The 57,671-nt window shown below is 51.4% G+C and carries 48 protein-coding genes and 2 pseudogenes (2 of these 50 only partly in view); 23 read left to right on the top strand and 27 right to left on the bottom strand.

From position 1 onward, the window contains the following. The 3 genes from ACO0LM_RS03690 to ACO0LM_RS03680 form a co-directional block, all read left to right on the top strand. Nucleotides 1–1,968, top strand: the 3' portion of a protein-coding gene (locus ACO0LM_RS03690; RefSeq protein WP_423034443.1) for a DUF2339 domain-containing protein. It extends 2,019 nt beyond the left edge of the window; the window shows 1,968 of its 3,987 coding nt (coding positions 2,020–3,987); the start codon falls outside the window, past its left edge; its stop codon occupies nucleotides 1,966–1,968. Then, nucleotides 1,965–3,476: a DUF3999 domain-containing protein gene (locus ACO0LM_RS03685; protein ID WP_423034441.1), complete on the top strand. Its 1,512-nt coding sequence runs from the start codon at nucleotides 1,965–1,967 to the stop codon at nucleotides 3,474–3,476. The genes ACO0LM_RS03690 and ACO0LM_RS03685 overlap by 4 nt, the downstream gene beginning before the upstream one ends. A 182-nt stretch (nucleotides 3,477–3,658) precedes the next feature. Beyond that, nucleotides 3,659–5,812: a TonB-dependent receptor plug domain-containing protein gene (locus ACO0LM_RS03680; RefSeq protein ID WP_423034439.1), complete on the top strand. Its 2,154-nt coding sequence runs from the start codon at nucleotides 3,659–3,661 to the stop codon at nucleotides 5,810–5,812. Nucleotides 5,813–6,011: 199 nt separating this feature from the next. Here the strand turns inward: ACO0LM_RS03680 and ACO0LM_RS03675 are convergent, their stop codons facing one another. The 5 genes from ACO0LM_RS03675 to ACO0LM_RS03655 all read right to left on the bottom strand — a co-directional run bounded on the left by ACO0LM_RS03675 (nucleotide 6,012) and on the right by ACO0LM_RS03655 (nucleotide 9,921). Further along, nucleotides 6,012–6,671, bottom strand: coding sequence for a prepilin-type N-terminal cleavage/methylation domain-containing protein (locus tag ACO0LM_RS03675; RefSeq protein WP_423034437.1), 660 nt, complete (start codon nucleotides 6,669–6,671; stop codon nucleotides 6,012–6,014). A 110-nt stretch (nucleotides 6,672–6,781) separates the two neighbouring features. Beyond that, nucleotides 6,782–7,837 (bottom strand): sensor histidine kinase, encoded by a 1,056-nt coding sequence (locus ACO0LM_RS03670; protein ID WP_423034435.1) that lies wholly within the window; start codon nucleotides 7,835–7,837, stop codon nucleotides 6,782–6,784. Further along, the gene (locus ACO0LM_RS03665; RefSeq protein ID WP_423034433.1) at nucleotides 7,830–8,441 is read right to left on the bottom strand and encodes a response regulator; all 612 of its coding nucleotides are present in this window, start codon (nucleotides 8,439–8,441) and stop codon (nucleotides 7,830–7,832) included. The genes ACO0LM_RS03670 and ACO0LM_RS03665 overlap by 8 nt, the downstream gene beginning before the upstream one ends. Beyond that, nucleotides 8,438–9,151 (bottom strand): hypothetical protein, encoded by a 714-nt coding sequence (locus ACO0LM_RS03660; RefSeq protein WP_423034431.1) that lies wholly within the window; start codon nucleotides 9,149–9,151, stop codon nucleotides 8,438–8,440. Before ACO0LM_RS03660 ends, ACO0LM_RS03665 begins: the two co-directional genes overlap by 4 nt. 2 nt (nucleotides 9,152–9,153) lie before the next feature. After that, nucleotides 9,154–9,921 (bottom strand): ABC transporter permease, encoded by a 768-nt coding sequence (locus ACO0LM_RS03655; protein WP_423034430.1) that lies wholly within the window; start codon nucleotides 9,919–9,921, stop codon nucleotides 9,154–9,156. Between the two features lie 185 nt (nucleotides 9,922–10,106). Here ACO0LM_RS03655 and ACO0LM_RS03650 point away from each other — a divergent pair, with 185 nt between their 5' ends. Both ACO0LM_RS03650 and ACO0LM_RS03645 read left to right on the top strand, forming a co-directional pair. Then, nucleotides 10,107–11,057, top strand: a complete 951-nt coding sequence (locus ACO0LM_RS03650; RefSeq protein ID WP_423034428.1) for a type II secretion system protein — start codon at nucleotides 10,107–10,109, stop codon at nucleotides 11,055–11,057. Between the two features lie 13 nt (nucleotides 11,058–11,070). After that, entirely contained in the window at nucleotides 11,071–11,931 is an 861-nt protein-coding gene (locus tag ACO0LM_RS03645) for a hypothetical protein (RefSeq protein ID WP_423034426.1), read from the top strand. Between the two features lie 28 nt (nucleotides 11,932–11,959). Here the strand turns inward: ACO0LM_RS03645 and ACO0LM_RS03640 are convergent, their stop codons facing one another. The 8 genes from ACO0LM_RS03640 to ACO0LM_RS03605 all read right to left on the bottom strand — a co-directional run bounded on the left by ACO0LM_RS03640 (nucleotide 11,960) and on the right by ACO0LM_RS03605 (nucleotide 22,937). Beyond that, nucleotides 11,960–12,433, bottom strand: a complete 474-nt coding sequence (locus tag ACO0LM_RS03640; protein WP_423034424.1) for a hypothetical protein — start codon at nucleotides 12,431–12,433, stop codon at nucleotides 11,960–11,962. Continuing rightward, nucleotides 12,430–13,116 (bottom strand): hypothetical protein, encoded by a 687-nt coding sequence (locus ACO0LM_RS03635; protein WP_423034422.1) that lies wholly within the window; start codon nucleotides 13,114–13,116, stop codon nucleotides 12,430–12,432. The genes ACO0LM_RS03640 and ACO0LM_RS03635 overlap by 4 nt, the downstream gene beginning before the upstream one ends. Before the next feature lies 1 nt (nucleotide 13,117). Next, nucleotides 13,118–14,680, bottom strand: a complete 1,563-nt coding sequence (locus ACO0LM_RS03630; protein ID WP_423034419.1) for a hypothetical protein — start codon at nucleotides 14,678–14,680, stop codon at nucleotides 13,118–13,120. Nucleotides 14,681–14,702: 22 nt separating this feature from the next. Then, nucleotides 14,703–15,908, bottom strand: a complete 1,206-nt coding sequence (locus tag ACO0LM_RS03625) for a type II secretion system F family protein (RefSeq protein WP_423034417.1) — start codon at nucleotides 15,906–15,908, stop codon at nucleotides 14,703–14,705. Then, on the bottom strand, nucleotides 15,908–17,611 hold the full coding sequence (locus tag ACO0LM_RS03620; protein WP_423034415.1) for a GspE/PulE family protein: 1,704 nt from the start codon (nucleotides 17,609–17,611) through the stop codon (nucleotides 15,908–15,910). The genes ACO0LM_RS03625 and ACO0LM_RS03620 overlap by 1 nt, the downstream gene beginning before the upstream one ends. A gap of 87 nt (nucleotides 17,612–17,698) precedes the next feature. Beyond that, entirely contained in the window at nucleotides 17,699–19,258 is a 1,560-nt protein-coding gene (locus ACO0LM_RS03615) for a tetratricopeptide repeat protein (protein ID WP_423034413.1), read from the bottom strand. A gap of 8 nt (nucleotides 19,259–19,266) precedes the next feature. Continuing rightward, nucleotides 19,267–21,084: a pilus (MSHA type) biogenesis protein MshL gene (gene mshL / locus ACO0LM_RS03610; RefSeq protein WP_423034412.1), complete on the bottom strand. Its 1,818-nt coding sequence runs from the start codon at nucleotides 21,082–21,084 to the stop codon at nucleotides 19,267–19,269. Nucleotides 21,085–21,335: 251 nt separating this feature from the next. After that, nucleotides 21,336–22,937: an ExeA family protein gene (locus tag ACO0LM_RS03605; RefSeq protein ID WP_423034410.1), complete on the bottom strand. Its 1,602-nt coding sequence runs from the start codon at nucleotides 22,935–22,937 to the stop codon at nucleotides 21,336–21,338. A 301-nt stretch (nucleotides 22,938–23,238) separates the two neighbouring features. Here ACO0LM_RS03605 and ACO0LM_RS03600 point away from each other — a divergent pair, with 301 nt between their 5' ends. Further along, the gene (locus ACO0LM_RS03600; RefSeq protein WP_423034408.1) at nucleotides 23,239–25,209 is read left to right on the top strand and encodes a beta strand repeat-containing protein; all 1,971 of its coding nucleotides are present in this window, start codon (nucleotides 23,239–23,241) and stop codon (nucleotides 25,207–25,209) included. A 201-nt stretch (nucleotides 25,210–25,410) separates the two neighbouring features. Here the strand turns inward: ACO0LM_RS03600 and ACO0LM_RS03595 are convergent, their stop codons facing one another. The 3 genes from ACO0LM_RS03595 to upp form a co-directional block, all read right to left on the bottom strand. Continuing rightward, complete coding sequence (locus tag ACO0LM_RS03595; protein ID WP_423034406.1) at nucleotides 25,411–26,127, bottom strand: ABC transporter ATP-binding protein; 717 nt, start codon at nucleotides 26,125–26,127, stop codon at nucleotides 25,411–25,413. An 82-nt stretch (nucleotides 26,128–26,209) separates the two neighbouring features. Further along, nucleotides 26,210–27,376: a pyridoxal phosphate-dependent aminotransferase gene (locus ACO0LM_RS03590; RefSeq protein WP_423034404.1), complete on the bottom strand. Its 1,167-nt coding sequence runs from the start codon at nucleotides 27,374–27,376 to the stop codon at nucleotides 26,210–26,212. Nucleotides 27,377–27,514: 138 nt separating this feature from the next. Further along, entirely contained in the window at nucleotides 27,515–28,147 is a 633-nt protein-coding gene (gene upp, locus ACO0LM_RS03585; protein WP_423034402.1) for a uracil phosphoribosyltransferase, read from the bottom strand. A 212-nt stretch (nucleotides 28,148–28,359) separates the two neighbouring features. On the opposite strand from upp, the gene ACO0LM_RS03580 reads away from it, so the two are divergent. Continuing rightward, nucleotides 28,360–33,948 (top strand): hypothetical protein, encoded by a 5,589-nt coding sequence (locus ACO0LM_RS03580; RefSeq protein ID WP_423034400.1) that lies wholly within the window; start codon nucleotides 28,360–28,362, stop codon nucleotides 33,946–33,948. 124 nt (nucleotides 33,949–34,072) lie between these two features. On the opposite strand, the gene ACO0LM_RS03575 is transcribed toward ACO0LM_RS03580, so the two are convergent. Together ACO0LM_RS03575 and ompR are read right to left on the bottom strand one after the other, a co-directional pair. After that, nucleotides 34,073–35,434, bottom strand: a complete 1,362-nt coding sequence (locus ACO0LM_RS03575) for an ATP-binding protein (RefSeq protein ID WP_423034398.1) — start codon at nucleotides 35,432–35,434, stop codon at nucleotides 34,073–34,075. A gap of 55 nt (nucleotides 35,435–35,489) precedes the next feature. After that, nucleotides 35,490–36,257 (bottom strand): two-component system response regulator OmpR, encoded by a 768-nt coding sequence (gene ompR / locus ACO0LM_RS03570; RefSeq protein WP_423034396.1) that lies wholly within the window; start codon nucleotides 36,255–36,257, stop codon nucleotides 35,490–35,492. A gap of 270 nt (nucleotides 36,258–36,527) precedes the next feature. Here ompR and ACO0LM_RS03565 point away from each other — a divergent pair, with 270 nt between their 5' ends. Continuing rightward, entirely contained in the window at nucleotides 36,528–36,902 is a 375-nt protein-coding gene (locus ACO0LM_RS03565) for a hypothetical protein (protein WP_423034394.1), read from the top strand. A gap of 69 nt (nucleotides 36,903–36,971) precedes the next feature. Here the strand turns inward: ACO0LM_RS03565 and smpB are convergent, their stop codons facing one another. After that, entirely contained in the window at nucleotides 36,972–37,421 is a 450-nt protein-coding gene (gene smpB, locus ACO0LM_RS03560; RefSeq protein ID WP_422986741.1) for an SsrA-binding protein SmpB, read from the bottom strand. 111 nt (nucleotides 37,422–37,532) lie between these two features. Between smpB and ACO0LM_RS03555 the strand changes: the two genes are divergently transcribed. Further along, nucleotides 37,533–37,964, top strand: a complete 432-nt coding sequence (locus ACO0LM_RS03555; RefSeq protein WP_422986994.1) for a type II toxin-antitoxin system RatA family toxin — start codon at nucleotides 37,533–37,535, stop codon at nucleotides 37,962–37,964. Further along, entirely contained in the window at nucleotides 37,957–38,253 is a 297-nt protein-coding gene (locus ACO0LM_RS03550; protein ID WP_423034392.1) for an RnfH family protein, read from the top strand. Before ACO0LM_RS03555 ends, ACO0LM_RS03550 begins: the two co-directional genes overlap by 8 nt. Nucleotides 38,254–38,295: 42 nt before the next feature. On the opposite strand, the gene ACO0LM_RS03545 is transcribed toward ACO0LM_RS03550, so the two are convergent. Beyond that, entirely contained in the window at nucleotides 38,296–38,793 is a 498-nt protein-coding gene (locus ACO0LM_RS03545; RefSeq protein ID WP_423034390.1) for a DUF4124 domain-containing protein, read from the bottom strand. 104 nt (nucleotides 38,794–38,897) lie between these two features. Between ACO0LM_RS03545 and guaB the strand changes: the two genes are divergently transcribed. Genes guaB through guaA form a run of 3 tightly spaced genes read left to right on the top strand, consistent with a single transcriptional unit; the run spans nucleotide 38,898 to nucleotide 43,041 of the window. Further along, nucleotides 38,898–40,358 carry an IMP dehydrogenase gene (guaB, locus tag ACO0LM_RS03540; RefSeq protein WP_422986735.1) on the top strand — a complete coding sequence of 487 codons (1,461 nt, stop codon included), beginning with the start codon at nucleotides 38,898–38,900 and terminating at the stop codon, nucleotides 40,356–40,358. Between the two features lie 37 nt (nucleotides 40,359–40,395). Beyond that, nucleotides 40,396–41,445, top strand: a complete 1,050-nt coding sequence (locus ACO0LM_RS03535) for a GGDEF domain-containing protein (protein ID WP_423034388.1) — start codon at nucleotides 40,396–40,398, stop codon at nucleotides 41,443–41,445. A 3-nt stretch (nucleotides 41,446–41,448) separates the two neighbouring features. Continuing rightward, a complete protein-coding gene (guaA, locus tag ACO0LM_RS03530; protein ID WP_422986731.1) occupies nucleotides 41,449–43,041 on the top strand; it encodes a glutamine-hydrolyzing GMP synthase in 1,593 nt (530 codons plus the stop codon). 246 nt (nucleotides 43,042–43,287) lie between these two features. Here guaA and ACO0LM_RS03525 read toward each other — a convergent pair whose 3' ends face one another. From ACO0LM_RS03525 to ACO0LM_RS03510, 4 genes are all read right to left on the bottom strand, one after another. Continuing rightward, complete coding sequence (locus tag ACO0LM_RS03525; protein WP_423034386.1) at nucleotides 43,288–43,884, bottom strand: TetR/AcrR family transcriptional regulator; 597 nt, start codon at nucleotides 43,882–43,884, stop codon at nucleotides 43,288–43,290. Between the two features lie 22 nt (nucleotides 43,885–43,906). Next, nucleotides 43,907–44,215, bottom strand: a complete 309-nt coding sequence (locus ACO0LM_RS03520) for an EthD family reductase (protein ID WP_423034384.1) — start codon at nucleotides 44,213–44,215, stop codon at nucleotides 43,907–43,909. A gap of 82 nt (nucleotides 44,216–44,297) precedes the next feature. Then, nucleotides 44,298–45,209, bottom strand: a complete 912-nt coding sequence (locus ACO0LM_RS03515) for a phytoene desaturase family protein (RefSeq protein WP_423034382.1) — start codon at nucleotides 45,207–45,209, stop codon at nucleotides 44,298–44,300. Beyond that, nucleotides 45,145–45,897, bottom strand: a complete 753-nt coding sequence (locus ACO0LM_RS03510) for a phytoene desaturase family protein (RefSeq protein ID WP_423034380.1) — start codon at nucleotides 45,895–45,897, stop codon at nucleotides 45,145–45,147. Before ACO0LM_RS03510 ends, ACO0LM_RS03515 begins: the two co-directional genes overlap by 65 nt. A gap of 336 nt (nucleotides 45,898–46,233) precedes the next feature. Between ACO0LM_RS03510 and ACO0LM_RS03505 the strand changes: the two are divergent. After that, a pseudogene (locus ACO0LM_RS03505) lies at nucleotides 46,234–46,467 on the top strand (GMP synthase (glutamine-hydrolyzing)); the annotation flags it as partial. 244 nt (nucleotides 46,468–46,711) lie between these two features. Here ACO0LM_RS03505 and ACO0LM_RS03500 read toward each other — a convergent pair. Further along, entirely contained in the window at nucleotides 46,712–47,593 is an 882-nt protein-coding gene (locus ACO0LM_RS03500; protein WP_423034378.1) for an SDR family oxidoreductase, read from the bottom strand. A 222-nt stretch (nucleotides 47,594–47,815) separates the two neighbouring features. Here ACO0LM_RS03500 and ACO0LM_RS03495 point away from each other — a divergent pair, with 222 nt between their 5' ends. The 4 genes and pseudogenes from ACO0LM_RS03495 (at nucleotide 47,816) to ACO0LM_RS03480 (ending at nucleotide 51,881) form a co-directional block, all read left to right on the top strand. Further along, on the top strand, nucleotides 47,816–48,640 hold the full coding sequence (locus ACO0LM_RS03495) for a helix-turn-helix transcriptional regulator (protein WP_423034376.1): 825 nt from the start codon (nucleotides 47,816–47,818) through the stop codon (nucleotides 48,638–48,640). Between the two features lie 209 nt (nucleotides 48,641–48,849). Further along, the gene (locus tag ACO0LM_RS03490) at nucleotides 48,850–50,568 is read left to right on the top strand and encodes a PAS domain-containing protein (RefSeq protein ID WP_423034374.1); all 1,719 of its coding nucleotides are present in this window, start codon (nucleotides 48,850–48,852) and stop codon (nucleotides 50,566–50,568) included. 49 nt (nucleotides 50,569–50,617) lie between these two features. Beyond that, nucleotides 50,618–50,776: pseudogene (locus ACO0LM_RS03485) on the top strand (hypothetical protein); the annotation flags it as partial. A 274-nt stretch (nucleotides 50,777–51,050) separates the two neighbouring features. Further along, on the top strand, nucleotides 51,051–51,881 hold the full coding sequence (locus ACO0LM_RS03480; RefSeq protein WP_423034372.1) for a hypothetical protein: 831 nt from the start codon (nucleotides 51,051–51,053) through the stop codon (nucleotides 51,879–51,881). A gap of 312 nt (nucleotides 51,882–52,193) precedes the next feature. Here the strand turns inward: ACO0LM_RS03480 and ACO0LM_RS03475 are convergent, their stop codons facing one another. Further along, complete coding sequence (locus ACO0LM_RS03475) at nucleotides 52,194–53,198, bottom strand: protein NO VEIN domain-containing protein (protein ID WP_423034370.1); 1,005 nt, start codon at nucleotides 53,196–53,198, stop codon at nucleotides 52,194–52,196. A gap of 375 nt (nucleotides 53,199–53,573) precedes the next feature. Between ACO0LM_RS03475 and ACO0LM_RS03470 the strand changes: the two genes are divergently transcribed. From ACO0LM_RS03470 to ACO0LM_RS03450, 5 genes are all read left to right on the top strand, one after another. Then, nucleotides 53,574–54,530: a heme-binding protein gene (locus ACO0LM_RS03470; protein ID WP_423034368.1), complete on the top strand. Its 957-nt coding sequence runs from the start codon at nucleotides 53,574–53,576 to the stop codon at nucleotides 54,528–54,530. Nucleotides 54,531–54,873: 343 nt separating this feature from the next. Beyond that, nucleotides 54,874–55,509: a 7-carboxy-7-deazaguanine synthase gene (gene queE, locus ACO0LM_RS03465; RefSeq protein WP_423034366.1), complete on the top strand. Its 636-nt coding sequence runs from the start codon at nucleotides 54,874–54,876 to the stop codon at nucleotides 55,507–55,509. A 6-nt stretch (nucleotides 55,510–55,515) separates the two neighbouring features. Continuing rightward, nucleotides 55,516–55,959 carry a 6-carboxytetrahydropterin synthase QueD gene (gene queD, locus ACO0LM_RS03460; RefSeq protein ID WP_422941532.1) on the top strand — a complete coding sequence of 148 codons (444 nt, stop codon included), beginning with the start codon at nucleotides 55,516–55,518 and terminating at the stop codon, nucleotides 55,957–55,959. After that, a complete protein-coding gene (gene tadA, locus ACO0LM_RS03455; RefSeq protein ID WP_423034364.1) occupies nucleotides 55,959–56,492 on the top strand; it encodes a tRNA adenosine(34) deaminase TadA in 534 nt (177 codons plus the stop codon). The genes queD and tadA overlap by 1 nt, the downstream gene beginning before the upstream one ends. A gap of 66 nt (nucleotides 56,493–56,558) precedes the next feature. Beyond that, nucleotides 56,559–57,464: an LD-carboxypeptidase gene (locus ACO0LM_RS03450; protein ID WP_423034362.1), complete on the top strand. Its 906-nt coding sequence runs from the start codon at nucleotides 56,559–56,561 to the stop codon at nucleotides 57,462–57,464. Nucleotides 57,465–57,546: 82 nt separating this feature from the next. Here the strand turns inward: ACO0LM_RS03450 and ACO0LM_RS03445 are convergent, their stop codons facing one another. Beyond that, on the bottom strand, nucleotides 57,547–57,671 hold the 3' end of the coding sequence (locus tag ACO0LM_RS03445) for an MFS transporter (RefSeq protein WP_423034360.1). It continues 1,540 nt past the right edge of the window; 125 of the gene's 1,665 nt are visible here — the last part of the coding sequence; its start codon lies beyond the right edge, outside the window; the stop codon is at nucleotides 57,547–57,549.

Genomic DNA, 57,671 nt, shown 5'->3' with positions numbered 1-57,671 from the left:
GCGATTGCCCTGTTGCCGTGGATGCTGCTGGTGCCGCAGTATGCAGCGGCGGCACTGGCAGTGCTGGCCTTACTGGTATCGGCAGTGGCGCGACGTTTTGGCTTGCAAGTCTTTGCGCCAGTGGCTGCTGCCTTGCAGGCGACGGCCCTGGTGACTTTCCTGTTTACCTTACATGCGGCAACCGCAGCCAATGGTGCCGCTGGTGCCAATAGCGCCAATAGCACCGCAGCATTGGCAGATGGCTGGCATGGCATGCTGGCAGCCCTGATCATTGCGGCCAGTATCCTGTTCACTGCTGGTCGTGCGATGCGCGAAACCAAGCAAAAGGTGCAAGAGCAGGGCAGGCCACCGGCCTGGTCGTATGTGAATAACCTGGCGGTTGTCAGTGGTTGCGCCTTGCTGCATCTGGCGATGTTGTTTGCGATAGACCTGCAACAGGCTGCATTGATCTGGCCACTGACATCCTGCCTGTTGCTATGGGCAGGCTTGCGCATGTCGCATACTGCGCTGGCCGGTCTGGCTGCGGCTCTGCAGGTGATTTCTGCTGTACTGTATGGCGTTGAAATTGATCATTATCATGGCCGTGCATTTGCACATTTGGGCTTCCTGATTCCTTTGTCGCTGGCAATTGCGGCCTGGTTCAGTGCAGATCGCGTACGTGCCGAGGCAGCCAGAATGCGCCAGGTCTTGCTGGAGCTGGGCAATACTGGCAATACGGGAAATGCTGCGCGACCGCTGGCTTCTGTCTGGTTGAACCCCTGGTGTAACGGCAAATTGGCAACGGTGCTGCCTATCGTCTGGGGTCTCGGATGGTGGTTGTCGGCATGGTTCCCCGAAAGCCTGGATGTGCTGGAACACAATGCGCAAACGGTGTATGCAGCAACGGTGGCCGTGACTATTTCCATTCTCAGTTCTGTGTTGATGATTGCACTTGCCAAATGGCGGCGCTGGCCGGCCATGGGTGGCGCGGCTATCGTGTTCCTGCCTTTGCTGATATTCAGCGCCCTGATAGGCGTGTCGGGATCGCAAACAGACTACCTGCCATCGGCGCATTTTGGCTGGCTGCTGTGGTCACTGGCCCTGGCCTGGCATGTGCGTGCCCTGAAATGGCAGCAAGTATGGCTGGCAAGCTGGCCGCGGCTGTTGAGCCTGACCCATATCGTCGGCTTCTGGTTCTTCCTGCTGCTGGCCGCAAGGGAAGGGCAGTTGCGCTTTGAACCGCTGGCCGATACCTGGTCGAGCTGGCCTTTGTTGGGATGGGTCCTGGTGCCTGTCCTGGTATTCTGGTTTATCGGTTCACGCGTCCTGGCAATCATCTGGCCGCTGAATACCTATCGTCGTGCCTATCTGGAACTGGCCTGCGCACCGGTTGCCCTGTATTTGCTGGGCTGGTGCTGGCTGACGAATACTGTCAGCGCTGGTGATGCCAGCCCTTTGCCTTATCTGCCTTTATTGAACCCGCTGGAACTGGGGCAGTGGCTGGTATTGCTGGCCTTGCTGCACTGGTGGCGTGCGCTGCCATCGGCTGCGGTTAAAACCGATGGCTTGCAGGTATCCAAGGTATTGGCAGCAGCAACTGCCCTGGCTTTATTGACAGGGATGGTTTTGCGTAGCTGCCATCATTTTGCTGGTGTACCTTGGGATGCAGATGCCCTGTTTGCTTCTCGCCTGAGCCAGGCGGCGGTATCGATTACCTGGGCGGTGTGTGGTGTGGCAGTCATGCTGTTTGGCAATCGTCGCATGTCACGCGGCATCTGGATCGCCGGTGCAACTTTGCTGGGCGTGGTCGTGGTGAAACTGTTCCTGATCGAACTGGCGGATCGCGGTGGCCTGTATCGCATCGTATCCTTTATCGGCGTGGGTATCCTGCTGCTGGTGGTCGGGTATTTTGCACCGGTCCCTGTCAAGCCAAAAGCTGTCGGGCCAGAGCCTGAGGATGACACCGAATCCCGTCAGGAGCACACATGAACAATAGGCGCGCAATGAAAATCAAGGCAGCTATGCTGGCCACCGCTGTGTTACTGCAACTGTCGCCTGGGATTGCCGCGACGGTCGGTGTGCAGCAGGCTGCGATCAGCACCCAAGGTAGCGGCCCCTACTATCGCCTGAATCTGCCGGTGGGCATTTACCCCGGCAGTGTGCATCCGGATTTACATGATGTAAGGGTGCGCAATGCTGCCGGCGAATTACTGTCATTTTCCTGGGTGGATACCGAAACTGAAACGGCAGAATTGCATAGCACCAAGGTGCCGCTGTTTCCACTTCCGGATGAACAAAGCCTTACCGTCAACACGGCCAACAGTTTCCGGAAAAATCCGGATGGTTCGCTGACGCAATTGTCTGAATGGAAGACGGGCAAGAAAAAAACTGTCCCCGTCTGGATTCTTGATGTCAGCCAAAGCAAGGGGCAACTGCTGCAAGCCAGACTCGAACTGGCTGCGCAAGTCAATGGCCTGTTTGGGTTCAGCCTGGAGGCCAGTGATGATTTGAAGAACTGGCGTTTGATCAGTGCAGATGAGCAAGTCATACAATTGCAGCATCAAAATGCCACGGTGCAGAAACTGGAAATCAATCTGTATCATGCCACTGCACGCTATTTGCGCCTGCGCTGGCGTGATGCAGATCAAGCGCCAGAACTGCTTGGTGTCACTGTAGATAGTCAGCAGCAAAGCTATACACCGCCGCCTTTGCAATGGAGTGCACTGATACAGCCCAAAGGCTGCAGCAATACCTATTGTGATTACCCGTTGCCGGAAAAAACACCGATAGACAGTCTGCGTTTGCAATTGAGTGAACCGAATACCCTGGCAACGGTGAGTGTATGGGGGCAGTTGCCTCCGGCCCAGGCGACATCTTCGTATCGACATCATCACAATCCGCTGTATCCATTGCATGTTTTGCGGCATCACAAACAGGTGGCAGCACAGCAGACAGATCGCGAAGTCTGGCTCAACGAGACACTGGTTTATCGCCTTAGCCTGCCAAATGGCGAAGCAAAATCGCCAGACCTGTTGATGGATGGCGCAAGTTATAAAGGTTTGCGACTGCAGACTACAGGTCCGGTCAGTTCTTTGGGCAAGCCACCACCTGGGCTACAAATCGCCAGCCTGCCGCGCAGCCTGGTATTTTTGGCGCGAGGAAAAGGCCCCTATATACTCGAATGGGGTGTGGAAGCAAAAGATGGCGCCGCCTTGCCCCTGCACACCTTGATGCCAAACCTGAAAATAGCGCAATTGATCAAGGCGGATGACGCCAGCGTAGAGATTGCCAGCCAGCCTGTCATTGGCGAAACTGAAAAATTTGCAACGGCACCAGTCACGGCCCCGGCCAAAGAACACAAACCCTGGTTATGGGCCGCGCTAGCCGCTGGCCTTGCGATTTTGGGGGCGATGGTCTGGTCTTTGTTGAAAAGCATGTCTATCCAGAAAGAAGATACAAAAAAAGATACGACAGAAGATATGACCGAAGCTAAGTAAAACAAACTCGCCGCCTCTTGACGATCACGAAGCGCTGATATTTTCTTCTGAAGGGCAGGTACGTATATTTTTGTTCAAAATATACGTATTCAGCCTTTGAAATTTTAAATAATGAAATGTAATTCAAGTAATAATCCGTCGCTCAAATGGTCCACCCGACGATGGCATTGAGCGTCACGAACATGGCCAAATTGCGCGGTGTGAGGGATCGTGAAATCGATCACCGCCGCCGCATGAGCGCTTACGTGCTTAGGGCGACACCCTCCGTACTCTCCGCACTCTCCGTGATTCTGTTCGGGCTCGTCATGCTGCCGGTGGAAGCGCGGGCTGAAGATCCGGCCAGCCCGACAGTGACGGTGACAGGCAAGAAAGAGCCAGTTGTCAAAAAGCTTGATAAGACTGTGTATGACGTTTCCAGCATGCCAAGGGCTGCAAATGGTACTGCGCAAGATGTTTTGCAGGCGACACCTACTGTGTCGGTGACGGCCGACGGGCAAATCTCGGTCAAGGGAAATTCCCAGGTGACGGTCCTGGTCGACGGCAAACCGACGGCGATGATGGCGGGTGATGAGCGGGTGGTGGCGCTACAGACCATGAGTGGCGCCGACATAGCCAGCATAGAAGTCATCACGAATCCGTCCGCCGCCTACAATGCCAATGGCGGAGCGATCCTGAATATTGTGTTGAAGCGAAACCGCAAGCCTGGTGCACGTGCGCAGATACAGGGCAGCGCCGCCGACCAGGGCCTCTGGAATGTCGGCATGTCGGGCGATGTGACCGGAAACGATATAAGCGTGCATGGCAACCTGGCGTTCCGCCACGATGGCACGCTGAAATTTCGCCAGTCAGCAGTTGACTGGAATAATTCTATCGGTGGCCAAGGCGGACAAACACTGCAGACTTCGGAAGTGTTCGTCCGTCGCATTGTCGAAAGCGCCGCATTCGGCGTCGATTATGTCTTAAGCGACATGGATAGCCTCAGCCTGTCGGCCCGATATAATAATCGGCGGTCGCGTCCGCTGTTCGACGTGCTCAATCAGAACCGTACGGGCGCTGCCGAGACCATCTATCATCGTATCTCCTACGGCCCCAACCAGCAGTCCGATGACAGCGCCAGCCTGAGTTACAGCCACCAGGACAATGAGTCGGCGCTGAAGGCAATGGTTCAGCGCAGCGATACAACCGGCCTGATCGACAAGTCTTATAGTGATGTGTTTGTCGAACCGGTGCGCGCCATCGCTTACAGTCATGGCGCTACCAGGTCGAAGCGCCAGCTTAGTCAGGCCACCCTCGACTGGAGTCGCTCAGCGGAACACGGCCAGTGGGGCATGGGTCTGGACATCCAGGACAAGGCGGACGATATCTACAACTACCAGGCGTCCGTCTATCCTGCGACAGGCACCGAAATACCTAATCCCGATACGACCAACGCTTACGCCGTGATGACCACGCTAAGCGCAGTCTATCTGACCGATAAGATCACGCATGGGAAATGGGAAGCGCTGCTGGGCGGACGGGCTGAGCGCATGGCGTTGAGGGTGAGCCCGGCAAAAGGTATCATGCAGACCGGGCAGTGGCAGGCATTCAATCCCAGCCTTCACCTGAAATATGCCGCCAGTGACCAAGCTGACCTGACGCTCAGCTTTCGCCGCAGTCTGCAGATGCCAGATCCGCGCGACCTTAATCCTTTCACCACCTATGTCGATGCGCAAAACCTGAGCCGTGGCAACCCCGGCCTCAAACCGCAAATCCTGAACGCATGGGAGCTTGGTACGAATGTGGACGCCCAGCACCTGAGCAGCAATCTTGATTTCTTCTATCGTAGCAGCCGCGATACAGTCACCGATGCGCGCAGTTTTGACACCGACAACGTGCTTGTCACCTCGAAGCAGAATGGTGGGCGGGCCCGCTCGGCCGGCATAACAGGCTCTCTCGATTGGACGCCTGAAGGGACCCTGCGTTTGGGCATAGACGCCGGCGTCTATCGCGTGCTGCTTGATACCCCCGATTTGTATAGCCTTGTGCACCAGGACAGTATTTCTGGCTATATGAATCTCAGAGCAGCTTACAGCTTCGGGCACAACGACCTGTCGCTGAATGCTAATTGCCAGTCGGCAGGAATCACACCGCTAGGCCACTATGGGCCAACCAGTAATGTCAGCCTGACCTGGAAGCATCAATTGACCAAGACGCTAAGCTTGACGGTCAACGCCAACGATATTTTCGATGGCAGCAAGCGCAGCTATAGGACAGACACGAGCACTTTCCGTCAGACTGGATACGATCATTTCGTCGCACGGCGCATCTATGTGGGCTTTGTAAAAAAGATCGAGTGATGTAGAGAATTGAATGCGCGGCGAGGATGGCACACCAATACCGTGTTGCCTTGCAGGGATCTCGGCGTATAGGTGATGAACGGTGGGGGAACGACGAAAGAATTGCGGAAGAACGGTAAAAAAACTGCAAACGAATATGTAGTATTCGTTTGCAGTTATTCCAATCAGTATTTGCTCTTATTCTGCTGCGGAGCCACTATTACAGTGGACGGCACAGTGTCCATGTATTCACAATAGTGGTTTCATTGTAAGCAGTAGCTGCTGGTGCGGCTGCCACAGGAGCCAATGGATTAGCTGCACCGTTAATGGCACGTGCATCTCCAGTACTGTTTTGGTCGATACCATCAATGATGGTGTCAACACCACGCGCTTGCTTGGTAGTCAAACCTGAGGTACATGCAGAAAGGCCTGTCAAGCCATAAGGCCCAACGGCTACACCAATCAGACCAGTTGTGCCGGCTTTTGGCAATGCGGCTACACCAACGGCGGCTGGGTCACCGGCAATAAAACCGGCACCACGCAGAGCTTGCCAGAAACTAGGCTCTTCACCCGCATTGGTAAACGCTTGTGCAGGAGTGATTGCGAGCACATTATCGGCGTTGCCACCGACAGTAGAAGTCCAACCCCGGCCAGTCATCGTAGCCAATAATTCATCGCCCGGGACAGCGTGAAAACGGTCAACATAGCTATTGTATGCAGCTGAAATACCACGCAAGTCAGCAGCAACTGATTTGATGCGGGAATTCTCTATCATCTCCTGGCCTTTTAAAACACCACCAAGCAGCAAGCCGATAATCACAAGAACAACAGCAATTTCAACCAAAGTAAAACCAGATTGATTATATTTAACAGATTTCATATGTTCTCTCAAAAAAGAAATGAAGGTAATTTAGCGGTAACTTACCACAGTTCAACTATTTAACAAGGTGTCTAATTTATTTACATGTGGCAATGTCTTGATTGCAGGCATTATTTTGTAACGTGAACTAAAAATTGTAATTGACCTGTTTCGGATTGCCCCACGCTGATTACTCCATTGCAAATTCGCAACATTTGCTTGGTTTGATACAGTCCTATACCGAGGCCAGCCGGGTCACTGCTCCAAAAGGGCTCAAATAAACGCTCAAAATGACTTACTGGAGGCGTGTTCTTGGCTGAAATATTGATTTTTATATCAGACTCATTATCTTGAATGGTAATAAAGACATGTGGTTTGACTTCTGCTTCACGCAGATTGATATCGTGGTAATTTTTTAAAATATTGTCTAACGCACCGTCCAGCGTATTTTCTGGCACGCTAATTTGTGCGTTACCAGTGATCGTGCAATCAAGGTGATATAGCTTGCATATTTGAGATAGCTCTTCGTGTAATTGCATCTGGCGTAAGGGATTTTCACGTGATTGCCCTATGGTGAGCGTCCGCACTATATGGTCGGCGCGATGCCGGATCAAAGGTGCGGCTGCACGCAAGTAATCAAGTATCTGTTGCTCTTTGCCCGCAGGTACGGTAGCGAGTTGATCGCTCATTAACTGAATAAACTGTGCAACATTTTTCATGTCGTGTTGCAGAAACAAGGTTAATTTCGACATTTGCGAAAACGTCGCATCGATTGTTCCTGCTTTGATCCACATATCTGTGCGCAAGAGAAGTAAAAAAGTCTCAATCAGTGCTTCGTCAAAATAACGTCGTTCATTGTATTGGCTTTGCTGAAAATCAATGGACAGTTTCATTTCTCCGACTTCGATTTCCCTGTGGACGCTGGCGCCGCTGGTTTTGCCGGCGCTGCCTTCCATTGAGATACCAAACCAATCCAATTTCCAGGTAATGCCACGTACTCCCGAATGCGCAAGCACTGGCCAGGCATTTCGCAAGAAAACAGGCATGTCGAACTGAAGTTGTTCATTGAGGCGAATCAGTGCCAGACTAAGGTGGTTAGCGTTACGCGCCTGTAACCATAAATACAGCAGTACCGCCGCAATGGTGGCACCTGTCAAAATGAAAATTGGATAGAGATGTTCAAGCATCGCGCTCAATACCAAATTTTTTCAGGAAATAGTAAATATTCTCTCGCTTGACGCCCAAACGCTTGGCACTTTGATTGACGTTGAACCCGGTTTCTTTCAGGATTTGCCGGACTAATCTTTCTTCCGCATCGGTTCGCACACCCTTTAAACCGTCTCCTATCTGGGCGTTGATGGCAATCCGGGTAATGCCTTGTTGGTTCAATTCACGTTCTTTCTGCAAGAACAGTAAGGCGCGTCGCACGGCGTGCAAGATGGTATCTGCCTTGGCCGGTTTGGCGATGAAATCAAAGGCACCTTCTCTAATTGCTTCCAGGGCTGCTGCATCTTGATCTTGCCCCGTCAGTACGATCACTTTCACTGGCAGTATCGCTTCCTGAATTGCTTTCAGGGTAGCAATGCCTTCGGTAATATTGTGCATATCTGGTGGCAAGCCCAAGTCGAGAATCACCACGGTAATTCCTGGATCGGCACGCAATTTTTCTAGTCCTGCTGAACGTGATTGCGCCTCACTGACGATAAAATCCTGCATGGTGAGAATCCCACGCAACATGATGCACAAGGCAGGATCATCTTCAATGATGAGAATATGTGCTTGAGTTGTCATGGGTTCATTTTTATTTTTTGTTCCAACTCTGTAAGGCTTTGCTCCAGGAAGCGATACTCATACTTATCAGTAATTTGCCCACTTTGCAGCAGGCCACCAAGCAGGATTTTTGCGCTTTGCAATTCATTCATGTCTTCCAGTAAGAATATTTCCATTTGCTTGGCCCAGCCAGGCACATCGCTACTGGTTGCATGCAGTAATATCGCATGCGCGTATTTGCGTGCCAACGGCATGTCATGCAGCCGATGTCTGGCGAGTGAAACAGCATGTGTCATCGACTTCCAGCGATGATTGGGGTCGAGCAGAAACTGCCGGTATACAAAATCCAGCATCCTGCGCTGTTTGTTTTCATCCGGAATTTCGCCATAAAGTCGACTGGCAGCAAACAGAGGGTATTGTCCAGCAGGATCCAGCTCCAGAATCCGGGTAAGCCATGCTTCCAGTTTAATGTAGTCAAGTTGTTGAAATGAGAGATTGCGTCCGGCCTGATTGTCAAAAGCTTGCAGATACAGCATCATGCCCTTTGCCATCGCAATCGGCTCACCAAAGCTAGTTATTTTTAGCGTGGATAAAGATGGTGCAGGCATCAAATCTTCAGCTTTGGCGATCTTTGATGGCTGTGCTAAAAACCAGGAAATTTGTACAAAAAAGCTCAACGCTAATAGTAAGAGTACTGGTTTGGGTACCGCAGAGATGGGACGCTCGCGCATGATCAGATATTCTTGCGGTAAAAATCAAATAATGCTGCAGAGCCCGCCAAGGCAAGAAAAATCAGGCTTTGCGCCAACAGGGTAGATAATTCTGACCAATTGCCTGTCTGATAAACCAACCATTCGGTACGCGTGAATGTATCCAAATGGGGTAACACAGCCGACAGGCTATTGATCAAAAAGGCAATAGCCTGTTGGGATGTCGAATGCGCGCTCAAGGAATCCTGTCCTATCAACTTGATGGCAGAAATGACGCGAGACAGCAGGTAAAATCCCATGACTATGCTTAAGGCCGCTATGGTTTGCCTGAAGCTCAACACGCATAGCAGGCTAAACGCGGCCACAATCCAAAGCTCGCAAATTAATGAAATTGTCCAAAAGACGGTTTGAGGTAATGCAGTAAAAAACATGGTCAGCAAGCCAAATGGCAGCGCAGCAATCACAGCAAGTGCCGCGAAGCCAAGTAATTTGCCGCATAGGTAGGCTGTGCGTGAAAGCGGTAATGCCAGCAGCAACTCCAAAACTTTATCGTTGATCTCACGTACCATGCTGCTTACTACAAAGGTGGCGAGCAAGAATACAGCGGAAATGCGCAAAAATGCTGCCATTAATGCAATTTGAATTTGACTGCTCTCGGTTAAGGCAAGCTCTTTCAGGAATCCGCTCAAACCAATACCCGTGAGAGCAACCAGCAAAAGCAACCAGGTCAAGTGATTGCTTAATGCTTCCAGTAAGGTGTAAAAGGCGATGCTGCGGATTTGTCGGTGCATAAGATCAGTGCTGAGGTTACGTCAATAAGTTACGTCAATAAGGTACGTAAATAAGTTAAATGAATAGTTAACGGCTAAAAAATTTGGTTTTTGTCAGAGTTGGGCGGGAAGGGGATTCTATTCTTAAATGTTTTAATATTACCTGCTAAAATCGTTTTTACCAACGTAGCTGGGAGCAGGCAAGGATGTATAGAATTTCCCCTCAATCCTGTCGTGGATTCACGATTATCGAAATGGCAGTGGTATTGCTGATCGCCAGCTTAGTGCTGGTGATGGCTATAAACCTGACTGGCAGCATGCGCGACACCCAAAACCGGCAGTTGGTACAAACAAAATTGAGTACACTTGATACTGCAATTGCGAATTATGTAGCGATCAACAAACGACTCCCATGCCCCGCGAATGGCACCATTGCGAGCGGTGCCCTGAATGCCGGCGTAGAGGCACCATCTCCGGCAACTGGCACTTGCAATCCCGCGGCGCAGACTTATGGTGTTGTTCCCTGGGTGACGCTAGGCCTGACAGAAGAAGATGCAACTGACCCCTGGTTCGCCAGAATGACCTACAGAGTTGATCCGGCTTTAACTCAAATCATACCTTTGTTGATGGATATGAGCAATTGCGACCCGGCTGCAACCGGACCAACTGGCGCTGGGGGCAACTGTCTGGTACCCGTAGCGCCATGTACGGCAAGTGCCGCATGTACATCAGCTTCCAGTTTCCTGAATGGAAAAGGGCTTGATGTCTGGGATGGGAAAAATGGTGCTGCCGGGTGGGCATCACGCCAGAATAATCGTGGCGCAGGAACGGGGGCGGCTTACGTCATTATTTCTCATGGTACGACGGGTGCCGGTGCCTACAATAAAAACGGTGCTGCCGGACCATTGTTTGCCACTCAGCAGGGCTCCATTTCGATTCCGAATCCTGTTCCACCTCCTGCAACACTTGTTGCGGGTAATGATGAAATTCCCAATATGAATGGGCAAAATATTGCACTTCCTTCTGCACAGTTAACCACTTACAGGGATGCACCACTAAACGACATTAAAACCCAGGCGCATTTCGACGATTATCTAAGTCACCCCACCATCATGTTCGTATTAAATAAGGCAAATCTTGGACCGCGCGTACATTAAGCATCAGCGGGGCATGGCGTTGATGGTCTTTGTTTGCGTAGTGATGATTGCTGCGATAGGCATTTTTGCGAAATGGACCTTGCAGCAAACGGAACGTCAACTCAGCAACCAAACTGCTGTCAACGCGACTTTGAAAAAAATTGACATTGCTTTGGCTAACTTTGTCGCTCAAAACAAACGTCTTCCGTGCCCGGCAGATGGAAGTATCGCCAGTGGCTTACCAAACGCGGGAATCGAAAGCCCTTATCCTGCTGCTGCACTTTGCACACCGGCGACCCAGGCCAAGGGGGTCGTACCTTGGGTAACATTGGGAATTTCTGAAGCCGAAGCCACCGACCCCTGGAATGGGCGGATTACCTATCGTGTACAAGCTGCTTTAGCCAACTCAGTGACCAAACTCATGAATATGAGCTGGTGTGACCCTGCCGGCACGACGACTGGTGCATCGGGTTTAGCACTTGCCTGCACTGCGGCATGCAGTGGCACGGCATGTATGCATCCTTTGAATTTTCTGTATTCCAAAGGATTGCAAGTTCAGGACGGATTGGGGGGCTGGTTGAATCGACCTGCACCGCCGTGGGCAGCAGTCCCGCCACCACCGAATTCTAGTGGGGCGGCCTATGTGTTGATTTCACATGGACCAACTGGGGCGGGTGCCTACAACAAGAGTGGAAATATTCAGCCAGGTTCAGCGGTCGTCGGTACGAATGAAATGGTCAACCGGAATAACCAGGCACTGACCGGCGCGACTATTTTTATCGACGCCAAGCCTGACAATACATTGACAGCCAGCCATTTTGACGACTATTTGAGTCATCCAACAATTTCTACCGTGTTGACCAATGCCAGCCTGGGGCCCCGTTCTCCGCACTAGATCAATACGCCTCAATCTAAATATTGCGTCAGTCCGCGACTTTTTGCTGTGTTGTATTGCGTGTAGGCGCATAGACCTCAACAATCTTGCCTGTACTCTTGTCAAAGGTCTGCCCAACTTTTAGATTCAATGGTTTTCCTGGTGAGGGGGTAAGTGACACGACAGGTGTCTTTGATCGCTGCTGCCACACATGGATGACTTGAGATTTTTCGTGTTCGTTTTGCGGTACTTGATTGATCCAGATGGTATTCTTGCCGCTGCTACGTGTGACATATCCATCGAATGTGAATTGTTCGACTGGTGGTACTTTAGATTCCGGGGTGGAACTGGCAGGGGCTTCACTCTCCAGAACTTTCTTGGGTTCGCCGTGTTCCCGCAATTGATCAAGTTGAAGCCGTTCTGCCGGAGTCAAAAAAAGGCGTCCAATCGATGTAGGCTCTGCTGCCATGCAAAGAGAGGGTATTGATTGAATGGTTAACACAAATAGCAATGCGCGCATCATTGGCTTTCCTTACTGGCTGGCACGGGACGGCCCATGGTTATCCAATACAATGTGCATTCAGCCTCCAATCGTGCCGATAGCAACTTGTCTTTGGCAGCTTCGATAGATTTTAGCGAGCATGCCTGTGGGCTGAGAATACCTTTGGCACTCAAATCAGTAAGAAAGGTGAGCATATCCAACTCATGCAGCAATCCCATTTTTACCACGAGCTTACTTCCTCGCAACTCCAGTTCTCCTATCGATATTGATGGGTCAAGCTGGAAATTTTTTTGAGGGAAAATTTCGTAAGCAATGGGTAATAATTTGCGGCTTTCCTGTATGGAATGCACATATTCAATGATATCCAATCGGTTTTCATCGCCAACGAATCCTCTTCGCATCAGTTGGACATAACGAGGCTGAAATTCGCGAATGTCATTCTTCTCATTGACTGCAAGCGTGTATTTTCCTTGTGCCTGATCAAGCTCAGTCTGTGCCTGCAAATTAATTGCTTCTTGCTTTAATAATACTAACTGACTCCCGCCTACCAGTATCAATGCAATGACTATGCATATGCCGAGCTTGATGCTTGCTTTACGTATGATGGGGAAATCATCTCGAAAGAAAGAATGCGCTACAGCGGCATCTTTTGGAGAAGTGGAAGCCGGGCTGGGTTTTGCAGGAATAGGATTTTTCTGAGCCATTTTAAGGTTTCCAAACTAATTTCAGGCTGAACCGTGGCTTCATTAAGTCCGCATCATTCCCGGCTTGGCTGTCCAATTTTACTGTTGGCCTCAGATCAATCGGGGGCTTTGTTATTTCGACCTGCATATGCGCATTTTTCTGTAACTCACGGGTCAACTGATTGACACTGTCAAGTGCAGTCCGGTAGTCATTTTTGAATGGGACAACTTCTCCTTCCAGCGTCAGTATTTCAATTGGCTTGTTGGGGATGCCAATCAGCTTAGCCACTAATGGCGTCGATTCTGTGCTTGCCACCGGTACCGCCGCAGCATCTGTTTGGGCGTCATTGGCACTGCTGACTTGCCAGTTGATTTGATGAATTTTGATTTGTGGCAGCGTGTCCAGAGCCTTGCCAAGCTGCGCCAACATGGGATTGGGTGTCGGCGTGTTGTTTGTAATCATGCTTGCTACTTCTACAGCAGCCTTCATGTCTTGCGGACTAGCCAAGGTCACTTTGGTACTGTTTGCGGTAGCTTGGTGCTTTGCAAGAATCTGTTGCGTATCCAATTGCGCTTTTTGCGCTTGATTGCTGGCGTGAAATGCATTGTAACCATTCGCAAATGTCCAGACTACCGCGCCTGTTACCGTCACAGCGCTCAGTAAGTCCAGGTTCCCGCGCGTTTTTGATAAATTGTGAAATTTTGCCTGTTCAAGCGTGGTGTAGTGGCTAGGTATTCGCTGACTGGCGAGGGTTGATAAAAATAATGGCTCACAAAGCGTAATATCTGCCATTTTTTTCAAATCAAATATGTGCTGAGCTTCGTTCAGGTCAATAAGTCGATGCTGCATGCCATCCACATCCGGGCACAATGGATGCAGGTATGAAATGATTTCGCTATTTGCAATAACCACTACGTTGATTGCATCGCCACGTAATATGAGGCGCGTACTAGCCAGGAATTGTGTGGTTTTTGCTATTTCTGATTTGGCAAATTCGGCAACTGATTCCGGGCTCCAGGCAGTTTCAGGAGCCAATCGACTAAAACGAAGATAACCTTCGTGAAAATAACTTTGTCGCAAACCACTGGATTGGTGAGTAATCAGTAAGGTAGGCTCAGTGCCAAAGTGCAGCTTTTTGAAAAATAGTGGATTTAACAGCGCAACAGAATAGATCCCAACCACATCTATTTTTTTTGCGTGCAGTTGTTCCAACCACGGTTTAATCAAGATGGGATTGGTCAATGCGCTGAACAGCATTTGATCATCTTTTCGCCCTTCATGCGCACGCCCTTGATGGCTGGCTTTGTGAAACGGCGTATCACGATAAATCGTATTCAGACGTCGTTGTATCAGGCTATTCTTGGCGCGACCAAACACATGAGGAATATTTTCTCGTTGAAAATCCTCCTCTACAAGGTCGGTCAACAGATAGGCAGGGATGTCACGGTGCAGTTCCAGGTATTCTGAAAATGCCAGCCAGCCGCTGGCATAGTTGTTAAATGTTTTTTCGGTAGAAAATACGCCCTTATCCCAAACTGTTGCAACAAGTTGGTTGTTGGTGAGGTAGAGCAGATGCTTAGCCAAAATTGTCCTTTTACAGCCGGTGTTAGGTTTTCATTTTGCTAATGGTGTCGTATATGGGGCCCATCACCGACATCATGATCCAACCCAGCAGCAGCCCCAGTACGACAGTCATTACAGGTTCGATCATAGCCTGGACTTTTTCTATCATCTCTTTGATATCACGATTATAAAAATAACTGACGTTGCGCAAAGCAATATCGAGTGAGCCTGTAGCCTCACCAATCTTGAGCATGCTGATCACCAAGGGTGGGAAAATACCTATACTCTGAAAGGCCCCGGTCACACTCTGTCCCTCAGAGATTAATACCCCCGCACGACGCAAGCCTTGTGCGATAACTTCGTTGCTGACGATATCTTCGGATAATCGAATGCAATCCAAAATGGTGATGCCTGACTCATACATCAAGGCAAAAAAAGTAACGAAGCGTGAAAGTATGATTTTATGTAAAACCGGCCCAATCAGCCAAATACGCAATTTGTATCCATCTGCCATGTAACGAGCGGCAGGGCTTCTTTTTAACAGCATGATACTGAAAATCCAGATCAGTACAGGAGTCGCCAATGCGATATACCAATAATTGATAAAAAGTCCCGATACAAATATGAGTATCTTGGTGTGCATGGGAAGTTCCTGTCCCATGTTCTTGATAAATCCGGTCAATTGCGGCACCAGATAAATCATGAGAAAAAAGGTTACTCCAGTCACTATCGCACCGACAAATATCGGATACATGACGATTTTTTTTGTTTGCGCTGTGAGTTCGTCTTGCCACTTAAGGCTTTCACCTAAACTCTTAAAGACATCCGATATTTTACCGGTCTGTTCCCCAGTGGTGATCAGGCTGGTGAAAGTTTTGCTGAAAATTTTCGGATAGCGGGCCATCGCTTCGGACAAGGGAGAGCCACCTTCAATATTTTCGATGAGGTCGGCTACTATGCCTCGAAAATTCCGGTTTTCAGTACTGTCATGAAGATCCGTAAGGCCTTCCAAAATGGGGACGCCAGCAGCCGTCATTTGCTCCATATGGAAACAAAAGTTAATCAAATCTTTTCTCGAAATTTTAACGCGGCCAAATGAAAAATTTCTCTCTGTCTTTTCTTTGAAGTCAATCAGATCCAAATCCATGCGCTTCAAACGCAGTTCCAATTCCATCAGATTGGCTGCATCCATCTTGCCGCGAATTTTCTTTCCATCGGGATCAATGGACAGATAGGCGTAGAGAGTCATTAACTTAACCTGTCTGTTAAATCGACTATGCGGGAGATTTCGTCAAGTGTAGTTATTCCTTCAAGTACGCGACGCACGGCATCTTCTGCTATGGGCCGAAAGCCGCTTGCAATTGCCGCATTACGTATTTCACGCGCAGTGGCACGACGGGCAATCATGTCGTCAAGTTCGCCGTGAATTTTCAAGATCTCCATGATGGCGAGACGACCTTTGTAACCTTGATAATCACATTTACTGCAGCTGGCCGCACGGAAAATCATTACAGGCGCAGTACCTGGTTGAATGCCAAGCAGCATGCGCTCAGTTTCGTCAGCTTCAACTTTTTCTTTACAGTGTGGGCATAACTTGCGAGCCAGTCTTTGTGCGACCACGCCAATAATATTACCAGCCATCAGATCAGGCAGTACTCCTATATCCAGCAAACGCGGGATTGAGCCTATGGCGGAATTGGTATGCAAAGTGGAATATACCTGGTGGCCCGTCATCGCAGCACTAAATGCCATTTCTGCAGTTTCTTTGTCCCGAATTTCACCGACCAATATAATATCCGGGTCCTGCCGCATCATGGAACGAATACCGCTGGCAAAACCCATTTTTGCCGACTCGTTAACTGAGGTTTGCCGTATCATCATCATAGGGTATTCCACCGGGTCTTCAAGTGTCATGATATTGACGGAATCGGTATTGACGTGATTGAGTATCGAATACAAAGTTGTTGTCTTGCCGCTTCCGGTTGGACCAGTGACCAGAATAATGCCCTCAGGTCGGGCGATCATCAATTTGAGTAGCATCAAGGTGTCGTCTTCAAGTCCAAGGCCATCTAAAGGCACCAGGCTTTTTTGCCGGTCAAGAATACGCAAGACGAAGTTCTCGCCATGGGTAGTCGGTTGTGCCGCAGCACGGAAGTCGATTTGACGCCCTGAAAAATTAATTGAAATCCTGCCGTCCTGGGGGGCGCGAGTCTCGGCAATATTCATGTTACTCATGACCTTTAAGCGCACCACCATCGCTGGCCAATAAGTCTTATGCAAGCTCCGAATTTGACGCAAGATACCGTCGATACGATAACGTATGCGCAGAAAAAATTCTTCTGGTTCGAAGTGAATATCGGAAGCATTTTTTTGTACCGCATCTGCCAGAATAGCGTCCATCAAGCGCACTAGCGGCTGACTATATTCGTTTGATACAGTTTGCATACTTTTATAATTGATTTCCCCGGTCTCTATTTCTTGCAAAATACCGTCAATCGATAACTCAAGTCCATAATATTGGTCGATAGCTTTCATAATTTCAGACTCGCTGGCGAGCATCGGTATGACATTGATGTTTTTGCCTAACATTGCCTGGATTTGATCTATCGCCACAATATTGGCGGTATCCGCCATCGCGAGCATCAGACTGTACTGGTCTTTGTTATAAACCATGGGGAATACGTGATATCGCTTGGCAATATCTTTCGGAATTAACTTGATTGCGTTGGCATCAGCGACAATGCTGGCAAGGTCCGTACTTTGTTGATTCAGATTTTCACTTAAGGCTTCACGTACGGTAGCTTCAGTGACAAAACCTAAAGAGATAAATAATTTGCCAAGTGGACTGCCGTTACTTTTTTGCTCGATCAATGCAATACGCAATTGATCTTCGCTAATGACACCTTTCTGTATCAGAAGTTTGCCTAAGGGAAGTTTTGGGTTATTTGCCATTGATCAATATTGATTTTTGCTGGTTACTAAAAGCTGCAAATTTGCATCTGCACTGGACGCATGAAATTCGAATGCACCTGCGCTGACTCACTCTTCAGCAATGTTTTCAAGATCTTTAATACGCTGTTTAACGTCATTCCGGTTGAAATTCCCGGCGCTGTTTTCAACTAATTTGAGTGCACGCTTATAGTATTCGATGGCGAGTTTCACCTGATTTAATCTGTCCAGACTAATGGCCAGGTTAAACGCATAATCAGCGCTATTTGGCGTACTCACGTAGGCTCTAAAGAAAGTCTGCTGAGCATCGGACCAGCGGGACTGGTGCGCATACAAATTCCCAAGTGCAAACAAGATTGCGCCCGACTGGGGATTTTGGCTCAGCGCTTTTTTCAATCTGCTTTCGCTTTGAACGGGATCTCCCTGCTGCAAGCTGGTTAAGCCAGCAATGGCATCTGGATCACCCGGATTAAGGTCCAGGACTTTTCCGTAGAAAAAACCAGCTTGCTCCGCTTGCCGTTGATTGAGCGCAATGGCAGCTAAACCGAGGAGGGCGTCACGATTGTTGGGTTCGTGCAGTATGACTTTATTGTATTCTTGCTTGGCTAGTGCAGAATTACCAGTGATATATGCCTGATAGGCGCCATCCAGAGTGGGGTTGATTTTATTTTCACTGCTACTTTGACGAATTTGGATGGCATTGTTTTCATTGGCCGATGTCGATGACCTTGCTGAATCAGTCTTCGCTTTTGACGCAACTACCGTGTTCTTGTCTGTGCCCAATGGTTTCGCATTGGTGTCTGCTGCAATGTCAGCAGGACCTGGTTTTGAAGGAGGTATGATTGCTTGCTGTGTCGGTACATCTTCTTTCGGCACAGGTTTATCCAGGCTCAAACCCGCGTCAGCTAACTGTTTGGCTTTTGATGCAGAATCTGCATCGGCATCTGGCACAGTGGGGACCTGGGGCGGTATTTGGGCCGGTACCTGAGCCTGAATCTTTGGCGTGATTGGCGATGTAACCGCAAGCTTGCCGGTAATGCCCGTATCGTTTATCTGCCAATACACGTAAGCTGCGCCCAGTAAGCTAAGCAAACATCCCGTAGCTACCACACCGATCACTAGTTTACTGCGTTTGCGTTCAGGTGTTTTTGATGAAAAAACCGATTTCGCCTTTTGCTGTTCGGCCATCAGTTGTTTCATTTTTTCATCTGCCGCCTGTCTCTCTTCAGTGGCTTTTTTTGCTAAATCTGGTCGGGTAAATTTTTTGGCCCCGGCATCAGGTAAATCGGCATTGCCCCCGGATGTATTTGCTTCGTCTTCAGTGTCGTCTACCGGTTTTTTGGGGGGAGATGGTGCGTCAAAGCCGTGGGGGCGCGTAGCGTCTTGGCGCGATTCATGATGTGCTGATGCAGGCAGGGCAGGGATGGCAATGGATTCAGATGAAATCTCTTCAATTGACGTTGGAATAGTGTCGCTGAAAACATAGGCGCTTGCCTTTTCATCTGATGTTGCCAAGCCAGATGCTGACGATCCTGAATCGGTTTTCTCAATTAGGTCAGGCGTTTCTTTGGGCGACAAAGTTAATGGGTCGTCTACCGATAGCTCATTCTGCTTCTGTTTGGTTTGCTCGGCTTTTTTGAGCGCTTGCATTAATAAACTCACTGCGCACCCGCCTTGCTTTGCTCTGGAGGAGTTTCAGTATAGGGTTCGTTATTTAGTGGCGCATCGTTGGGCAGCAAATAGCGATAGTTCTTGTAATCACCACTGATACTGGCATCCTTGACGACAATAGGGCGCATGAAAATGACTAATTCAGACTTGTTGGTAGTTTCATTCCGAAAACTCAGCGCATTCCCTAAAAGTGGAATTCGGCCAACTCCGGGCACTTCATCTTTCAGGTTATTAATGGTGTCTTGCATGAGCCCGCCCATGACCGCTATTTGACCGCTGCTCACCTTCAAGACGGATTCCATTTCCCTGGTTTGAATGACCGGCACATTACTGACTACTGGCACAGTCGCTTGTGCCAACGCGGGGTTTGGATCCTGTACATAACCAATGATGCGTGAAATGCTGGGGCGGACATTGATCGTCACCTCGTCATTGTCGGCGATTTGCGGTGTAACACTCATCACGAATCCAACTGGTACCGTGTTTAAACTGGACGTATATGTGGTGACAGATGGGGTGCCGACAGAGCCTTGCTGGGTCGTTGCCGTGATAGTGAAATAAACCCGGTTATCAACCACTTTCAGCAGTGCAGTCTGATTGTTGAGAACACTGATTTTGGGACTCGATAACACTTTTACCTTGCCAAATGATTCAAGTAACTGAATCGTCACAGCGAGATTACCAAGACCGGTAAGTGGTTTTAAATAATTTAAGTTAAATAAGCCCTGACTAACCCCTGGCTTGATACCAGAAGGCAGTGGAGCTCCTCCCACTTGTCCAACCGATATACTCGGCCCTTCAGTTGCACTGGTACGCAGGGATGACCAGTTTATTCCTTGCTGGTACTGGTCATTGAGCTGGACCTCAATCACGGTAGCTTCAATCATTACCTGACGCTTGGCACTGGACATGACCAAGTCGAGAAATTCCTGAATTTTTTCATGCTGCCGGCTGGTCGCACGAATGGCAATCAAGCCGGTTTCCGGATTTGCAATCACCGATGCGGCTTCGCGATAGGTGGTAGGGCGGGTGGCGGCTGGCGATGCTGGATTTGCAGCATTGCCAGTCTTGCCTGTTGTGTTTGTTGCGTTTGTTGATACAGCCGCCGTTCCACCGTTCATGTTGTCAGGTAAAACTTTGTCGGTTTCTCTCAGCGTATCCTTGATATTTTCTACCAGGGTTGCCCAAAAACGATTGTTCGATGTGTTGGAAACCGACGTAGTCGAGTTATTATCCCCTGTCCCACTCCCCGCACTAGCGCCGGTACCGGTAGCGGTCGATATCTGGGTAGCAATGCTTACTTTGCTATTGGTGTCGCGTGAAACGTTGACATAGTCAATTTTATAATTTCGCAAAAACGGTGCGTCGGGCAGCACGATCAAATTGGGTCCGTCCAATTCGAAACGCATATCTACCTGTTTCGAAATACGGGTTAATAACTGCGGTAAGGATTGATCAAGTGCATTGAGAGTCACCTCTCCTTCGATCCCGGGATGGATGTCGACGTTCAGCTTGGCATCACGTGCAAGCGCAAACAAAAGCGGTTGTATTGCCACTTTGTATACGCTGACACTATAAGTTTCAACTTTGGGAGTTGCCTTTGGTTTCGCCAGAACAGCGCTTTGGCGCACAGGTTCCGGGATTTTGCCATAAGGGCGCTCACTTTCCTTAATGTGACTTGTCGACGGTGCAACAGGTTGAGTGCCACAGGCGGACAGTATAGTCAGGCAAAAAAAGGAAATTGCAATTTTAGTCATTAATGTATGCTTTACTATTTTTGTTGTAATTTGATAAACATAAGCCATCTATAAGCAATAACGCTCCTGCCTATTTCGCGTATCAATGATAAGTAAGTAGTATAAAAACGGGTCTTTGACAATCATTCTTTCAAAAACATGTAACTGGCATCATTAAATTAAATAATTTTAAGCCAGATTACATTCCCGAAAGCACTATGCGGCATAGTATTTTTATATGCTGATCAAAAATTGGCAATATGCAACATATTGATTTGATCGATTCGATTGATTTAAGGGATTTAATTATTAACAGGCTCTTATCGGGGCCACAAATCTTGGCCGTGCGAGCGTAATATTTCTGCGCGAAGTCCACCTACGGTTCGCAGCTGACCCCGATAGTTCCATTTTTGCTCTAATTCGACGTTGACTTGCCGGGCTTCCTCACGTGACCCGAAACTCGAATATACGATACCAAAGTGAGGAATCCCGTTTATCCGCGTTGGGTACAGATGTAACTTATCAATGCCAGTCTCAGCTTTGGCTTTTTGTAAAAATTGCTCGATTTTAGTGTAGCTGCTCGCATCAATCAGTGCAATTTGAACTGTGTATTGATCTTGCTGCATATCGATTAGCCAATTTTTTGATCTATCCGCAAGCTGTTGAAAAATGCCCGGCACTGCTTGTTTCTTTGCGACTGTTGTTGGTTCTGGTTCCACATTTGATGAGGCCGACTTATCCGATTTATCCTTATCTGCCAGCGATTTTTGCGGGGGAACCGGGGCTGATTCAACGCTGGGTTCAGGCAACTTCTCAGATACGGAAGTGGCGGCTGTGGCGGCTGTGGCGGTTGTGTTTGCCGGTACTGATACCGGCGCCGCATTTTGATCGATGGCAACCGGGGAAGTTTGACCCGGCTGTTCAGATGCCATTTGCGCCGGGCTTGCTGGCGCTGTAGATGTAGTGGTAGCAACGGCAGTGGTGCCAACTTGTGTCGTCGCTGGTGCACCACGATTCTGCCAATAAATTCTCCAGGCTAAATCTGCCGCAATAACAATAGCGACGGCTAATAGCAGGACGAGACTCCATTTCGGTTGGGACTTACTGGTTTTTTTTACAGAAAATTCACTGTCGAGAATTGCTTCTTTTACGTGTTTCGCCTGAACCAGATGCGCATTGTCGGCAAATGCGGCCAGGAGTGATTTATCTGCAAGTATATTGATACGTCGCACAATTCCTTCGGATACCTGAGACAGTAATTTAATCGCGCTTTTGTCAAATATGTCTGGCCCGCGATAGCCTGCAGCTCGCATACGAAACATCAAGAATTTGGGAATGGTATTGGGGAGTAATGGAGGAATTTTGAAACTGTGCGTAATACGTTCCTTCAATTGTCGCATTCGCGGCAAATTTAAATGTGCGTCAAGTTCTGGCTGCCCAAACAAGACGATTTGCAGTAGTTTGTGATGAGAGGTTTCCAGGTTAGAGAACAAGCGGATCTCTTCCAGGGTTTCAAGCGACATAGCCTGCGCTTCCTCAACCAGCAGCACTACCTGCTTGCCTTTGATATGCTTGCCTATCAATTCGGCATGCAATAATCGTATAACTTCATCTGGCCTTTTGTTTGAGGTATTTATCTCAAGTTCGCCTGCGATCACATACACAACTTCTGCCCGGTTCAAGGTTGGATTGGCAAGGAATATGACTTCCACGTTGGCCTGCAACATGCCTTCCAACATGCGACAAAGCATGGTCTTGCCACTGCCAACTTCACCGGTAACCTTGATGATGCCCTCTCCATGGGTAATTGCGTAGATAAGCGCCTGCAGAATATCCCCACGCTGACTCCCGGAATAAAAGAACGCAGGATTAGGCGTGATGCTGAAAGGAGACTCGTTTAGTCCAAAATGAGAGCGATACATAGGGTCCAGGTGCAGATGGGTCTTGTGTCCGGTTGAAGACTATAAGAGTACATCATGTCAGGCATACAAGGAATATCTTTGATTTTTGCACGCAGGGGAGTGCGCTTGATCTTCCGGATCAACACGTACTAAGAATATTGGAATAAGGGTCGTGACTTCTGATATCGCCAAAGACTGCAGAAACCGCTCAAAAACACCAGGTAAGCACCATTTTTGATTTTCTTTTATCAATAATTGTTACAAAGCACGTTTCAGCGCGATAATACCAATAATTCATTTGTAATTCCTGGATAAAAATATAATGTATCTCGTCAAAAAAATGTCGATCCGCCAGTTGGTCAGCTTGGGCGTAATAACTTTTCTCTCTCTGTTTCTTGTTGCTTGTGGAGGTGGAGCAGGCACCGTAGGAATAGCGACTGGCACGGCGCTTTACACAACTGCGTCCAGTACGATCACAATCAACAGTGGCACGGCGAGTTACACCATAGGTGGCGGTACTGCGCCCTATAAATCCAACTCAAGCAATGCCAGTGTTGCCACGACAGAGGTCAAGGGAAGTACCTTGACTATTAGCGGGCTATCGTCCGGGGTGGCGCAGATAACAGTTGTTGATGCCGTTGGGGCTTCGGTCACCCTGGCTTTGACCGTAGGTTCTGGTAATACTGCTACCGCTTTATTCACCACTGCCCCAAGTCAGGTCACTGTGGGTGTGGGGGCAACCGCAGCTTTTACCATAGGCGGCGGAAAACCAACGTATGTGATTAGCAGCAGTAACACATCTGTGGCGACGGTTGCCATCAACAATAATCTATTCATTATTACCGGCGTCACTGCCGGTGCGGCGCAGATCGCTGTGTTTGATGCGACAGGAAGCGCTGTGACATTCAATGTGACGGTTGGTTCGGGTGCCGTGACTGCACTCTATACGACCGCCGCTAGCACGGTATTGGTTGCCAGTGGCGAAACCGCAACTTTCAGTGTGGCAGGCGGCACGGCACCATACACGGCTACCAGCAATAATGCGAATGCGATTACTGCCAGTGTTTCCGGGACGAATTTGAGCATCAAAGGCGTTGCAACAGGGACCGCACAAGTTTTGTTATTCGACGCGAAAGGAGCCTTTGTCACCATTACAGCGACAGTAGCTGCTACTGGTAGTGGAACGACACTCTATACTGCTGCGCCAAGCGCACTTACTTTTGCAGTGGGTGAAATTGGCTCATACACAGTAGGGGGCGGGACCGGGCCATACAGTGTCGCTACAAGTAACCGTAGTGCAGCAACTGCAAGCATCGCTGGCAATAAACTGACTGTGACCGGTATTGCTGTCGGTATTGCGCAAATCAATGTTGTGGATTCATTGGGGGCGTCGGTAGTCGTGACCGTCAATGTCGGTTCTGCCGGGGTTGCTACTTCGCTTTATACAACATCTGGAAGTGCAGTTAATCTTGCGGCAGGAACCACAAATACTTACTCGATAGGTGGCGGTACCGCCCCTTATACCAGCACCAGTAGCAATACTGCTGTTGCTACGGCTGGTGTTTCTGGCAACACCTTAAGTATTCGGGGGATTGCGGCAGGTTCTGCACAAGTTTTGGTTTTCGATGCCACAGGAACCTCGGTAAACATCGCTGTGACGACATCACAATCAGGTAGTGTGACTATTGATGTCCAGCCAAACGGTGCCAGCGCCAATGTGGGTGATGTTTTGCAATTCCTGGTCAGCGGAGGTACTGCGCCCTACAACATTACTGTCAACAACCCTAGTATTGCGGCAGTCAGCCCGACTACGGTAGCTGCCAGTGGCGGGGCGTTTGCGGCAACTTTACTCAATGCAGGCAGTACCAATGTGACCATTGTTGACGCTTTGGGGCAAACCAAGGCTTTCACCCTGACGGTCAGTCAGTTGTCAACTTCGCTAAGACTGTCACCCAGTGCGATCATCATTGGCGAGGACAGCACCATCCCACTCAGCTTCAATATTTACGGTGGTACGGGGCCATATCGCGCATTTACCAGTGATCAAACCTTGTCTTCGGTAAGCACCACGGGGGCGACATTAACCATAGGCCTGGGAAGCAATCTTAATCGATGCATCAATCCAATTGATTCCAGTGGACTGCGAATTCCACAGGGTACATTTGATGTCATTGTGACGGTAGTAGATAGTCTTGGCGCCTCCGCAACCAGCATTATGACCATCAAGGACAATGGTGTTGGCAATGGCAGTGTGGTCACCCAACCAGCTCCGTTTGTCGCACCGTGTACATAAAGACTTGTATTTGAGAGAGTGGCCGTCTTTGCTGGTTGCAAGCGGCCATTCATTCTGTGAAGCGATGCAGTGTTTGCAGGGAGCGTGCGGATTATTCGGTGCTGGCTTAAGCGTTTTCGCTATATGAATACGAGGGCTTTTGCAGACTTTGCAGCATCATGTAAGGCGCTGTGTAGGGTTTGTCAGGGCATGTCAACCTGTTTACTCGATACAACGCATAAATGCCTGTTCCAGTGTAGATGTCCCATATTGTTGGCAGCAGGCAGCCGGGGAGCCGATATAACGAAGCTGGCCCTGATGCAAGATGGCAATACGATCGCAAATTTCTTCGACGTCCGCAAGGGCATGGGAGCTGAAAAACAGCGTGCTACCCTTGTCACGCAACTTATGTAAGCGGGTTTTCAATAAGGCGCGTGCCTTAGGGTCAAGACCGCTCATAGGCTCATCCAGTACATACAACTCTTTTTGCGCCAGAAAGCAGGCGGCCAAGCCTAGCTTTTGGGTCATGCCCTTGGAAAACAGACGTACCGGACGAATCAGTGCAGAGTCATCCAGGTCCAATGTCTGCAATACTTCCAGCGCCTCGGATTGCTTGTAACTTACGTTTTGCAGCTCTAGTATGTACTTCAAAAAATCTTTGCCCGTCAGGTAATAGGGGGGGGCAAAACGTTCTGGCAAAAAAGCAATCGGCTTGCGCGCATTGCTCAATGTATTGTGTATGCCAAAAATCTCTATCGCCCCCTCGTCAGCCGTACAAAAATCCAGCAAACATTTGATCAGGGTTGTTTTACCCGCACCATTGACACCAATCAAACCAAAAAATTCACCTTGAGCGATGTCTAGCGTAATGCCATTCAGGATAATTTTTTTATCGTGACGTTTGACGATATTTTTAAACTGCAATGCTGAAATGGTCATAGAACGCGCTAGTGGATAATTAAGAAATGAATGTGTAGATCGTGTCGTCACCAGAGGTATGTTCCGGCTTTCCCGCCGTGATTTATAACTTTTGCAGGCGCTGCAAGGCATCTCGCAGGGTGGCGTCCTGTTTGGCAAAGCAAAACCGCACGATGCCAGATTCCTTGCTCTGCTGATAAAACGCCGAGACAGGGATGGCGGCCACACCGATCTCAGTAGTCAACCAGCGGGCAAAGTCCAGTTCCGGCATGCCTGATATGGCCGAATAATCGACGCTTTGAAAATAAGTGCCAGCGCAAGGCAGCAGGCGCAAACTGCTGTTTGCCAGACCAGCACGGAACAGGTCACGTTTTTTCTGGTAAAAAGCCGGCAATTCCAGATAGGGGGCAGGGTTACCCATGTAATGCGCCAGACCTACCTGCATGGGGGTGTTCACGCTGAACACATTGTACTGGTGCACCTTGCGAAATTCTGCCATCAAGGCTGCCGGGGCGGCGACATAGCCTATCTTCCAGCCAGTGACGTGATACGTCTTGCCAAAACTGGAAATGATATAGCTGCGCGCAGCCAGTTCAGGGTAGCGTGACAGCGATTCGTGGCGCTGTCCGTCATACACCATGTGTTCATACACTTCATCCGAAGCAATCAGGACATTGGTGTCACGCACGATGTCCGTCAGTGCCGCGATATCGCTGGCATCGAGCACACTGCCGGTTGGGTTATGTGGCGAATTCAGCATGATCAGGCGGGTTTTGTTGCTGATCGCCGCCCTGACCTGGTCCCAGGGGATGCTGTAGCCATGCTCATCCAGTTCCATGCTTACAAATACCGGAACGCCGCCAGCCAGCTTGATCGAGGGCACATAACTGTCGTAGGCGGGTTCGATGACAATGACTTCATCACCGGCATGTACGCTGGCCAGCAATATCGTCAGTATGCCCTGGGTGGCACCAGCGGTAACGGTGATTTCGCTGTTGGCGTCACAGGCATGCCCGTAGACATCCAGAATCTTGCGGGCAATCTGCTCACGCAACTGCGGCATGCCGGTCATTGGTGGGTACTGGTTAAAGTCTGCCGCCATGGCGGCAGCTACCGTTGCCGGCAACGCCGGGTCACAGGCAAAATCAGGGAAGCCCTGGCCCAGATTGACCGCCTTTTTTTCGGCTGCCAGCGCAGACATCACGGTGAAGATGGTGGTGCCCACTTCGGGCAATTTGGATTCGGGAACGAAGCGGGCGGTAGTGGTCATCAGTGAAAATAATCAAAAATAGGACTTACGCAAAACCGCCCCAGCTACGTTGCAGCTCCTAGTCACTAAAGTACTGCCTTCGTCGCCGCGTCTTGCTGGAACAATTTTGCGTAAGTCCTAAAAAACAGAAAAAATCGTTTATTTGGTACCAAACAAGCGGTCACCCGCATCACCCAGGCCAGGAACAATATAGCCATGTTCATTCAGGCATTGGTCTATTGATGCCGTGATGATGGCGACATCAGGATGGGCTGCCTGCATGACCTTGATACCTTCCGGGGCCGCCAGCAGGCAAACGAATTTGATGCTGGTTGCGCCACGCAGCTTCAGGCGTGTAATGGCGGCAGCGGCAGAATTGCCGGTCGCCAGCATCGGGTCAACCACGATAACCAGGCGTTCGGCGATGTCTTCCGGTACTTTAAAGTAATACTCGACCGGTTCCAGGGTTTCCGGGTCACGGTACAGGCCAATATGGCCAACCCGTGCATTCGGCAGCAAATCCAGCATGCCATCCAGGATACCGTTACCGGCACGCAACACCGAAATCACGCACAGCTTCTTGCCGCTGATGGTCGGTGCATCGATGGTAGTGATAGGCGTTTCTATCTTGACCAGCTCGATAGGCAGGTCGCGTGTTACCTCATAAGCCAGCATCTGGCTGATTTCACGCAACAGACGGCGGAAATTATCCGTAGGCGTGTCTTTGCTGCGCATCAGCGACAACTTGTGTTGCACCAGTGGGTGTCTGATTTCGGTAACGTTTTCGTTCAAGATAATTCTCCGGCAATGTTGTCAATGTTGTGTTAGCCGCTATTTTACGTCCCTCCAGCCTTAAGGGAAACGGATAAAACAAGAATTGAGGCGTTTTTCCACTTCTGCTCCGGTCATCGTCAGTTTTTTCTTCATTGATAATTCAGGATAAGAAGTTCCGGCATGGCAGGGCCCGCGATGACGGCGAACGACTATCAAATCAGGAGTGCAGAATGGACAGCAATCAAGCCTTGTTAAATAAATTATCTTTGGGAGACTACTCCCTTGATCGCCATGGCGACCATAAAGACGATTATTTACCACCGGAAGAGGCCATTGAGTCCAATGTCCGCATCGACGTGAAAGGTATTCGTGAAGCCATTGCACGGGTAGAGGCAGAAGCCCGCGCCACCGTTGCCGCCGAAACCAGGCTGAAAGCAGAAACCCAGGCCAGGGCGCTGGCAGAAACCAGGGCGCAGGCCGAAGCCGAAGCCGCAGAACTTGCCCAGCGCAAACTGGCACTGGAGCAGGAAGCCGCTGTCGGTACCCAGGCAAAACTGATGGCCGAGCGCCAGTCGAATGCTGCCAGCCAGGCGCGCATCGCCGCCACTGCAGAAGAAACCCGGAACTTGCAGGAAAGGGCGCAGATGGAAGCCCGTGCCCGTGAACAATCCGAACTGCGCTCAAAAATGGAACAGCAGGCCACCGAAAAGGCCGAGAAACAATATAAGGCTGAATCGGCGCTGGCTTCCCAGGCCCATGCCGAAGCACAAAAACTGGCAACACAGACCACCAATGCCAGGAACTGGGCGGCAGAACGCTTTGCCGCATCACAATCCGCCCGCCAACAGGCAGAAGAACGTGCCCGTGCCGATGCGCGCATTACTGAACTGGCACGCGAGCGCGAAAAGCAGGAGCGCGAAGCCCGCGAAACATCAGAAATGCTGGCCAAGGTACGTAGTGAATCCCTGCAAGTCAACAAGGAACGCGATCAGGCCGAAGCCATGGCACTGGAATATGCCATCAACCGTGCCCCCGCCGAAGTGCGCGCACGTGAAGACGCCTTGACCCGTGTTGCTTTGGAGCAAGAACAAGAAGCCATCGCCCATGCCCGCATGGAATCCGAAAAAAAGGCGGCTGAAGCGATACAACTGCGCATGCAGTCAGAAGAAGAATTGCGTATTGCCGCCTCACGTCGTGAACAGGCTGAAATGATTGCCGCGACCACGGCACAAGCCAGACGCGACGCCGAAGACAAAATCCGCATGGCAACCGAATCCCGCATCCGTGCCGAACGTGATCTGCAATCGACCGCCATGAGCCGCATCGAAAACGAGCAACAGGCCGATTTGCAAGCCCGTGCCCGCCAGGAAGCTGAAGCCGTCTTGTCGGAAGAAGCGCGTCAGCGTCGCCTGGCAGAGAAAGAAGCAACTGAAATTGCCCGCCAGCGCGCAGCAGAAGAACAGCGTGCCGCCAAATTGGCACAAGAGCGGGTGGAAATAGAGCGTATTGCCGTGCAGGAAGCACGTGAGCAGGCTGATTCCGAGCAACAAGCCCTGAGTGCCAGCGCTTTCCAGGCTGAACTCTTGAAAAAAGCCAATCTGGCATCGGCAGAAAAAGCCAAAAAAGCCAAAGAATTGATGCTGGCTGAAAAAATGCGGGTAGAGGCAGAGCAAAAAGCTGCTGCTGCCTTGCAGGAAAGACTTAACGCCGAACGTAAAAAAACCGAAGAATCTGAAGCATTGGCACAGGCCGACCAATCACATGCCGAACTGTTGCGCCTGCAGGAACAGGCCGACCATGCACGTCGTGTCGCCCAGGAATCAGAATGTGTTGCAGAAAAACTGAACCTGGAAAAAACCATGGAGCAGGTGGAATTGCAGCAAAAAATGGCGGCGGCCGCTGCCAAGAAAAATCACGATGCGACTGAGTTTTTGCGCGTCCAACAGCAACGCACTAATGATGAGGTGAAAGCGATGGAACTTCAGGAAGAAAAATTACAGGCAGAACGTCGCCGTGCCCAGGCAGTGCAGCAAGTGCTGAAAGCGACCCAGGAAAAACTGCAGTTGGAACAGACTGCCCAGCAAGAAGCAGAAGCAAGACTGCGTGCCGAAGAAGAAGCCATGGCCATAGCCATAGCCAAAGAGCAGGCCGAACGTGAAGAAAGACTGGCGCTGGAAGCAACGCTGGAAGCAGAAAAATCTGCACTGGAACAGACAGAACTGCAAAAAGAAACCCAATGCAAGGCCGCCAAGGTGGCTTTGCTGAAAAGCTATCAAGCCACAGAAATGGCACGTGCCGAGCAAATGCACCTGGAAGCTGAAAAGCAGGCGGCAAGGGCAGCGCAGGAAAAACTTGAAGCAGAAAAATCAGCTGCCGAGCAAGTTTTTGCCCGTGCCCACGCAGACCGTGAGCACGTCAATGTCTTGAATGCCCGTCAGCAGCAAGAAGCCGAAGCACGCACCGCACGGCAGACCATGATTGCTGCAGAGCAAGTTCGCCTGCAAAAAATGCAGGAACATGCAGAGCTGCAAAAGCAATCGGCGGTACTGGCGCAAAGCAAGGCAGTAGAAGCAGAAGAACTGGGCAAAACCCTGAGACTGCGTGCCGAATCCGAACAAAGAGCCCTGAGCCTGGTGCAAGAAAAACTGGAAGCAGAAAAACGTCTGACCGCAGAATGGCAAGCCAAGGCCGTAGTAGAGCAGGAACAGCGTGACCAGCACCTGGCCAGACTGCAATCCGAGCAAACCTTGCGTACTGCCATGGAAGCCAAGGTCGCAGAAGAAAAAAAACTGCTGGAACAAAATAATCAACAAGCCAAGGCAGAACAACAAGCCGCTGCCGCTGCCGCTGCCCGTGTAAAGGCCGCCACGCAACTGGCAAAACTGGAGCAGGAAAAAGCCAAATCACAGCAACAGGCTGCACAGGCACTGGAAGAACAAGCCAGACTGGAAAAACAAAAGGCAGAAGCTGCACTGGCAGAAGCACAAGCCGCAACTGAAAAACTGGAATCAGAAAAAATCGCCAGTGCTGCCGCCATTGCCAGGGCGACAGCAGAACAACAACATGCCCAGGCTGCCGCTGTTCGTGCCAGAGCCGAGCAGGAAGCCAGGGAACTGGCCGCCGCCAAACTGCAGGCTGAACAGGCATTGCAAGTACAGGCACAAGCCTATGCCGCCAGCCAGCATCGTGCGCATGAACTGGTGGTAGAAAAGAACCATAAACTTGCTGAACTGGACCTGGTATTGCAACAACGTCTGGCAGATGACCAGTCTTTGCTGGACAACACAGAAGCAAAACTGCTGGCCGAACAAGATGCACATCAGCAGGTGCAAAGCCGTCTGGCCAGCGAAACCGAAGCCCGTCAGTTTGCCGAAGCACGTGCCCGTGCCGAACAGATCATCCGTGCCGCGACCGAAGTGACCCTGGCATCAGAAAAGGCCCTGTTCCAGGAATTGGCTGCCCATGCCGACGCCCAAAAACTGGTGGCAGAATTGCTGGCACAGCGTCTGCAACAAGAACAAGAATTGCTGGCTACCCAGCAATTGCGTGCTGATGCCGAGCAAGCCGTACTGGCCAGCCTGACTGCCAAGCAACAGGCAGAACAGGCCGCCGCCACCGAAGCCCAGGCCCGCCTGGCTGCCGAACAGGAACAATGCAAACTGATAGAAGCACGCAAGGCTGCAGAAGCGGAAGCCCGTCAACTGGCAGAAAAATTCAATGAAACAGAAAAACAATGGCTGGCGCAATCGGCTGAAGAAGCGCTGATCAAACGCCAGGCAGCTGCTGCGCTGGAAGAAAAATCTGCCTTGTTGCTGGAATTGAGCCGTGCCGGGCAAGAAAAAATCGCGACCGAACAAAAAATCAGCGCCGAATTGCAAGCCAAGCTGGAACGGGAAGAAGCCGCAGAAGTTGCCCTGCAAGCCAAGCTGGATACCGAACGTCAATTGGCAGAAGCCGCTGCCCAGCGCGCCACCAAGGAACAGCAGGCGCTGGAAGCTGCTTTGCGTGTGGCGAATGCCGAGCAAGCTTTGCTGTCCCGCTCGATAGAGCATGCCGAAGCCCAGCGCATGGCCGCAGAAGCAACCGAAACCAGATTGCGTGAAGCAGACGCATTGACTGTCACTGAAAATCATCGCGCTGCCTGTGAACTGGAAGCACTGAGCCTGGTTCAGCAAAAACTGGCAAGCGAACAAAAAGCAGCGCAAGAAGCCGAGCAACGCCAACTGGCCGAGCAAGAATACCTGAGCCTGTGCGAAATCCGCGCCAATGCCGAACAAGACGCCAATGTCGCCATCCAAGCCAGATTGCAAAGTGAAAAAGAAGCCGCAGAACTGGCCAATGCACTGGCCATATCTGAACAGCAGGCAACTGAACTGGCACAGGCCCGTGCCATAGAATTATTTGAAATGCAACAGGCGGAACAGCAACGTGCCGCGCTGGAACAGCGTGAAATCATCGCTATCCAGCAACAGAAACAGGTGGAAATGGATAGCCTGCAACTGAAGCAGGAAGCCCTGCGCCTGATCGAAGACAAAATGGAGGCTGAACGCCTGGTCATGATGGCGTCGGAAGAGCGCGTACACCTGGAAGCCGAACTGGCCGAGCAAAGCGCGCAAAGAGCCGAACAACTGATCATCGCCAATGCCATTGAACAAGAAAAGCTGGCACTGGAACGTGAAGTGGCTGCCGCCATTGCATTGCAAATCGCCGCTGATGAAGAAGCATTGCCAGCATTGCGCGCAAAATTGCTGGAAGAAAGCCAGATTGAAGCGCTGGAAGCCCAAAGACTGGAGCAAGAGCAGGCATTGGCAGCAGCCATCGCCGAGCGTGTAGCGCAAGAACAGGCACTGCAAGCGCAACTGGCACAACAACAGGCAGCCGAAGCTGCATTGCAACAAGAATTCCAGCGCCAGGTGGACGTTGCACAGACACAAACACAGGCAAAAGAGCAGGAACTGGCCATCGCCAAAACCAAGCGCCTCGAACAAGAACAAGCCTTGCAAGTCCAACTGGACCAGCAACTGGCAGCAGAAGCCGAATTGCAAGCCACATTGCAGGCAGAACTGCAGCGTCAGGTAGGCGCAGCCCAGGCACAAACCAGGGCCAAAGAGCAGGAGCTGGCAACAGCGGTGGCAAAACGTCTGGAGGAAGAGCAAGCCTTGCAGGCGCAACTGGATCAGCAAGTCGCGGCAGAGCAAGAGTTGCAAGCCATGTTGCAGGCTCGTGGCCAGGAAGAAGCGCAAGCCCAGGCACTGATCGCCCAGGCACTGGCATCTGCCAAGGCATGGCAAGCGCAAAATGTGTTGCAGATCCAGCAGCATCAAGATGAATTGCAGGCAGAAGCAGAATTGGCCAAACAGACACTGGAAGCCGAACATCAAGAGGCAGAACAATTGGCCCAGGCACTGATCACAAAATTGCTCAACAACAGGCATCAGTCAGAAGAATGGCGTCAGCAAGTCGAGCAAATTCTGGCAATTGCACCAATCGACGTGGCATATGATGCACAGGCACTACAACAGGATGAAGTGCAAAAACGTTTCCGCCTGCGTCCAGCAGTGATTGCAGGCCTGATACTGTGCGCCGGTATCGCTGGGTTTGCCGGTTTAAGCAATGTCGGTATCGCCGGCACTGCATCCAGAGCCGTGACACAAAAAACCGCAGCCCTTGAGCAAGTCACTCCGGCAGCAACACCAAAGCTGGAACCAGGCATGCACATGAGTTATGAACTGAGCGCACCCCAAACCGAAACACCGGCGCAGGCTGAAGAAAAAAGCAAGCCTGCCACCCAGTTGGCCATGGTGACTGGGCGCTTGTAAAACAGAGATTGTTTATTGATAGGCAGTAGTGAAAAATCCCGGGAAACCGGGATTTTTTGTATTCAAGCGAAGGTGTTTTCAATCCGCATAACACAGTCTGTTTTGAAACGGGGGGCAATGTATCTCAGACGTCTTTGGCTTCCTGTAACGCAATCACGATGACAAAGCCACCTTCCTGATGGTTGTAGATGCGTAATTTGCCGCCGTGGCGTTTGACGATACGGTCAACAATCGCCAGACCCAGGCCAGAACCGTTGGCCTGGCTGCGTGAGGCGTCGCCGCGGGTAAATGGTTTTAGCAGGCGTATCAGGTCCGGTTCTGCAACACCGACCCCATGATCACGAAAACTGATCAATATGCCGAGCTTGCGCTCTTTGTTTTTGCGTGAGCACTGTATATCCAGCGTCGTGATCGGTGCGCCTGTGGTCTTGCCGTAGCGGCAGGCGTTTTCTATCAGGTTATTGAATAGCCGCCGGACTTCAGTCATATTGCCATTGATGAACAGATCGGGTGTGATCGCGGTACGCAGGCGCAGGTATTGAAAGCGCGAGGCTTCATCGATGATCTGCTGCAAGACCTCGCTCAGGTTGATGGTTTCCAGCTCCGCTTTATCCAGTGGCTTGGCGTAATCGAGAAACTGGCCGATGATGGCGTCCATCTGTTGCAGGTCGGATTGCATGCCTTGTCTGGAATCTGCGCTCAGGTTGGCCATTTCCACTTCCAGTTGCATGCGCGCCAGCGGGGTGCGCAAGTCATGCGAGATACCGGCCAGAATGATGGTGCGGTCGGCTTCTATCCTGGCCAGATCTTCCATCATGGTGTTGAAACTCTGATTGGTTTCACGTATTTCTTTTGGCCCTTTTTGTGGCAAGGGTGGTGGTTGCTTGCCCTTGGCGATGGCACGGGCAGCATTACTCAGGCGTGACAGCGGATCATTGATCAGCTTGGAAATGATAGCCGCACCCAGCAGCGTCAGGAACAGGGTTGCCATCGCCCAACTGAACAGTTGCAGGCCAATAGGTGGGTCCAGCCGGTCTTGTTCCAGGCGCAGCCAGTAGTGGTCATCGTCGATATCAAAGCTGATCCAGAAACCACTGACGCCATTCAATTTGCTGGCAAAGCGGGTGTCGGGGCCGAGGCCTCTCAGCATGATGGCTTTGGATTCCTGGAAGAAGCTGGTGGCATCCGGTTCTTCGACGTGGTCATTGTCTTCCAGCAGGTAAATCTGCACCCCTTCCTTGTTGGCCAGGTCGGACAATAATTGGTGCCGTTTTTCGGGGGCCGAATGAGTTAGTGCAGCACGGGTGATGGTGACGATGGAAACGATCTGCGCCGCCATTTGCTGCGCCCGGGGCGTGGTTTCCAGTATCCGGAAATTGGCCATCCACGCCGTCATACTGGCGGTGACAAGCAGCGCCAGCATGAAGAAGGTGCGCCAAAACAAGCCGCTCTTAAGCCACTCCAGGCTGTTCAAATAAGAGTGCATTCAGTTTTGGCTTAAAAACAACAGTAAAGAAGCAAATGATTAAGAGATTTGTAGCTTAATGTGACTGACCATCTGGTATGAACACATAGCCCAGACCCCACACGGTCTGTATGTACAGGGGATTGCCCGGGTCTGGTTCTATCAGTTTGCGCAGGCGCGAAATCTGTACGTCCAGGCTGCGGTCAAACACCTCATACTCGCGGCCCCTGGCCAGTTCCATCAACTTTTCACGTGACAGGGGTTGCCGTGCGTGGCGTGCAAATACTTTCAAGACCGAAAACTCGCCGGTAGTGAGGGCGATGTTTTCATTTTGTTTTTTCAGTGTGCGGGTGCCCAGATCCAGCACAAAGTCACCGAAGGCAAAACTTTGCGGGCCTTCGGATGGTGCGCCCGGCAATTCATCCGGCGTTTTGCGGCGCAACACGGCGTTGATGCGGGCCACCAGTTCACGCGGGCTGAAAGGTTTGGGCAGGTAATCATCCGCGCCCATTTCCAGGCCGATGATGCGGTCTACTTCTTCGCCCTTGGCGGTCAGCATGATGATCGGCGTTTTGTCGCCAGCACCGCGCAGACGGCGGCAGATTGCCAGTCCGTCTTCACCGGGCAACATCAGGTCGAGCACCAGCATGTCATAACGCTCGCGTATCCACAGTTTGTTCATGGCCTGCGCATTTTCGGCGCTGACTACCTGGAAGCCTTGTTCGGTCAGGTAGCGACGCAACAAATCGCGTAAGCGCAGGTCATCGTCAACGACCAGAATTTTTGCTTTTGGGCTATTTGAGGTGGTGTTTGTGGAGTCTGGTGTGGGGGTCGTATTGTTCATGGGAATATAGTACTGTCATCGAGTAGGCTTGCAAACAGAATTACTTGTCTGGATTACAAACTGTTACATACTTTACGGAATACCACAGCGGAATTCTTGCAGCTATCGTAAACTGAATTCAATCAAATTGACTAGCATCAGATGCAAGTTTGGGAATAAAATTAGCATCCTTTTCTCTGGCCTTCATTACGCATCCATTTTCTGCATCTTTGGTCGTTAAATTATCAGGCAATCTTATTAGGCAATCGCTTTTTGTAAGCAAACCAGGCAATGAATATACCGTACTTGAAAATTTCTGTCTTATTGTTGTCGCTGTCATTGACGGCGGGAGCAATGGCGGACAATGGTCGGGCGAACAACGGCGGTGGATTCTGGAACAGGTTTAGTGGCGGTGATGCTCAGCGTAAAGATGAGCTTGCCCGCAAGGAAGAGTTGCTCAATAAGCAGCGCGAACGCCAGTTGAGCAAGAAACTTAACCAAAATCGTTTACTCGATAACTGTAGTGATACGCAGCGTGATGGCGAGCATGGCTGTGGCCGCGCCGACAGTGCACAAAAGCGTAATCGCCTGACCCCGGATGAGCGACGCGCCTTGCGTCGCCAGATACAGGATGCCGGGCATGATCTGTATGCCCCCAGTCGTTGATCCAGGCAGATCATCCCAATCAACTGGTTCCGAAAAATCATCTAAATTAACTAAACCAGCTAAATAATTTTAGCGACGGTTTTGCTTCATGATTTTTTGTTGTTCACGTTGCCAGTCTTTTTCTTTCTCGGTATCGCGCTTGTCATGCTGCTTTTTACCTTTGGCCAGACCGATCTGACATTTGATGCGCCCCTTGCTGAAATGCAGGTTCAGCGGCACCATGGTGTAGCCAGAGCGTTCAACTTTACCTATCAGTTTGCTAATTTCTGCTGCATTTAACAATAATTTACGTGTTCTGACCGAATCGGGGTGAATGTGGGTAGAGGCAGTCGGCAGGGCACCAATATGCGCGCCGAATAGAAAAATTTCGCCACTCTTGACGATGACATACGCTTCTTTCAACTGCGCGCGCCCGGCGCGTATGGCCTTGACTTCCCAGCCTTGCAGGACGACACCGGCTTCGAATTGTTCCTCGATAAAGTAATCGTGGAATGCTTTTTTATTATCAGCAATGCTCATGTGGGATGAAAATAGGTGATCTCAGGGTAAAGAAACAATGGAATGCGTTTCGATCCCTGCAATGACTCGGTTAAAATGCGAACCTGTGATTCTACCAAATGGTTCTTCTTGATGGCAGTCGTGCATAAAACAGTTTTTGTTGCTTACAGTGCAGAGCAAATGTTTGCCCTGGTCGATGACGTCGAAAAATATCCGCAATTCTTGCCCTGGTGCGGCGAAGTACATGTCGCCGAGCGTACCGAGCATGAACTGGTTGCCACCCTTGCCATTAATTATCATGGTATCAAGCAGCAGTTTACAACGAAAAACAATAATCAGCGTCCCCATATGATGCAAATGAATCTGGTTGAAGGGCCTTTCAGACAATTATCCGGTTGCTGGAAGTTCACTGAACTCAGGGCAGATGCCTGCAAAATCGAATTTGATCTCAATTATGAATTTTCCAGCAAATTGCTGGAACATCTGATTGGCCCGGTGTTTTCCAAGATTGCCAACAGCTTCGTCGATTCTTTCTGCACCCGTGCCGAGGCCTTGTATGGCTGACCATGCAAGCATGCTGGTACAGGTCTGTTATGCCAGCACATCCACCGTCAGCCTGCTGGAGGTGCAGGTCGATACCCAGGCCACCCTGACGCAGGTGATACAGCAAAGCGGTATCATACAACGGCATCCCGAAATAGATGTCGGCGTCTTTAAAGTAGGGGTCTTTGGCAAACTGAAACCCCTGGACGCGCATTTACATCCAGGTGACAGGGTGGAAATTTACCGTCCCTTGCTTGCCGACCCCATGGAAGCGCGGCGCCGTCGAGCGAAAAAACAGGCGCAGGGATAAGCCGACGCCTGGTATTTTGCTTATTTACGGCTCAGCTGCAGCTTATTTACAGTCTGCCAGGGTTTTCTTGAGATCGGCCAACTCCTGGTTGCGCTGGGCATCATCCATGAAATTGCGTTCACCATTTTTGTCTACGCTGGCAACGCGCACGCCAGATTCCAGGTTCTGTTGATAGCTGCGGGCACGTTCACAGTTTTTGGCCTTGGCGGCAGCAGACTGCTTTTCATCCTCGGCTTTTTTATCTTTCTCTGCCTGTTCGGCTTTGCGCTTGTTGTAATCCTCATTCTTGCTGGCAGTCGTCACCGGCTTTTGCAGCTTGCCTGCATCGTCTGCGGCAGGGGCGGGCGCTGCATCGGCAGTCGGTGCTGACTTGCCGCCCATATTCGGTGATTTGACGATTTTATTCTTTGGCACCGAAATCGGTGGTGGTTTGTCCGAAAATTGTTTGTTGCCTTTTTCATCCAGCCATACATACTGAGCATGTGCGGCGGCGCAGGCAAGAGTGAGAATAAAGGGCAGGGCAATGCGTGAAATTAACATAAGAAACTTTCTTTAAAACACTTGATTATTCGAGAGTTTTACACGTAGCAAGACGATTCCGCAAGTTTTCTGTATAATTCGGTTTTGCGCCTATAGGAAATGCTATGCGTTTACTTCAAAAAGCACTCACGTTCGATGACGTGCTACTCGTCCCTGCATATTCGGACATACTCCCTAAAGATACCTCACTTGCGACCAAATTGACGCGCAATATCAAGCTGAATATACCTCTGGTATCAGCGGCGATGGATACCGTCACGGAAGCCCGTCTGGCCATAGCCATGGCTCAGGAAGGTGGTATCGGTATTATTCACAAAAACCTGACTGCCAAAGAGCAGGCTCGCGAAGTGGCCAAGGTCAAACGTTTTGAATCCGGCGTGTTGCGTGATCCCATCACCATACCGCCCAACACCAAAATTCGTGACGTGATTGCCCTGTCCCAGCAGCATGGCATCAGCGGTTTCCCGGTGGTCGAAGGCAAAGTCGTGGTGGGTATCATCACCAACCGCGATTTGCGTTTTGAAGAAGAACTGGACGCCGAAGCACGTGCCAAAATGACACCGCGTGAAAAACTGGTGTTCGTCAAGGAAGGTGCCGACCTGGCAGAAGCCAAGCGCCTGATGAATAAACACCGGCTGGAACGTGTACTGGTTGTCAACGATGCATTTGAATTGCGTGGCCTGATCACCGTAAAAGATATTCAAAAATCAACAGAGCATCCCTTTGCCTCCAAAGATGAACAAGGCAAGCTGCGCGTAGGCGCTGCCGTCGGTGTTGGTGTAGACAATGAAGAGCGGATAGACTTGCTGGCCAAAGCTGGCGTTGATGTCATCGTGGTTGATACCGCCCATGGCCACTCCAAAGGGGTGCTGGATCGGGTACGCTGGGTAAAAACCAACTACCCGCATATCGAAGTCATTGGTGGCAATATCGCTACGGCAGCCGCTGCGCTGGCACTGGTAGAACATGGCGCGGATGCAGTCAAGGTCGGTATCGGCCCAGGTTCCATCTGCACCACGCGTATCGTCGCTGGTGTTGGGGTGCCGCAGATTTCTGCGATTTCCAATGTCGCCAATGCGCTTAAGGGGACCGGTGTTCCCTGTATCGCTGATGGCGGTGTCCGCTTCTCTGGTGATGTGTCCAAGGCACTGGCTGCCGGCGCATCCACGGTGATGATGGGCAGCATGTTTGCCGGTACCGAAGAAGCACCGGGTGAAGTCATCCTGTTCCAGGGGCGCAGCTATAAATCGTATCGTGGCATGGGTAGCCTGGGTGCCATGGCTGATGGCTCTGCTGACCGTTACTTCCAGGATGCGGCAAATAACGCTGACAAACTGGTGCCGGAAGGTATTGAAGGCCGCGTGCCTTACAAAGGTAGCGTGCTGGCAATCCTGTATCAACTGGTGGGCGGTGTGCGTTCTTCCATGGGATATTGTGGTTGCGCGTCGATTGACGACTTGCATACCAAATCAGAATTCGTCGAAATCACATCGGCCGGTATGCGTGAATCGCATGTCCATGATGTGCAAATCACCAAAGAAGCGCCTAATTACAGAGCAGACTGATGCATATTCCCCGAATTGAAGGCACCAGGAGATTGGTATGTCATCGCCCTTAGATCGATCCAGTCCTACCACATCGACGCGCGTCAATTCGGGATTCGAGCGTCTGGTAGCCGAAAAAATTGATGTCCGTCTTGCCCGCTTCGAAAGGCTGGGCATCAATATGTTCGGGGTTGCAAACTGTTTTGTCAGCTTAGGTAATCTGTCAAAGCGCTTTGACTTTGCCGAACGTTCCATCACCAGTGTTGAAGCCATGTTTTGTGATGCCTTCAACTTCACCGATGATTTGCTGGAAATTCATGATTTGCGCCTGCATGAAGAACTGGGCAAGCACGGGCTGGTGGTCGGTACACCCTTCTTGCGGTTTTTCGCTGCGCATCCCATTTATGACCATACCGGTCATCTGATCGGCAGTGTCATGCTGGTTGATTATGAACCGCATACTCTGGGTGACGATGAGCGCCAGATCTTCAGTGACATGGCTGCCATGATAGAGCGTGAACTGGCGTTTGATGTGCTGTACCTGAACCAGCTGGAAGTCATCAAGCAAAACCGCAGCCTCAAGCGTGATTCGCTGATCGACCCCTTGCTGGGAACCTGGAATAAAGCTGCCATCATACGTTCGCTCAAGATAGAAATGGAACGTTGTGCAAAGGCAGAAAAACCCCTGGCCCTGCTGATCGCCAGCCTGGACCAGATGGAAGGCCTGCGCGAATCAGAAGGTATCGCCATTACCGACCTGATGCTGGTCAAGACCGTCAGCCGTGTCCGTTCTTGCGTACGTCCTTTTGATGCCATGGGCCGATTCGGTACCGACTTGCTGCTGGTGGTATTGCCAGGTGCATCGCATCTGGTTGCTACTGCGGTGGCCGAAAGAATCCGCTCTTCAGTCATGATGCATCCCGAAGTCGTGAATCAAAAAGAAACCTCGCTGACCATCAGTGCCGGCGTCGCCTGTACTGACTTATTTCCGGATGCAGAACCGGAAGCATTAATCAGCCTTGCAGAAAAAGCCCTGCTTTCAGCCAGAAATGCAGGAAACAATCGTGTTGTTCAGGCCAGGCCTGCACAACCTGACATGATAATTTGAGTTATGCATTCTAAAATTCTTATCCTTGATTTTGGTTCCCAGGTCACGCAACTGATTGCCCGTCGCGTGCGTGACGCAGGGGTTTTTTCTGAAGTACATCCGTATGATGTCAGTGATGAATTCATTCGCAACTATGGCGCTGCTGGCATTATCCTGTCTGGCGGCCCCAGCAGTGTGACCGAAGGGGATACCCCACGTGCACCCATGGCCGTGTTTGATGCCGGCGTGCCGGTACTGGGTATTTGCTATGGCATGCAGACCATGGCCGAACAACTGGGTGGCAAGGTTGAAAACGGTCATGTGCGTGAATTCGGTTACGCCGAAGTCCGTGCCCGTGGCCATACCGCCCTGTTCAAAGACATCAATGATTTTGTCACGTCAGAAGGCCATGGCATGCTCAAGGTATGGATGAGCCATGGCGACAAGGTCAATGAAATGCCGCCAGGCTTCAAACTGATGGCATCTACAGACAATTGCCCGATTGCGGCAATGGCTGACGAAGAGCGTCATTTTTACGCCGTGCAGTTCCATCCCGAAGTCACCCATACCCTGCAGGGCGAAGCCATACTTGGCCGTTTTGTGCATGAAATCTGCGGCTGCAAATCAGACTGGAACATGCCTGATTACATCGCCGAGGCAGTCGCTTCGATACGTGCCCAGGTGGGTGACGATGAAGTCATCCTCGGCTTGTCCGGCGGTGTCGACAGCAGCGTTGCTGCTGCCTTGATACACCGTGCCATTGGCGACAAACTGACTTGCGTATTCGTTGACCACGGCCTGCTGCGTCTGGATGAAGGCAAGATGGTCATGGAAATGTTTGCCAACAACCTGGGCGTCAAAGTCATCCATGTGGATGCCAGCGCACAGTTCATGGGCCACCTGGCCGGTGTCACTGACCCAGAAGCCAAACGCAAGATCATAGGCCGCGAATTTGTTGAAGTCTTCCAGGTAGAGTCCGGCAAGCTGAGCAATGCCAAATGGCTGGCGCAGGGCACGATTTACCCTGACGTCATCGAAAGTGCCGGCAAAGGCAAAAAAGGCTCACACACCATCAAGAGCCATCATAACGTCGGTGGCTTGCCAGACACCCTGAACCTGAAACTGCTGGAACCCCTGCGTGAATTGTTCAAGGACGAAGTACGCAAGCTGGGTGTCGCCCTGGGCCTGCCGCACAGCATGGTGTACCGCCATCCTTTCCCTGGCCCTGGCCTGGGCGTGCGCATCCTGGGTGAAGTCAAGAAAGAATTTGCCGACCTGCTGCGCCGTGCCGATGCCATTTTCATCCAAGAACTGCGCAGCACCTTCGTGGACCCGCATGCAGAAAAACCGCAAAGCTGGTACGACGCCACCAGCCAGGCCTTTGCCGTATTCTTGCCAGTCAAATCCGTTGGCGTGATGGGCGATGGCCGCACCTACGAATACGTGGTTGCCCTGCGCGCCGTACAAACCCAGGATTTCATGACAGCCCACTGGGCACACCTGCCACATGAACTGCTGGGTAAAGTATCCAACCGCATCATCAACGAAGTACGCGGCATCAACCGCGTGGTGTATGACATCTCAGGCAAACCGCCGGCGACGATTGAATGGGAATGATTTGAGGTTGTTCGGAGACTATCGTCAGCTATCGAAAAACCGGTGTAAGGTATTGATATAGCAGGGAATACGTGACGGCGGCTATCGCTGGCCAGCAGGCCAAGCGCTGCCGCCATGGCGGCGACGCGAAGAAGGGCGTAAGTCCAGTGAGGCGAGTCATGCTGCGAGTTCCCTTGGTCAGTGCGGCGATCGGGACAAGCGAACAAGCGGATGATCGTGAAGAGTTTTCTGGTCCACAGCGTTCTGTCAGGCGGCACTCAACTGGTTCAGGTAGCTGTCGAAGGCCGCCATGAAATGCGGCCTTGCGTTCTGGGGTGCTTTGCCGACAGCGCCAGACAGATAAAGTGCTGACATGCCTACGCAAAATGCAAGCATGGATGTGGTAGTACCCCGCGAGTCGGTGTCTGAAAACAGACCATCCTGAATGCAAGCGCGAACGCACTGGTGCAAGATTCGATAAGTGGGCTTGGCAGCTTCTCCGGCCTGTTCCCATCCCTTGATACGGGCCAGTCCCCGGCCCGACAGAAAGATCAGCTCAAAGTAGCCTGCCTGCTCGATCGAAAAGTCAAAGAAGCCCTGGGCCAACAGCCGCAGGCGCTGACGCGAATCCTCTGCATCAAGATGGCGGCGCAGGTATTCCTCAAACACCAGATAGCCCGCCTCCAGCAAGGCCAGTTGCAGGGCTTCCTTGTTGGCAAAGTGCTTGTAGATCGCCATCGGTGTGATGCCAACATCCCCTGCAATTTGTCGCATGGAGATGTGCTCAGGCCCGTGCTGCAAAAGACGCTCGAGTGCAGCCGAAAGAATCCGGGATTTTGTTGAGAGACTGCTATCGTCAGACATAGATGTGGGGCATCCCTGGCGCTCAGCGCATATCACTGATGACCACGGTGGGTACGGTGTCAGTGTAATTCTTCATATCAGCGGCCAGTGCTTTGCCCGCCACGGCCATGCCTGCCTGGAACGCTGCCTGGTCGCCAAACACCATGTGGGCAGCGGCCACAGTGGGCGGCGGCTTGCCTGCACCGTTTGCCAGGCACGCATCGATTTCCAAACGTTGCAGTCCATGCGGTTCCAGCAGTTCAAGAATCAGCGCGCGGTGTTTTGTTTGGTAGTAGCCGTGGTCAAAACGCTGGCCTTCGGCGGAAGGGTAGGAAACGGTTACGCGAATCATGGGGTACTCCAGTTGAAAAAAAGGACACGGAAAACTCGGGTGCGCGGTTTGGCGCGACAGGTCGCCCCCCGGATGGCTGCCATCAACCCGCCGTTCGAATCTCTGTCATGAGGTCGCGCTTGAGGTAGGCCGACGCGGCAATCACGCCGCCAGCCAGCGCGCCGATCACGCCATCGGTGGCAACGTCCTGGCCGGTCAGATAGAGTCCATGAATGGGCGTGTGTGCCCGCAGCCATTTTTGCTCAAACCTGCTGGGTGATGCCTCTATGCCCATAAATCCCCCGCGCTCTCGCTTGGCAAAGGTTTCGTACGACAAGGGGGTGGAAACCTCCACGTAGTCAACATACTGCTCCGCGGTTGGAACATGGCGATACAACTCGGCGAGCAGGCGTTGCTTGATCTGCTCCTTAATAGTCAGGTAGTCGTCGCCGCGCTTCATCCATGCGGTACCGGCCCATTGCTCGAAATGGCGATAGTCGGTGTAGGCGTACATTTCCACCGTCGCTTTTCCAGGGAAGTCGCGCTCCCAATGCGGGTCTTTGGTCGATGGGAATGTGATGAAGTACCAGGGAAAAGGCGCATTGAAGTCCAGCCGGTGTGCGATCAGGTTCTGTTCCATATCCGCACCGGGATGCGACCAGATATTGGCGGGTTGCAGGCCGACTTGTTCATTGCTGCCCTTGAATCCAATATTGATCCCCACCACGGCGTAGGTGTCGCGCACCTGGTTCAATTGGGAGAGCATGGCTTGCCCTGTTGCGGCTTGGTGGCTAAGCAAGCGGCCAAAGGTGTTTTGCACACCAGCATTGCTAAACACGGTCGGGCAGGAGATGACTTCGCCCGAGGTCAGCCGCACACCCGTCACGGCATCGTCGCGTGTGAGTATCTCGGCCACTTCGGCACTGTGCAGCACCTGGCCACCCGCCTCTTCAATGATGGGCACCATCGCCTTGGCAAAGGCGCTGCCTCCCCCCCACGGGATAATGCGCGCCATTCAGGTAATGCTTGGCCAGCATGCAATGCATGGCAAACGCGCTTTTGCTGGGCTCCAGGCTGTAATCGCCCCAGTTGGCGCACAGTACGGCAATCAGTTCTTCGTTCTTGGTCAGCTTGCGAAGGGCGTCAATGGTGAGCTCTCGCGAGTATTGGTGAAACTCTGCGCAGTAAGCGTCGTAGATCTTCTCAGCGGTTTTCTGTGGCAACGCTTTTTGTGCGAAATAGGGACCGGAGGACTTGGCGACTTTGCCGATCAACGTCAGGTAGGCATCGATCGCGACGGACTCTTCGGGGAAATGTGCTTTGAGGAAATCGCCATACGCTTCAATGCCCGCCGGGATGTCGTAGGCCCGGTCACCAATCACCATGCGATTGAAGATGGCGGGCAGCGCAGACCATTCGATCCGCCCCGCAGTAGCCCGGTTGAACAACTTCCAGCCTGTACCTTTGGTGGAGCCCACTTCGCCAATGTAATGCATGCCCACGGTCCAGCGGTAGCCACTACGCGTGTAAGCCTGGGTCATGCCGCCGACCACATTGTTTTGCTCAAGCAGCAGGATGCGCTTGCCTTCCTGCGCCAGGAGCGAGGCCACACTGAGTCCCCCCATACCCGAGCCGATGACGATTGCGTCAAATTCTCCGCTCACACCTTGGTGCTTGCGGTATGCCGTTCCTGTTGACTCCATGTTTGCCCTCATATCGTTTGGTGTACGCCTGTATACTTTATGGGGATAATTTGTCCGTGTCAAGCGTAAATGCTTATGAGCCGGGAAGCGCCCATAGGTTGATCCCACTATGTTGAGATCGGTTCGCCTTGAGGCCCCCGGGTAAACGACGGCAATGCTGGCTTTGATAGGTCGGGCATTTGACAGACGGTGATAGCGCGACAAACTCGCCTATAAAGGAGCTGTATCAATTCGCCACTCGATGAGCGGGGAAAATACTTGATGAATCAGCCCAAGTTCAACGTGCAATGCACGGGCGTCTTTGTGTAAGGGCAAGGTGCGCAAACGCTGGTCTTCATCCACGGCTGGCCCGACACCCTGAACCTGAAACTGCTGGAACCCCTGCGTGAATTGTTCAAGGACGAAGTACGCAAGCTGGGCGTCGCCCTGGGCCTGCCGCACAGCATGGTGTACCACCATCCTTTCCCTGGCCCTGGCCTGGGCGTGCGCATCCTGGGTGAAGTCAAGAAAGAATTTGCCGACCTGCTGCGCCGTGCCGATGCCATCTTCATCCAAGAACTGCGCAGCACCTTCGTGGACCCGCATGATAAGAATTTACGTCCCGGTGGCTATAGGTAGCTATCGACCCCAAACAAAATAACTTGCCGGTAAAGTTGACGGTAAGATTTGGACTTCTGATTTAACACCAGTTTTTTTACTGTTATGACTATTTCGGTCTTGACGGTAAAAATCACCCCAGAAACCTGATCCGGACAATTCTATTCCCGTTCGTACTCCCCATGTATGCGTGGCTTACATGGGGCGATGCCGGCATTTAGTATTTTTGCTGTGCCAAGTCTGCCAGCATTCCCGGCCCAGTTGGATTCCAGCCCAGCTTCTTGCGCGTTAACGCGCTCGATGTCGGAAGGTCGAGGCCGGCGAACATGGCGAGCCAGCCAAAATGCGCCTGCGCTTCTTCCACCGATAGCGATTTTACCGGCAGATTCAGGCCGCGCCCGAGGGATTCTGCTATGTCGCGCATGTTGACACCTTCTTCCGCCACGGCATGATACTTCGCGCCGGCTTCATGCTGCTCCAGCGCGAGCCGATACAGCCTGGCCACGTCCGACACGTGGGCTGCGGGCCAACGGTTGCGCCCGTCCCCGATGTAGGCGGATATGCCTTTTTCACGTGCCACCGAAATGACGTAGGTGACCAGGCCTTGCATCAATGGATCGTGCACCTGGGGCAGGCGCACCACGGCCGCGCTCACACCCTTGCCCAGCAAGGCCATCGCGGTTTGCTCCGACACGCGCGGAGTCCGGGGATCGGGTAACGGCACATCTTCTTCCGTTGCCAGCGTTCCAGGCGCGGCGAGGCCGCCGGCACCCGAGGTGACAATGAAGGGGCGGTCAGAACCGGCGAGCACGGTGCCCATGGCATCGATAGCCCGTCGGTCGATTTCGCAATTCTCCTGGAATTTGGAGAAGTCGTGGACGAAGGCCGTGTGAATGACGGCGTCGGCGGCAGCGGCGCCGCTCTTCAAACTTTCAAGATCGTGCAGCGAACCGCGATGCACGTCGACGCCGATCGAACCCAATCGCCTGGCACCGTCGTCTGAGCGGGCCAGACCGAGAACCTTGTGGCCCGCTGCGATCAATTCCTGGCAGACGGGGAAGCCGATGAAACCGGTTGCGCCGGTAACGAATACACGCATGGTGATACTCCTTGATGATTTAAACGTGATGCAACACTTGGATGCACCTGATCGCGCAACGATATCCCGATTCGGCAGCGCCGGCTTTCAACAGCGCCGGGGTTTTTTTCATCTTCAAACTGTGCCGCTGCGGGAGTATCATGAACACGGGTTATTCTGGCGGTTCACCTCATCAGGGTAAAGTAGTGACAATATACCGGTATAAACGTTAACAGGATAAGCATGACGACTGGCAAGGAAAATGCGCTGGGCACCTATCTGAAAGACCGCCGTTCCCGGCTTGATGCAGCGGCGCTGGGCTATGCCACTGGTCGTCGCCGCACGGCCGGTTTGCGGCGCGAGGAAGTGGCGCAGCGCGCCAACGTTAGCGCCACCTGGTACACCTGGCTGGAGCAGGGACGCGGTGGCGCGCCTTCGACCAATGTGCTCGATCGCGTGTCGCAGGCGCTGCTGCTGACCGATGCCGAGCGCGAACATGCGCACCTGTTGGCGTTTGGCCGGCCGCCGGAAGTGCGCTACAAACACGTGGAGAGCATTTCACCACGGCTGCAGCACATTCTCGATGCACTCAAATACAGCCCGGCGTTCGTGCGGACGTCGACCTGGGATATCGTCGGCTTGAACAAGGCGGCGTCGTTGCTGCTGGGGTCGCCGGAGTCGCTGGCGGTGCCGCGCAACATTCTGAGAAATTTCTTTGGCAACCCTCAGGCGCGACTGTTGCAAACTGATTGGGCGACGGCGGCGCGCTTTGTGGTCGCGGCATTCCGCGCCGACATTACACGCGCCGGGGCGACCGAGGAAGTGAAACAATTGATCGACGATCTGAGCCTGTCGAGCCCGGACTTCGCGGCCATGTGGCGCGAGAACGATATCGTGTCGCATGGTGGGGGACTCAAGCAGCTTAATCACCCGGTGGCGGGCGTGCTGAACCTCGAGTATTCCTCGTTCGCCGTCGATGGCAGATCTGATCTGACACTCGTGATTTATCAGCCTGCGACGGCAGAAGACACCAAACGTATTCGTCTGATGCTGAAGGCGGGGCGATAATGGAACACCGGCGCTTGACTGCTTCCGGCGTGATAAGCTCGTGCCCCGCTGCATTTTTCACAGCGTGTGGCGGATGACTAGAGCATGATTGCTCTAGAAAACTGGACAAGAGTTTAAGTAATATCCTACTATGACCGCAACGAGCAGAATATGAGCTGAACAATTTCAGTGGGCAATAGCAAGCCAATGACCGCGATTGCGCCATAAAAATGAAAACACTAACCGCCTCCGCCATAAGCCCGGTCCTCCTGGAAGAGACGGAGCCGATTGTTGGGCAGTTACCCGTCGGTATTTTCCGCAAGGATGCGGTCGGGCGTTTTATCTTCGTCAATCCTCTCTTCTGCCAACGCAAGGCTACTTCGGCGGACCAGATTCTGGGCCGGACCGCCAGCGAGATCGCCGCCAGCACGGCCTCAGACGCGAATACACTGTGGCGGCCGGAACCCTGTGCGCATGCATGTCGTCAGCACGCGCTGATCATGCAAACCGGGCAGCAGGTCGAGCGAGAGGAAATGTGTTTCGTTGCTGAGGGCCAGCCCCGGTATCGCCAGGTTGTCGAATCTGCTGTGCGTGGGCCTGACGGGGCAATTGTCGGCAGCCAGGGGGTCTTGTTTGACATCACCCGGCACCGGCAAGCAGATGAGTGGCACGCCAGTGATATGCAAATCAACGGCCATGAACTGCTGCGGGCGCTGTTAGACAATTTTCCTGATCATATCTATTTCAAGGACACCGAATCCCGTTTCATCACCTGCAGCGCAGCCCTGGCCCGCGAGTTTGGAATGAACGCGCCGGAGGAACTGGTGGGTAAGTCTGATTTCGACTTCTTCTCCGATGAACACGCCCGTCAGGCGTTCGATGACGAGCAGCAAATTATCCGCACGGGATTGCCGATGATAGGCTGTGTGGAAAGGGAAACCTGGGTGGATGGGCGGCCCGACACCTGGGCATTGACCACAAAAATGCCCTTGTGCGACAGCGCTGGCCAAATTGTTGGCACCTTTGGCATCACCAAGAACATCTCCGATCTGAAAGAGGCCGAGCGCCAGATCGCCGAGGCGCACAAGCAGTTGCTTGAAGCCTCGCACCTGGCTGGCAAAGCCGAGATCGCCACCAATGTGTTGCATAACGTGGGCAATGTGCTCAACAGCGTGAACGTCTCGACCACGCTGATTCTCTCGCTCATTCGCACGTCCAAGATGGATGGACTCGTGCGGGCAGTGCAATTGATGGACCAGCACACGGACGATTTGGGTGCGTTTATCACATCGGATGCCAGAGGCAAGGTGTTGCCCGGCTACCTGCGCCAGTTGGCTGCGGTGCTGGTGGCAGAGCAGCAGGAAGCCATCAATGAGCTGATGGCCTTGAGCAAGAACGTGGACCACATCAAGGAAATAATCGCAGCACAACAGGTCCATGCCGGAAAGTCCAGCCGGTTGGAGATGGCGCAGATCGGTGAACTGCTGGAAGACGCATTGCGTATCAACGCCCCCGCGCTTCTGCGCCGCCAGGTGGTGGTGAACAAAGAGATCGCGCCAATGCCCGCGCTGCCGCTGGACAAAGGACGGATACTGCAGATATTGGTCAATCTGATCGGCAATGCCGAGCAGGCCATGGAAGAGGGCGAGGGAAGCAGAGGCGAGCCCAGACTCACGCTGCGTGTGGAACTGAGGCAAAATCAAGACCAAAACCCGAGGCTGATTATCCATGTCACCGACAACGGGGTGGGCATCGCCCCCGAGGCCCTAACCCAGGTGTTTGCACACGGCTTCACCACCAAGAAAACCGGACACGGATTCGGGCTGCACAGTGCGGTAATCGCGGCACATGAAATGGGTGGAACCCTCACGGCCCACAGCGACGGACTGGGCACCGGAGCAACGTTTACGCTAGAGATTCCGATTCGAATGAATGGAGATATGCCATAAACCAGCAACAAAATCGACGCCTTGTCCTGGCCGATGATATGCCGATGCAGCCCACTGGGCACACCTGCCACACTAGCTGCGGGGTAAAGTATCGAACCGCATCATCAACAAAGTACGCGGCACTGGCCGCGTCGCGTATGACATCTCAGGCAAACTGCCAGCGACGATTGGGGGAAGTGATTTAGGTCTGGCAGCATCAGGCAATTAGAAGTACGAAATACCTGGAAGCCCACGTCATTGTGGGCTTTCTGTATTATTAGTTTGACGTTATTCTGTGTTAAGAAAAACTGGCAATTATTTTTGTGCAATAGTTAATGGCGTTTTTATATTTCTTTTTTTGGGAATATGTCAAAGGACGTGTTATACGGTCCTGCACGTATATGTTTTTGTGAAGTATATTTTATGTGCGCCTTAAACTTTCTGGAACGGTGTCAGGCGCATCATTCTTAGGCTAGACAATTTTCGAGATAGGTGTTTTCAATATGGAACTCTCTGACTGGCTTCCGTCTCTGACAACCACTGGATTGCTTACAATTGCTCTCGGGTTGGGGCGTAATATGATTTACACGAGACTAACTAAGAGTGTTGAGCACGAATTTAACAAGCAGCTTGAGTTGGTTCGATCTCAAATGAGAGAGAGTGAAGAGAGGCTTAAGGCTGAGCTCCGTATTAGTGAGAATGAGATAGCCGCCTTGAGAAATGGAGCGTTATCTGCTTTGGCGAGCCGTCAGATTACATTGGATAAAAGGCGTCTTGAAGCGGTAGATCAACTTTGGGAGTCAGTAACTGCACTCGGGCAGGCAAGAGGAATCGCATCTCTACTTTCAACTATTTCCTTTGAACAAGCAGCCCCTGTAACTGAACAAGATCCTAAGGCTCGGGAGGTATTCGAGATGATAGGTAAAACTTTTGATTTAACAAAACTCGATTTAAGTGGGGCGTCGAGAGCGCGGCCATTTCTGTCCCCAATGTTATGGGCCACATTTGCAGCTCTTCAAGCGATAATAATGCATGGGGTTATGCAATGGCAGATATTGCGGAGCGGACTCGGAAATAAAGATTTGATGGACAGTGATGCAGTCTCAAACCTTATAAAGATTGCGCTACCGCATTACACCAAGTATATCGATGACCATGGCGCAACAGTTTACTACAACGTTTTGCAAGCACTGGACGAACAATTATTGGTTGAAATCCAAAAGATGCTTTCTGGCGTAGAGACAGACAAAGATGGCATTGTTCAAGCTGCTGAGATACTTAAACAGTCCGGTATAGTGAATGCTCAGGCTTCCGAAAATAGAGCTGTTTTTTGACAACTTAAGGAATATTTTGTTGTAATCGCTTTCATGTATGAAGGTAATTTGCTCGACGGTGGCGCTAGGTTCACGTTAAACGAATACCCAATTAGGAGGGCACACATGATGAATTTGCAATGATTTGAGCCTGAAACTAGCCATGTTGTGTTATTTGTAAATAAAGCATCTTTTCAATTTTAAGATTTTCCTCATATTGAGGTGTTCGGGCAAATTAGATCACAGCAGATCAGTCCAGCATATGCAAAATGGAGGGATTACCGTTAAACGTGCTGACTTACTTAGTGACTGATTGTGTATGGGGCCCTCTGACTAACTCTGCGGCTTCGGGATAAACTTGCCTACGTACACATAAGGTTCGAGATCGAACGCTCGATTCAGCTTGACCGCATCATATTCGGTGATGGTGGGGGTCGTGGACAGGGCGGACGTGACCATGACAAGACGCCATGCCGGATTAGATTGTAGGCCTTTCGAGTGTTCATTCCGGGTAAGAAAAAACTGAGGAGACGGACTGGACGTGCCCTTGACCTCGACATGAAGCACCAATCTCCCCTTGGTGAAGATGAAGTCGTAACCGCAGGGGAGATGCGTTACGCGCTCGTAGTTGTATCCCTTTGTTTTATAATGCTCAATAACGGCGCTCTCAGCTGCTCTCTCGACTTTCTTCCGATGCTCTGGCGTGCCGAATCCTTTCAAGGGATCGACCGCATCTAGTTCGGGGTCGGGTAGCTTGTCGTCGTTTGGGTTCTTGATGGCAAATGGAAGCATCGCCAACTGGCGGCCTTTGAGGAGCTTGAGTACGCGCTTCTTGTTGTCGTTGGTGTTCACGTCCGGCCCTTCGAGGAAGGAATATTTCCCCTGCCTGATGGCTGCGTCCGAGAATGGCATGGTCCTTAACTCGGGCGGAATGAAGTATGCTGTTTTGCTAGTTATGCAATATGACCAGTCATAAGCCGGGTGCGTGGCATCTCCCCGCTTCTTGACAATGTCTTCAGGCGAATCGAGCCACTCACCATGCAGAGTGGCATCTTCGTACCATCCGACAACGTGGACGCCAGTGCGCTTTGGGTTCTTCGCAAGGCAGATCACTGTCCAGCCATCTGGATCATTATTTGACGGCGCGTATTCTTTTTTCTGTGGAGGAACATAGCAATAGTAGATTCCATCGGCCCCCGGATTAAAGTTGAACGCTTCGTGTCCGATGCCGTCGTTCTTTTTTCCCTTGTTATCGTTGAGCCAGCCAAAATTGCCATCGACTAGTCCGCCGCGATAATAATCTGACCAGCCGAACTTGACCCATAGAACTTTCTTCACGGTTGCCTCTCCTTTTCGTATTTATCCCTGTAGCTGTATATCGAGTGACTTTATCCATCCTCGCACTTGCTTGCAATATTTTAGGAGTGCCACGTGCTTATTGATTATTTCAATTATATTAAAATAATTCAAAAAATGCAATTAATTCAACTATGCAAGTCATTTGTTAATTATTAAAAAATATAATAAATTAAACAATAATTTGATAAAATGATTCGCTCGCAAAAACTGAGGTGCTGTTTTCCAGCTTATTCACAGTGTGCATGGCGCTTGCTGCATGGCAAGGCGTTCACTATGCAGGTTTTTCTATTGGGTTAAGGCGCATCAGTTCCAGAAACGGGCATTCCTATAACCAGTTTCGGAAAGGGTTTCACTATGCTCAGTAGCCAGCAACTCACGGCCATGAAAGTGCAGGGCCGTACTATCAGCGTAGCCAGCATTGCAGATGATGAACTTGGTCCACTTAAGTTATTGGCAGGCAAGTGGCGCAATGTGAATGGTCTGGAAGGGCATGGCTGGAATATGATTGCCTTGCCATTCGTGGCACCGGCACCAGCCAAAACAGACTTCCGGCTGTTGTTGAATCAATATAACGAAGAACTCGACTTTACCCTGGTGGACAAGGGGGTGCCCAATCGTGGGTTGACCAAGACGGCGAATGGCCTGGTGAATTCAGACCAGTTTCTGGCAGCCTTGCGCTACCAGCAATCGATTACCCAGATCGCGGCCGAGGATTTTCCCGTCAGTGGCCTGGCTGGTAAGCCTGGTACCCCTATCCATTTTGAGCCTGGCTTGTGGTTGCATATGGCTAATCAGGTCTCGAATGGTCATGATATTGCGCGCTTGTCCAGCATCCCGCATGGTGATTCTGTGCTGGCCTTGGGGCAGCACACCGAAGTCCCCGGTGCGCCAGTGATTCGTGAAATCAATAGCCTGCCCATAGGCGTGCCACAAAGCCTGACCGACCCTTACCTGGCACCTTACAACCATTTCCACACGCATCCGTTCCGTGGTTTGTTTGATCCCACCTTGCCGAATGCCTTGCTCAATCAGGCAAACCAAGGGGTGAATATCAAGAAAACCACGATCCTGTCGGTGGATACCACCATTGAGACTGGCGGCATCCACAATATTCCTTTCGTGGTCAAGCAGGCCAATGCAGCGACCATGAAGTCAACCTTCTGGATACAGGAGATTCTGGATAGCAATAATAAACCCAAGATGCGGTTGCAGTATTCACAGCTTGTGATACTGGAATTCTTCCCGCGCCCTGATGGTAAAGGCTTGATTCAATGGCCGCATATCAGCATCAATACCATGGAAAAAATATAGTTGAAACTGGATTGATTGAAATCCATTAAGGCGATAACGCAAAGCAGCTCACTTGCTTTGCGTTTTTTCTTTTTGAGTACGTCGGGCAAGCCATGACCGTTGAATGAAATTAGTATTTTTTTGATAAAAAATACAAAAACCTTGCCTGATTGCACAAGGACTTCGCCGAAGTCAGAAGGCCAATAAGCTGCTCCGTGGTATCATGTGTCCCTTTTGCGTTTCAAAAACGTACTAAAATTTCATGCATCGTGTTTATCATGCGGTACAAAAGAGAGCGGCTTTGTCAAAAGCCTTGCCTGTGCAGCCTTCAAAGTCGCTGCTGACAATCATGCGGGAATAAGACGTGACTTATAGCGTCAAAGAAATTTTTTACACTCTACAGGGCGAGGGCAATCATGCCGGACGCCCGGCGGTGTTTTGCCGTTTTTCTGGCTGTAATTTGTGGTCAGGGCGGGAAGAGGACAGGTCGACTGCGGTTTGCCAGTTCTGTGATACGGATTTTGTCGGTACAGACGGCGAGGGCGGCGGCAAGTTCAAGCAGGCTGCAGCGCTGGCTGCGACCATTAACGCTTTGTGGCCAGTGTCCTATACTGCCAGTAAGTATGTGGTGTTTACCGGTGGCGAACCCTTGCTGCAACTGGATGCCGCCCTGATCGATGCCATGCATGCGGTGGGGTTTGAAATTGCCATTGAAACCAATGGCACCTTGCCGGTGCCAGCGGGTGTGGACTGGATTTGTGTCAGTCCTAAAATGGGTTCAGAACTGGTGGTGCGCCAGGGCAGTGAGTTGAAAGTCGTGATCCCGCAATTTGGGCAGGATATGGCTGCATATGCAAATCTTGATTTTGAACATTATTTTGTACAGGCCATGGATGGCCCTTTAAGAGACGATAATTTGCGTCTTGCAATTGAATTCTGCAAACAGCATCCGCAATGGAAGCTGAGCTTGCAAACCCATAAACTTTTACAGATTCCTTAAGTTTTCATGTTAACGATTACCAGAAAATTGGAATTCGATGCCGGTCATCGTATTCCTGATCATGGCAGCCAGTGTCGCAATTTGCACGGTCACCGCTATACCTTGCAAATTACGCTGACCGGTGATGTTGTCCAGAAAGATGGCGAGTCGGATAATGGCATGATCATGGATTTTGGTGACATCAAGGCACTGGCCAATGAACATCTGGTCAATTTGTGGGACCATTCCTTCATCGTCTATGAGAAGGATTACATCATCAAGAATTTCCTGGAGAAATTGCCAGGACATAAAACAGTGGTCATCGACCGCGTACCTACGGTAGAAAACCTGGCGAAAATCGCCTTTGATATTTTGAAGGTGGTATATCACGGCAGGTTTGGTCGCACTTTGGAACTGACCAAGGTAACGCTGTATGAAACACCAAATTGCTGGGCCGAGATAGACGGATAATGGCTGGCGAACCACATCCCGCCGCGCCGGATACGCAGCAAATGCGTGATCTGGAGATGATGCAGGTCGCCTTGCAGCAGGCCAGGCTGGCCTGGGCCGAAGGCGAGGTGCCGGTAGGGGCTGTCGTGGTCAAGGATAGCCAGGTGATTGCCACCGGCTATAACCGTCCGATAGGCAAGCATGACCCTACTGCCCATGCAGAGATCATGGCATTGCGGGCTGCGGCTGAAGTGATGGGCAATTACCGCCTTCCCGGGTGCGAGCTATATGTCACGCTGGAACCCTGCATGATGTGTGCCGGTGCCATGATGCATGCGCGTCTGGCGCGTGTCATTTATGGTGCCAGTGATCCCAAAACCGGTGTCGCCGGTTCCCTGCTGAATGTATTCGAGCTTGATCAATTGAATCATCATACCCAGATAACACCGGGGGTGATGGCGGAAGAGTGCGGCACCCTGCTCAAGGACTTTTTTGCCGACAGGCGTGCGGTGGCGGCACAAAAGAAAATCGCGGCAGATGGCGTTGGTACATGAGACAAATGAGCAGGCAAATGAGCAGACAACTACCGCAAGGTCTTCATTCACACTGACAGTATCCCTATGCAAGAGATAAAAGAACAGCCCGGCATTGCCGTTGTCGCACCCAGCGGTGCTCCTTTGGATGACCTTGCGGTAGAGCGTGGGCTGGCGTTGTTGGCACAACAGGGCTTCAAGGTGCATAGCTATTACCAGCCGGCACACAAGTTCCAGCGCTTTGGTGCCACCGATGCTGAACGCGTGCAGCAAATGCATGCTGCCGCCCAAAACCCGGATGTGCAAATCGTCATGGCCCTGCGCGGCAGCTACGGCATGTCCCGGCTGATGCCGCATCTTGATCTGGACTTGCTGGCGCAAAGTGGCAAACGCTTTGTTGGCTACAGCGATTTCACACTCATCCATCTGGCCATGCTGGCACGTAACCGGCTCAGCCTTGCCGGGCCTATGTTGTGTGATGATTTTACCCGTGAGCAGCCATGTGACTATACCTTGAAGCAATTCAAGGACAGTATCAGTAGTGAATATCACACCGTTGAGTTTCAAACCACCCATGAAGATGTGGAATTGAACGGACGCTTATGGGGTGGCAACCTGGCCATGCTGGCCCATGCAGTAGGTACGCCTTACTGGGCCGAAGCGCAGGACGGGATTTTATTCCTGGAAGATATCGGTGAGCATCCTTACCGCATTGAACGCATGCTGTTGCAATTGCATTTTGCGGGTGTGCTGAGCAAGCAAAAAGCCATCATCCTGGGTAATTTTTCTGCTTACAAGCTGGCCCCGCATGACAACGGTTATGATTTTGATGCGATGCTGGGCTATCTGCGCAGCATACTCGATATTCCTGTCATTACCGGCTTGCCCTTTGGACATATACGTACCAGAGCCAGTCTGGTGGTGGGTAGCGATGCCGAACTGAAGATTGCAGCAGGTGAAGTTCGTCTGGGCATGCGGTATCGCTGGTCATAATTTGTACCGCACTTGAAACGTAAAAAAGCCCGGCAAACGCAATGTTTGCCGGGCTTTTTCATGTGACTGACCTTAGTGCAGTTTAATCCGCTGCATAAATATCATTGTCTTTGGTTTCTTTGATGAACAGGGCACCGATGATGAAGGTTGCTGCTGCGATCACGATAGGGTACCAGAGACCATAGTAAATATCGCCCTTGAATGCCA

The organism is Undibacterium sp. Di26W, from assembly GCF_049340265.1.
Taxonomy (GTDB): Bacteria; Pseudomonadota; Gammaproteobacteria; order Burkholderiales; family Burkholderiaceae_D; genus Undibacterium.
This window is presented reverse-complemented; position numbering and strand designations above follow the sequence as displayed.

Bases quoted from the DNA above. Each gene is read 5' to 3' on its own strand.
- ACO0LM_RS03685 (WP_423034441.1), top strand. From the start codon at position 1,965: ATGAACAATAGGCGCGCAATGAAAATCAAGGCAGCTATGCTGGCCACC.
- ACO0LM_RS03680 (WP_423034439.1), top strand. From the start codon at position 3,659: ATGGCCAAATTGCGCGGTGTGAGGGATCGTGAAATCGATCACCGCCGC.
- ACO0LM_RS03675 (WP_423034437.1), bottom strand. From the start codon at position 6,671: ATGAAATCTGTTAAATATAATCAATCTGGTTTTACTTTGGTTGAAATT.
- ACO0LM_RS03670 (WP_423034435.1), bottom strand. From the start codon at position 7,837: ATGCTTGAACATCTCTATCCAATTTTCATTTTGACAGGTGCCACCATT.
- ACO0LM_RS03665 (WP_423034433.1), bottom strand. From the start codon at position 8,441: ATGACAACTCAAGCACATATTCTCATCATTGAAGATGATCCTGCCTTG.
- ACO0LM_RS03660 (WP_423034431.1), bottom strand. From the start codon at position 9,151: ATGCGCGAGCGTCCCATCTCTGCGGTACCCAAACCAGTACTCTTACTA.
- ACO0LM_RS03655 (WP_423034430.1), bottom strand. From the start codon at position 9,921: ATGCACCGACAAATCCGCAGCATCGCCTTTTACACCTTACTGGAAGCA.
- ACO0LM_RS03650 (WP_423034428.1), top strand. From the start codon at position 10,107: ATGTATAGAATTTCCCCTCAATCCTGTCGTGGATTCACGATTATCGAA.
- ACO0LM_RS03645 (WP_423034426.1), top strand. From the start codon at position 11,071: ATGGCGTTGATGGTCTTTGTTTGCGTAGTGATGATTGCTGCGATAGGC.
- ACO0LM_RS03640 (WP_423034424.1), bottom strand. From the start codon at position 12,433: ATGATGCGCGCATTGCTATTTGTGTTAACCATTCAATCAATACCCTCT.
- ACO0LM_RS03635 (WP_423034422.1), bottom strand. From the start codon at position 13,116: ATGGCTCAGAAAAATCCTATTCCTGCAAAACCCAGCCCGGCTTCCACT.
- ACO0LM_RS03625 (WP_423034417.1), bottom strand. From the start codon at position 15,908: ATGACTCTCTACGCCTATCTGTCCATTGATCCCGATGGAAAGAAAATT.
- ACO0LM_RS03620 (WP_423034415.1), bottom strand. From the start codon at position 17,611: ATGGCAAATAACCCAAAACTTCCCTTAGGCAAACTTCTGATACAGAAA.
- ACO0LM_RS03615 (WP_423034413.1), bottom strand. From the start codon at position 19,258: ATGCAAGCGCTCAAAAAAGCCGAGCAAACCAAACAGAAGCAGAATGAG.
- mshL (WP_423034412.1), bottom strand. From the start codon at position 21,084: ATGGCTTATGTTTATCAAATTACAACAAAAATAGTAAAGCATACATTA.
- ACO0LM_RS03605 (WP_423034410.1), bottom strand. From the start codon at position 22,937: ATGTATCGCTCTCATTTTGGACTAAACGAGTCTCCTTTCAGCATCACG.
- ACO0LM_RS03600 (WP_423034408.1), top strand. From the start codon at position 23,239: ATGTATCTCGTCAAAAAAATGTCGATCCGCCAGTTGGTCAGCTTGGGC.
- ACO0LM_RS03595 (WP_423034406.1), bottom strand. From the start codon at position 26,127: ATGACCATTTCAGCATTGCAGTTTAAAAATATCGTCAAACGTCACGAT.
- ACO0LM_RS03590 (WP_423034404.1), bottom strand. From the start codon at position 27,376: ATGACCACTACCGCCCGCTTCGTTCCCGAATCCAAATTGCCCGAAGTG.
- ACO0LM_RS03580 (WP_423034400.1), top strand. From the start codon at position 28,360: ATGGACAGCAATCAAGCCTTGTTAAATAAATTATCTTTGGGAGACTAC.
- ACO0LM_RS03575 (WP_423034398.1), bottom strand. From the start codon at position 35,434: ATGCACTCTTATTTGAACAGCCTGGAGTGGCTTAAGAGCGGCTTGTTT.
- ompR (WP_423034396.1), bottom strand. From the start codon at position 36,257: ATGAACAATACGACCCCCACACCAGACTCCACAAACACCACCTCAAAT.
- ACO0LM_RS03565 (WP_423034394.1), top strand. From the start codon at position 36,528: ATGAATATACCGTACTTGAAAATTTCTGTCTTATTGTTGTCGCTGTCA.
- smpB (WP_422986741.1), bottom strand. From the start codon at position 37,421: ATGAGCATTGCTGATAATAAAAAAGCATTCCACGATTACTTTATCGAG.
- ACO0LM_RS03555 (WP_422986994.1), top strand. From the start codon at position 37,533: ATGGCAGTCGTGCATAAAACAGTTTTTGTTGCTTACAGTGCAGAGCAA.
- ACO0LM_RS03550 (WP_423034392.1), top strand. From the start codon at position 37,957: ATGGCTGACCATGCAAGCATGCTGGTACAGGTCTGTTATGCCAGCACA.
- ACO0LM_RS03545 (WP_423034390.1), bottom strand. From the start codon at position 38,793: ATGTTAATTTCACGCATTGCCCTGCCCTTTATTCTCACTCTTGCCTGC.
- guaB (WP_422986735.1), top strand. From the start codon at position 38,898: ATGCGTTTACTTCAAAAAGCACTCACGTTCGATGACGTGCTACTCGTC.
- ACO0LM_RS03535 (WP_423034388.1), top strand. From the start codon at position 40,396: ATGTCATCGCCCTTAGATCGATCCAGTCCTACCACATCGACGCGCGTC.
- guaA (WP_422986731.1), top strand. From the start codon at position 41,449: ATGCATTCTAAAATTCTTATCCTTGATTTTGGTTCCCAGGTCACGCAA.
- ACO0LM_RS03525 (WP_423034386.1), bottom strand. From the start codon at position 43,884: ATGTCTGACGATAGCAGTCTCTCAACAAAATCCCGGATTCTTTCGGCT.
- ACO0LM_RS03520 (WP_423034384.1), bottom strand. From the start codon at position 44,215: ATGATTCGCGTAACCGTTTCCTACCCTTCCGCCGAAGGCCAGCGTTTT.
- ACO0LM_RS03515 (WP_423034382.1), bottom strand. From the start codon at position 45,209: ATGGCGCGCATTATCCCGTGGGGGGGAGGCAGCGCCTTTGCCAAGGCG.
- ACO0LM_RS03510 (WP_423034380.1), bottom strand. From the start codon at position 45,897: ATGGAGTCAACAGGAACGGCATACCGCAAGCACCAAGGTGTGAGCGGA.
- ACO0LM_RS03500 (WP_423034378.1), bottom strand. From the start codon at position 47,593: ATGCGTGTATTCGTTACCGGCGCAACCGGTTTCATCGGCTTCCCCGTC.
- ACO0LM_RS03495 (WP_423034376.1), top strand. From the start codon at position 47,816: ATGACGACTGGCAAGGAAAATGCGCTGGGCACCTATCTGAAAGACCGC.
- ACO0LM_RS03490 (WP_423034374.1), top strand. From the start codon at position 48,850: ATGAAAACACTAACCGCCTCCGCCATAAGCCCGGTCCTCCTGGAAGAG.
- ACO0LM_RS03480 (WP_423034372.1), top strand. From the start codon at position 51,051: ATGGAACTCTCTGACTGGCTTCCGTCTCTGACAACCACTGGATTGCTT.
- ACO0LM_RS03470 (WP_423034368.1), top strand. From the start codon at position 53,574: ATGCTCAGTAGCCAGCAACTCACGGCCATGAAAGTGCAGGGCCGTACT.
- queD (WP_422941532.1), top strand. From the start codon at position 55,516: ATGTTAACGATTACCAGAAAATTGGAATTCGATGCCGGTCATCGTATT.
- tadA (WP_423034364.1), top strand. From the start codon at position 55,959: ATGGCTGGCGAACCACATCCCGCCGCGCCGGATACGCAGCAAATGCGT.
- ACO0LM_RS03450 (WP_423034362.1), top strand. From the start codon at position 56,559: ATGCAAGAGATAAAAGAACAGCCCGGCATTGCCGTTGTCGCACCCAGC.